Source organism: Micromonospora sp. WMMD1102 (assembly GCF_029626265.1).
In the GTDB taxonomy this organism is placed as follows: Bacteria; Actinomycetota; Actinomycetes; order Mycobacteriales; family Micromonosporaceae; genus Plantactinospora.
Genome location: NZ_JARUBN010000001.1, coordinates 5,094,041 through 5,150,381, shown reverse-complemented (window position 1 = coordinate 5,150,381; position 56,341 = coordinate 5,094,041). Strand labels below are relative to the sequence as shown.

Here is a 56,341-nt window from a genome sequence, read left to right as displayed (position 1 = left end):
GCTGATCCTCCAGCACGCCGGCCAGGACCCGTCGTTCGTGATCGGCGGCGAGATCTCCGAGGTGGGGTCGAACGCCCACCACGGCAGCGGGGAGTACTTCGTCGCCGAGGCCGACGAGAGCGACCGCTCCTTCCTGCTCTACCGGCCGTACGTCTCGATCATCACGAACATCGACGAGGACCACCTGAACACCTACGGCGACTACGCCGGGCTGGAGGAGGCGTTCGCCGACTTCGCCCGGCTGACCGATCCGGAGGGTTTCGTGGTGACCTGCGCGGACGACCAGGGCACCCGGCGGATGGCGGAGACGCTGCGCGTCGAGGGGCGGACCGTGCACACCTACGGCACGGCGGAGGACGCCGACCTGCGGCTGACCGACATCGTCTCGTCGGCTGGCGGCGTACGCTATCTCGCCACCCTGCACGGCGAGCCGCTGGGCGAGATCCGGCTGCCGGTGCCCGGCGCGCACATCGGGCTGAACAGCGCCTCGGCGGTGCTCACCGCCCGCAAGCTTGGCCTGCCGATGGATTCGGTGACGTCGACGCTCGCCTCCTTCCCCGGGGTACGCCGCCGGTTCGAGCGCAAGGGGGTGGCGGCCGGCGTCTACGTCTACGACGAGTACGCCTACCACCCGACCTCGATGACGGCCGCGCTGAAGACCCTGCGGGAGGTGGCCGGCGACGGCCGGCTGATCGTGGTCTTCCAGCCGTACCGGGTCTACCGCACCCGGGACCTGCAGACCGAACTCGCCGCCGCGCTGGCCATCGCCGACGAGGTGGTGGTGCTGGAGGTCTTCGGTCCGGGCGAGGTGCGGGCTCCCGGCGAGGGCGGCGCGGCGCTCACCGACGCGGTCGGGTTGCCGGCCGAGCGGAAGGTCTTCCTGCCGTCCTGGGCGGACGTACCGGCCGAGGTGACCCGGCGGGCCCGCCGGGGTGACGTGGTGGTGACGATGGGCGCGCCGCCGATCTCGCTGATGGGCGACGAGCTGCTCGACGCGCTGGCCGGCGGCTCGGCCGCCGGCCAGCCGGGGGCGGCCGGGCAGCGCGCCGGGGCGACCCCGCACGGGGCCGGGGCAGCCAGCGACGCCGGATGAGCCCGGGCACCTCCCGGGGCCGCTCCGGTGGTCCGGCCCCGGGCGGCCGGTCCGGCGGTGCTCCGCCGGCCGGCCGGGGAGCCGGCCGCTCCGGCCGGGGTGGTCCGGGCGGCACCGGCACCCGGTCCGGCGCGGGCCGTCCGGGGGCCGGCCGGTCGGCCACGGGTCGCGGTGCGGACCGGGGCTGGCGACTGGTCCGGGCCGGTTCCGACGCGGTACCGCCGTCGGTCCGCCGGTTCACCCGCCGGGCCCGGCAGCGCCGGCTGCGTGCCGCCCGGCCGTGGGCGCTGCTCGTCGGGGTGCTGGTGCTCACCCTGGCCGGCGCCGGAGTCGTGTACGGCACCCCGGTTCTCGGCTTCCGGACGCTGCGGGTCGTCGGCGCCACCCTGGTCACCGACGACCAGGTACGCCAGGCGGCCCGGGTCACCGAGGGCGTGCCGCTGGCCCGGGTGGACCTGGCCGGGGTACGCGCCCGGGTCGCCGAGTTGCCGCCGGTGGCCCGGGTGACGGTGTCCCGGCAGTGGCCGAACACCCTGCTCGTCGAGGTGGTGGAGCGCATCCCGGTGGCGGTGGTGCCGCGAGACCGGCGGTTCCTGGTGCTGGACGCCTCCGGGGTGGTCTTCCAGGACCGCCCGGACCGGCCGGACGCGCTGCCGCTGGCCCGGCTGCGGTCGCCCGGTCCGGACGACGCCGCCACCAGGGGAGCGCTGACCGTGCTCGCCAGCCTGGGCCCGGAACTTCGGGACCGGCTCGCCGAGCTGGTGGTGGAGGGACCGGCCCGGATCACCGTGAAGCTGCGCGGCGGGCGTACGGTGCTCTGGGGCGACGCCTCGCGCAGCGACGTGAAGGCCCAGGTGGCCACGTCGTTGCTGGCGCGCAAGGGGCAGACCATCGACGTGCGGACCCCCGACGTGGTGACCATCCGCTGACCGGTGCGCGGGGTCAGCCGGCCGGCCCGCCCGACACGCCGGCCGGTGGGTGTGCCGGTGTCGTTTGTCGGCGGGCGTGCCGACACGCCGCGCAGGTCCTTGGGTTCGGCCGCGCGTACGCATACGTTGCCTCAGAGGATCAATGGTTGACATAACTGTAAGCCTCTAGTAGAGGGTGAGGGTTACCCTTCGCCTCCTCGTACCGAAGAGTTGTCGGCCTCGCTCCGGCCGGATCGCCGGGCGGGGTAGCGGCCGCCGAGATCGAAGGAAAGGACCCGCGATGACACCTCCGCACAACTACCTGGCGGTCATCAAGGTCGTCGGCATCGGCGGCGGCGGCGTCAACGCCGTGAACCGGATGATCGAGGTCGGGCTGAAGGGCGTCGAGTTCATCGCGATCAACACCGACGCGCAGGCCCTGCTGATGAGCGACGCCGACGTCAAGCTCGACGTGGGCCGGGAGCTGACCCGGGGGCTGGGCGCCGGGGCGAACCCGGACGTCGGCAAGAACGCCGCCGAGGACCACCGCGACGAGATCGAGGAGGTGCTCAAGGGCGCCGACATGGTCTTCGTGACCTGCGGCGAGGGCGGCGGCACCGGCACCGGCGGGGCGCCGGTGGTGGCGAACATCGCCCGCAAGCTCGGCGCGCTCACCATCGGTGTGGTGACCCGGCCGTTCTCGTTCGAGGGCAAGCGCCGGCAGGTGCAGGCCGAGGCGGGCATCGACGAGCTGCGCAACCAGTGCGACACGCTCATCGTCATTCCGAACGACCGGCTGCTCGCGCTCGGCGACCGGGGCATCAGCATGATGGACGCCTTCCGGCAGGCGGACCAGGTGCTGCTCTCCGGTGTGCAGGGCATCACCGACCTGATCACCACGCCGGGTCTGATCAACCTGGACTTCGCCGACGTCAAGAGCGTGATGAGCGGTGCGGGCAGCGCGCTGATGGGCATCGGCAGCGCCCGGGGGGACAACCGGGCGGTGGAGGCGGCCGAGGCGGCCATCTCCAGCCCGCTGCTGGAGCAGAGCATGGACGGTGCCCGGGGCGTGCTGCTCTCCATCGCCGGCGGCTCCGACCTCGGCCTCTTCGAGATCAACGACGCGGCGCAGCTGGTCACCGACGCGGCCCACCCGGACGCGAACATCATCTTCGGTGCGGTGATCGACGACGCGCTCGGCGACGAGGTGCGGGTGACAGTGATCGCGGCCGGCTTCGACGGCGGCACCCCGGCCTACAAGCCGGTGGAGCAGGCCCGCAAGGTCAGCCCGCCGGCCACCGCGCCGGTCTCGCCGCCGCCCCCGCCGCCGGTGCAGGCACCGCGCCGGGTGCTCTTCGACGACGTGGACGTGCCGGACTTCCTCAAGAACGGTTCCTGAGCCACCAGATGACCGAACCACCCCTTCCGGCGCCGGAAGGCGCGCGCCGGGCGGAACTCGCGGCCAACCTGGCCCGGGTGCGCGCCCGGATCGACGCCGCCTGCGCCTCGGCCGGCCGGGACCCGGCCGGCGTCACCATGGTCGCGGTGACCAAGACCTGTCCGGCCTCGGACGTGGCGCTGCTGGCCGGGCTGGGCGTGCTCGACGTGGGGGAGAACCGCGACCAGGAGGCCGCGCCGAAGGCGGCCGAGGTGGCGGCGGCCGGTGCCCGGGTGCGCTGGCACTTCGTCGGGCAGCTCCAGCGCAACAAGGCCCGCTCCGTCGTCCGGTACGCCGACCTGGTGCACTCGGTCGACAGCGTACGGCTGGCCGGTGCCCTGGCCGATGCGGCGGCGCGGCACCGGGAGACGCCGCTCGAGGTGCTGGTCCAGGTCAACCTGGACGGTGCCGCCGACCGGGGCGGCGCGCTGGTCGGCGGTAACGACCCGGACCGGGGCGTCGAGCAGGTCGCCTCGGCGGTCGCCGGCTCGGCGGCGCTGCGGCTGGCCGGGGTGATGGCGGTGGCCCCGCTCGGTGCGGATCCGGAGCCCGCGTTCGACACCCTGGCCGAGGTCGCGGCGCGGCTACGGGCCGAACATCCGACGGCGGCTGCCGTTTCGGCGGGAATGAGTGGCGATCTGGAGGCGGCGATCGCACACGGGGCGACACATGTACGGATCGGCAGCGCGTTACTCGGATTGCGTAGCGCGCTGCGGTAACCTGACAACCGGACACCAAACTACATCAGTGTTGTTTGAGGCGGCATCCCCACTGGCGGGGGTCGGGGTGAGACCGGTTTCACGGTCGTGCCAGGGGTTGCCGTCTCGGGCCGGTGGGCACTGCAGTGTTCACGCGCGTGGCAGGGGCACGGCACGGGGGGTGAGTGTCGCACGGCGGACGGAGGGGCGCGGGATGGGTGCACTGCGCAAAGCGGGGGTCTGGCTCGGGCTCGTCGAGGAGGACGACGAGCGGGCCTACGACGACGGTGGCTACGACAAGGGTGGCTACCGTGAGTCGCGCTACCGGCAGAGCCGGTACGCGGACGAGTTTGCCGACGAGGACGAGGAGCAGGACGAGGCTCCACCGCCGCCCCGGCCCCGGGCCGGTGAGCGGACCCGGCTGGCCGAGCGCAACGTCGGGCGTAGCGTCGAGCACGACCGGGCGGACGGTGACCGTCCGGAGCGGACCGAGCGCGTGGAGCGATCCAGCGTGCGGTCGATCAGCCGGCCGGGCGGCTCCGAGCCGTCCAGCGCGCTGACCTACCAGACCCGGGACAATCTCGCGCTCGCACCGCAGTCCCAGGTGCGGGAGCGGCCGGTGCCGGTCGAGCAGCCGGAGCAGCGTTACCAGATCACGACGCTGCACGTCACCACGTACCGCGAGGGTCGCACCATCGGGGAGCACTTCCGCGACGGCGTCCCGGTGATCATCAACCTCACCGAGATGGACGAGGCGGATGCCCGCCGATTGGTCGATTTCGCGGCCGGGTTGGCCTTCGGGCTGCGCGGTACGATCGAGCGCGTGACCAACCGGGTGTTCCTACTCTCACCGGCTAACGTCCAGGTCACCGCGGAGGACAAGGCCAAGATCGCTGAGGGTGGGTTTTTCAGCCTGAGTTAGCCCGACCGAGGGATCCGCCTGCCGTGCTGCTGTCCATCCTGTTTCAGGTCCTGTACCTGATCGTGTACATCTTCCTCCTGCTGCTTTTGGCCCGATTTGTCCTAAGTGCCGTGCTGCAGTACGGTCGCCGCTGGCAGCCGAGCCGGGCGGCCTCGGCGGGAATGGAATCGGTGTGGAGCGTCACTGATCCGCCTCTCAAGGCGTTGAGGCGTGTGATCCCGCCATTGCGAATTGGTACCGTGAGCATCGACCTGGCCTCCCTTGTGCTCCTGGTTATCCTGTTCGTGCTGATGAGTTTCGTGTTAGGGCCGTTGATCGACAGGTCAACTACCTGGTGACCAGCGTGCCGCGCGGCCGCAACTGACCCGAGGAGTTTCGATGCCGCTGACCCCGGCCGACGTCCACAACGTCGCCTTCAAGAAGCCGCCTATCGGCAAGCGGGGGTATGACGAGGAGGAAGTCGACGCGTTTCTGGACGAGGTCGAGCGCGAGCTCGCCCGTCTGATCGAGGAGAACAACGAGCTTCGCGCCCAGGTGGAGCGCGGCGGTCGTGGCGGCGCACCAGCCGGCCCGAGCGCCGACCCGCGACTGGCCGCCGAGCTCAACGACGTCAAGGCGCAGCTCGACCGGGTGCAGCGCGACAAGGCCGCGGCCGAGCAGGCCGCCCGGGCCATGCAGGCCGAACTGGAGCAGGTCCGGGCGCAGGCCGGCCCGGCGGTCGGCGCCGGCGGCGACGGCGAGCAGCAGGCACTCCGGGTGCTGATGATGGCGCAGCGCACGGCGGACGACCACGTCTCCGACGCGCGTCGCGAGGCCGACAAGCTGCTCTCCGACGCGCGCAGCAAGGCCGAGGAGGTCACCCGGGAGGCACGGGCCAAGGCCGACGCGCTGGAGCGGGACGCCCGGCAGCGGCACCAGGAGGCCATGGGCGGCCTGGACGCCAAGCGCACCGCGCTGCAGAAGCACATCGAGGAGCTCAAGCAGTTCGAGCGCGAGTACCGCACCCGGCTCAAGGCGTACCTGGAGAGCCAGCTGCGCGACCTCGACGGGCGTGGCCAGGGTCTCGAGGTGGAGATGACCCGGACCGACGGCAATCGGTCCGGTGCCGGCACTCCCGGCCTCGCCACCGCCGGCCTGGCGAACTCGTACGGCGGGGGTGGCCGCTCCGGCGCACTCGAGACCGGGCGCTGATCCCCACCAGGGACCAGCGCGGGCAACAGGACGCCGTACCACCACAACCGGAACCGATGCGTCGGGGGTGAGCCGTGATAGTCGGCAGTCTGGTGCTCATCCTCGCCGCCGTCGCACTGCTCGTGCTCGGTCTGGCGAGCGGGTCGAGCGGCCTGCTGATCAGCTCGATCGCGGTCAGTCTGCTGGCCGCCGTCGCGCTGGTGGTGGGTGCCCGGCAGGCGGCCGGGGCCCGGGGGGTGGCCAGCGGCTTCGCTCCGGACGGCCCCGGTGACGACGGGTTCACCGCGCGTGCCGGCGAGGCCACCGAACCGCGTCCTCGCCGCCCACCGACCAGCACCCGGCGGGCACCGACCGACCCCCGGCTCGCCGAGGCCGGGCCGGCCGATCCGTTCCCCGGGAGCGGGCCGGTGCTGACCGAGCCCGTCGAGGTCACGGTCCCCGCCCAGGCCACCCGGCCGGGCACCGACGACGACACCGGCTGGCGGCAACCGGCCGGCAGGTCGGAGGCGCCTGCGGCGGGTCCGGGCGGGCAGGGCGAGCCGGACGACGTCCCGACGGACGAGCCGGCGCCCCAGCCGGTCTCCGAGGCCGAGGCCGCGCTGGTCGCCGCCCTGCTCGACGACGTGTACGTGGTCGACGGCCGGCCGCGTTACCACCTCGTCGACTGTGCACACCTGTCCGGTCGGGAGAGCGAACCACTTCCGGTGAGCGAGGCGGTGGAGCTCGGCTTCACCCCGTGCGGGCGCTGCGAACCGGCCACCGCCCTGCTCACCGATGCACACCGGGGCTGACGGCCGGCCCGCCGCCGGCCAGGGTGCACAGCGCGGGGTCGGCGGTTCGCGGCACACCGGCGGCGCACGGAGTTCGGGTGTGGACGCCGGACGGGGCCCCGCCCCGGCCCGGAGCGGGACCGGAACGCTCACCGTCGCGGTCCGGGTCAAGCCGGGCGCGTCCCGGGCCCGGGCCGGCGGCCGCTTCGACGGCCCGTACGGGCCCGCCCTGGTGATCGCGGTCCATCCGCCGGCCGCCGACGGCCGGGCGACCGAGGCGGCCCGGCGGGCACTCGCCGAGGCACTCGGGCTGCGTCCCGCGGCGGTCACCCTGCGCGCCGGAGCGGCCAGCCGGGACAAACTCTTCCTGGTGGACGGAGCCGAGCCCTTTCTGGTGAACGGGGCCGACCCCGAGGTCGCGGCGCGGCTGTGCCAGCTGCGCGACGGACCTGTTCGGTGAACCTCCGCCCGTCTTCCGCCCCGACCTGCTCGGACCGGCGGCGGCGTCCGAGCCGGCCGGAGTGGCGGCCCGGCGTCCGGTCGGCCGCCGACGAACTCGGCTCTCCCCACCAACTTCCGGCGCCCGCCCGGCCCCGTGCGCGGCAGCCGTGACGGACCGGCTCGACGTCGCCCTGCTGATCGGCGCGGCGGTACTGCTCGTCGCCGTCGGCGCGGTCCGGCTCTCGACCCGGCTCGGCGTGCCGAGCCTGCTGGTCTATCTCGCCATCGGGGTGGGGATCGGCGAGTCCGGTCTCGGTATCCCGTTCGACGACGCCGAGCTGACCCGCACACTCGGCTACTGCGCGCTGATCGTGATCATCGCCGAGGGTGGCCTTACCGCGCGGTGGAGCACCCTCCGGCCGGTACTCGGCACCTCCGTCACGCTGGCCACCGTCGGGGTGGTGATCAGCATCGGCGTGGTCGGGGTGGTGGTGCACGCCCTGCTCGACCTGGACTGGCGGCTCGCCCTGCTCTACGGCGCGGTGCTCTCCTCCACCGACGCGGCGGCGGTCTTCGCCACCCTGCGCTGGCTGCGGCTGCCGCGCCGGCTGGTGGCCACCCTGGAGGCGGAGTCGGGGATGAACGACGCCCCGGTGGTACTGCTGGTGGTGCTGCTCTCCACCACGTCACTGGCCGGCCACGTCTGGTGGCACGAGGCGCTGCTGCTCGGCTACGAGCTGGCCGCCGGTGCCGTACTCGGGTTCGGGGTGGGGATGCTCGGCCGGTGGACGCTGCGCCGGGCGGCCCTGCCCTCCTCCGGGCTCTATCCGATCGCCGCGGTCGGCCTCACCGTACTGGCCTACGGGGTGGCCACCGTGTCGCACGCCTCGGGATTCATCGCGGTCTACGTCGCCGGTGTGGTGCTGGGCAACTCCCGGCTGCCGCACCGGCAGACGATCCTCGGCTTCGCCGACGGGCTGGCCTGGTTGGCCCAGATCGGCCTCTTCGTACTGCTCGGCCTGCTCAGCTCGCCGGGGCGGCTGGAGGACGCGCTGCTGCCCGCCGTGGTCACCGGAGTGGCGCTGACCTTCCTGGCCCGGCCATTGTCGGTACTGGTCAGCGTGGTCGGGTTCCGGGTGCCGCCCCGGGAGCAGCTCTTCCTGTCCTGGGCCGGGTTGCGCGGTGCGGTGCCGATCGTGCTGGCCACGATCCCGCTCTCCGAGGGGCTGCCCGGGGCCGCCCAGCTCTTCGACACCGTCGTCGTACTGGTAGTGATCTTCACGCTGGTGCAGGCCGGCACGCTGGGGCCGGTGGCCCGCCGGCTGGGGATCGCCGCCCCGGCCGAGCTGACCGAGCTGCGGGTGGAGACCGCTCCGCTGGAACGGATGCAGGCGGACCTGTTGCAGTTGGTGATCCCGCCGGGCTCGCGGCTGGTCGGCGTACACCTGGACGAGCTGCGCCTGCCGCAGGGTGCGTCGGTCACCCTGGTCTCCCGGGACGGTGTCGGGTTCGTGCCCGGCCCGGACACCCGGCTGAAGGTGGGCGACAGCCTGTTGATCGTGGCGACCGCGCGGGTCCGGGACGAGGTCGAACGCCGACTGCGGGCGGTCAACCGGCGGGGCCGGCTGGCCCGGTGGTTCGGGGAGTACGGGGACGATCGCAACAAATAGTGCTATTGTTCCCTTCGCCCGCTTTGCGGATTATAACGGGTTCTACAGGTAACATCGGTGCGGCATGTTGTCGGACGTCTGTACGTTCCGTATTGTTGCCAACCTCCGGAGTGCGCGGCGTCCCGCCGCGCGCCCGTTTTGCAATTGGGGGACGTCGTGGTCGGACGGGCGTGGCTCGGAGGCGAACCAACCGGAAAGTCCGGTTCGTCACTGGCTGCCGGCACCGCCCAGCAGCCCCGCGACGCCGCGCGGCACCGGCCTCCGGCGTCCCCGGGCCCCGGCGACGGCGGATCCCGCCGCCGGCCGCACCCGACCGGTCGCACCCGCCGGAGCGACCGCACCGCCCAGGACCCGCCGGACCGTCACGGGAGCGTCGGAGGTTCCTGTCCAGGCACGGCCTATCGCCGCGGAGTACGCGGCCGAGGGAGCGACGATGGCTAAGCCAGCAGAGACCAGGACCGCAGGCCGCAAGTCGGCACCGAAGGCGCCGGCGCCGAAGGCTACGCGCAGCGCCGCGGAGACCGAGAAGATCCGCGCCGCGCTGGCGGCCCGTCGGGACGAACTCCGTGCCGAGTACGATCAGACGCTGAGCGAGATCACCGAGCTGCAGCGCGACCGGTTGACCGACTCGGCCGGGGACGACCAGGCCGACACCGGCACCAAGACGTTCGAGCGGGAGCAGGAGATCTCCCTCGCCAACAGCATCCTGGAACGCATCACCCAGGTGGAGCGGGCGCTGGAGCGGGTGGACGAGGGCAGCTACGGCTGGTGCGAGCGATGCGGCAACCCGATCCCGGTGGAGCGGCTCGCCGCGTTCCCGTCCGCCACCCTCTGCGTCTCGTGCAAGCAGTTGGAGGAGCGCCGGTGACCCCCACCGGGTGGTGAGCTGAGGAAAGGGACACCTGCTGAACAGCGACGACCAGCGGACGACCAGCGACGGCGAGTCGACCGCGCGGACCGGGGCGACCGGGTCCGGGCCGGGACGGGCCCGGCGGGTGGCCGTCACGGTGCTACTGCTCACCGCCGCACTGGCCTGGCTCGCCGATCTCGGCACCAAGCACCTCGCCCTGGCGACCCTCGCCGACCGCGACCCGGTACGCCTGCTCGGCGGCGCCGTCTACCTGACCCTGACCCGCAACAGCGGAGCGGCGTTCAGTCTCGGCTCCGGCTACACCTGGATCTTTCCGCTGGTCACCGCCGGAGTGGTCGGCTGGATCGGCTGGATGGCGCTGCGGCTGCGCTCACTGCCCTGGGCGATCTCCCTCGGTCTGGTGCTCGGCGGTGCCCTCGGCAACCTGACCGACCGGATCTTCCGGGCTCCCGGCGTCTTCGTCGGGCACGTGGTCGACATGGTCAGCCTCTTCGACCCGTACGGCCAGGTCTGGCCGATCTTCAACCTGGCCGACAGTGCCCTGGTCAGCGGCGTCGTCCTGGCGGTGCTGCTGGAGTTGACCGGCCGGCAGCGGGACGGCACCCGGCTGCGCTCCCGCCCGGCGAGGGACGGCGCGGGTTCCGCCGAGGACCCGGGCGGACCGCCGACCGGATCCGACCGCAGCGATCGGGCCGAGCGCGCCGACCGCACCGAGCGCGCCGACCGCACCGAGCGCGCCGACCGCACCGAGCGCGCCGACCGCACCGAGCGGGCCGGGGCGCCGACCGGGTCCGTGCCGGCCGGCGGCCGGGCCGAGACCGAGACCGAGCGACGGGACCTGACGTGACCTCCATCTCCGAGGCGGGTCCGGCGCACCCGGCCGGTGACCGCCGCTCGCTGCCGGTACCCGACGGCCTCGACGGCATGCGGCTGGACCAGGCGGTGTCCCGGCTCTTCGGCCTCTCCCGCACGGTGGCGGCGGCCCTGGTCGAGGCCGGCGACGCCCTGGTCGACGGCGCCGCCCGGGCCAAGTCCGAGCGGGTCAGCGCCGGCTCGTGGCTGGAGGTGGTGCTGCCCGCGCCGCCCACCGCGCCGACCGTCATCGCCGAGACGGTCCCCGGCCTGCGGGTGATCTATTCCGACGACGACATCGTGGTGGTCGACAAGCCGGTCGGGGTGGCCGCGCACCCGAGCCCCGGCTGGAGCGGGCCGACCGTGATCGGCGGGCTGGCCGCCCTCGGGCATACCATCGCGACAAGCGGGGCCGCCGAACGCCAGGGCGTGGTGCACCGGCTGGACGTCGGCACCACCGGGGTAATGGCGGTGGCCAAGAGCGAACAGGCGTACAGCCTGCTCAAGCGGGCGTTCAAGGCCCGCGAGGTGGAGAAGCGCTACCACGCGGTGGTGCAGGGTCACCTCGACCCGCTGCGCGGCACGGTCGACGCGCCGATCGACAGGCACCCGATCCACGACTACCGCTGGGCGGTGGTGGCCGGCGGCAAGCCGAGCATCACCCACTACGACACCCTGGAGGCGTTCCCGGCGGCGAGCCTGCTCGACGTACGGCTGGAGACCGGGCGTACGCACCAGATCCGGGTGCACCTCTCCACCCTGCGGCATCCGTGTGTCGGTGATCTGACATACGGCGCCGATCCGACCCTCACGGCCCGGCTCGGCCTCACCCGGCAGTGGCTGCACGCCCGCGAACTGGCCTTCGCGCACCCCCGGACGGCCGAGCAGGTCCGGTTCGTCAGCGACTACCCTGACGACCTGGAAGTTGCACTCCGCATCCTGCGCGACTGACCGATCCGGCAGGGATCACCCGACGAGGGAGTTTCGTCCGTGCGCCTCGGCGACCTGTTGCGACAGTTGGACGACCGACTGTTGCCGCCCCTGGCCCGGGGGATGGCCCGGCTCGGGCAGGGCCGGCTGCGACTCCGGACGCTGAGCACTGTCGCGCTGTTCTGCTCGGCGGCGGTACTCGTCACCGCCGTCTGGGCGGCCGACCGGCAACCGGCCGGTGACCGGACCGTCGGCGAGGTGACCCGGGTCGGGGTGGTGCAGGGCCAGTCCATCCCCGGCTATGTCGAGGCGGCCCGGTCCGAGCTGCGGTCGCTCGTCTCCGCCGGCGCGGTCGAGCCGGCGGAGCAGACGTACGCCCTGGTCACCATGTCGGCCTATCTGGCACCGGACCGGCTGACCCCGGTGCTGACCGGGATCGGTGTCTCCGAGGTCTTCGCCCGGCTGTGGCGTCCCGGCACCCAGACCGAGATCGTGCGGATCCCGGCGCTGCGTCTCCCGGACGACGTGCTGGCCGGGATGTCCGACGTCGCCGCGCGCAAGGACGGGGAGGCCCGGGACTACCAGGAGCGGGCCGCCGCGATCGCCGGCGAGGGCGCCCGGGAGCGGGAACTGCGCCAGTTCTACGCCAGCGGCGCCCGGGTCGCCGACGAGGAGGCGACCGCCTACCGGGCCCGCTGCTCGTGTCTCTACGCGGCCGTGGTGCGCGGCGATCCGGCCACGCTGGAGCGGATCGCCGCCCGCCCCGAGGTACGCGCGGTGGACCCGGCGCCGGAGGTGCGGCGGCTGGACCGTACCGTCTTCACCCCGCCCCTGCCCGAGCAGGACGGCGTGGCGCGCCCACCGGCCGACGCCAGTCTGCCGGCGAGCGGTGCCGACCCGACCGCCGGACCGGGCCCCGGCGGCGACCCGGCCGCCCCGCCGACCTCGGCCTCGTCGGCCGCTCCGGCGGTCGTGCCGCCCGCCGACCCGTCGCTCACCCGGACCGCCGGCCCGACCGGTTCCGACCCGACGGAGCCTCCGCCCACCGTGGACCCTCCGGTCGAGGACGCTCCGCCGGAGCCGGACCTGCCGCCCGGATCGGCGCCGGCCGAGATACCGTCGGAGCGGCCGCCTGTCGACGCACCCCCGGCCGAACTGGCCACCACCGGGGCGGTCGACGGAACATGACGGTGAACGGCACGATGGACGTCTGGTCGACGGCGGGCACGCCGACGGCGGTGGGTGCGCTCCCTAGGTGGCCCGAATAGGGTTTGCTTCGTAGCCTGTCAGGGCGGGGACCGATGGTGCTGGGAGGGGCGAGCCGTGGACGGCACCGAGACCGGCTGGGGCCGGCCGGCGGAATCAGCGCCGCGCTGGCGGGCGCTGCTCGACCGGGCCCTGCACGGCGGCCGCACCGACGAGCAGCAGACCGTCGGCGAGCGTCCCGGGCCGGAGCCCGCCGCCGAGGGCGGCCACGCCGCCGGCCGGTCCGCCGGTTATCCCGGCCGCCCGGAACGCGACCCCCGGCCACCCGCCCCGGGCTACCCGGCCGGAGCCGGGTATCCGCCCGCGTCCGGCTACGGCGGAGCCGGCCAGCCGGCCGAGTCCCGCTACGCGGCCCTGGAGAGTGGCTACCGCCCCGATCCCGGCTTCGGTTCAGGACGACCGGCCGACCCCGGCTTCGGGCCAGGACGACCGACCGACCCCGGGCTCGGGGCGGGGCGACCGGCCGACCCGGGTTTCGGGTCAGGGCGCCCGGCTGAGCCGGGTCCGGGGCCAGGGCGACCAACCGACCCCGGGTTCGGGGTGGGGCGACCGACCGATCCCGGCTTCGGGGTGGGGCGAACGGCCGACCCCGGGTTCGGGGCGGGGCGAGCGGCCGACCCCGGTTACCGGGCCGGGCCGGCCCATCCCGCCGAGCCGGGCTTCCGGCCCGGCCCTGACCACCGGCCCGGCGCCGCCGACCGCCGGGAACCGGGCTACCAGCCCGGCGGCTACCGGCCCGACCCCGGCTACCACCGGGGCGAACCCGAGCCGTACCGATCCGAACCGGCCGGCCCGGACTACCCCGGCGAGTCCCGCTACGCCGGACTCGGCGGCGGCTACCAGCCTCCGCCGGTGGTGCCGGCACCCCGGCCCGCCGCCCCCGGCCCGCCGCCCCCGGCCCGCCGCCCCGACCCCGGCGCCGCGCCCGCCCTGCCGCCGCCGGCCGCCGGCAGGTCGATTCCGGCGCCCCGGGCCTCGCTGGCGCCCCCGGTCACCCCGGCGGCCCCGCCGGTCGGCCCGGCACCGCCACCGGCCGGCAACTATCCGGCGGCCGACGTCGGTTACGCCCCGGTGGCCCGGCGGGCCAGCCTGGACCCCTTCGCCGGTCGGCCGCAGCGGTCGGCCGATCCCGAGGTGGAACGCGCCCGCAACGTGCTCCGCCGCGAACTCGGCTCGCCCCGGGTGGTCGCCTTCGCCAACCCGAAGGGCGGCGTGCACAAGACCACGGCGACGGTGCTCGGCGCCGCGACGGTCGGCAGCGTACGCGGCCGCGGCGTGCTCGCCTGGGACGACAACGAACTGCGCGGCACCCTCGGACTGCGGGCCGGCAGCGCCCGGCACGCCCGGACCATCCGGCACCTGGTCGCCGACCTGATCGAGATCGAGGCGCTGCCCAGCAACCAGTTGCTCGACCGGCTCGACGACTACCTCCGGCACGCCTCCGACGGCTCGTACGACGTACTGGCCGGTGAGGAGAGTCCCCGGTTCGCCCAGCGTCTCGACCAGCACACCGTCCGGCGGGTACTGGAACTCCTCCGCCGAACCCACGACGTGATCTGTGTGGACACCGGCAACAACGTGGAGAGTTCCAACTGGCAGACGGTGCTGCGCGCCGCCGACCAGCTGGTCGTCACCACCGTGCCCCGGGAGGACGCCGCGTTCACCGCCGACTGGATGCTCGACCTGCTGCACGACATCGGCATGGGTGAGCTGGCGGACAACGCGGTCACCCTGCTCTCCTGCCCGACCCCGGGCCGCTCCCCGCTGCTGGACGACCTGAAGCGGCACTTCGCCACCCGGACCCGGGCGGTGGCGGTGGTGCCGTACGACCCGGCGCTGGAGACCGGCTCTTCGATCGAGTACGCCCAGCTGGCCCAGGAGACCCGGGACGCCTGGCTCCAGGCCGCCTCGATGATGCTGGAGCCGTTCGCCCGCTGACCCGCCGCCGGTCGACGATACGCCCGGGGTGGAATGTGGGACAGCTCGCCCGGAGGGGTGGTGTCAAGCCTGGAGCCAGACGGGCCCGGGGACTAGGCTCGGTGGCCGGCAGTCGCGCCGTCGGGGTGCTGACCCGGTGCCGGGGCACGGTCGGTGCCGTCCGGCCGGTGCCCGGCCGGCGTCGCGCGGTGCTGCCGTTGGGGGATGCGTCGCTGGGTGACCGGCAGCCGCCGTCGACCGTCCGTCGGCGGGCGGGCCGGCGGCCCGGGTGAGGGAAGGGGGCCCTGGGTGTCTGACTCGTTCGTGCACCTGCACGTACACACAGAGTATTCGATGCTCGACGGGGCGGCCCGACTCAAGGAGCTGTTCGCCGAGACCGACCGGCTCGGCATGCCGGCCCTGGCCATGACCGACCACGGCAACCTCTTCGGGGCCTACGACTTCCACAAGCAGGCCAAGGCCGCCGGCGTGAAGCCGATCATCGGCAGCGAGATGTACCTGACCCCGGGGACGGACCGGCGGGAGCGGACCCGGGTGCGCTGGGCTGACGGCGGCGAGAACGACGTCTCCGGTGGTGGCGCCTACACCCACATGACGATGCTCGCGGCTGACGCCGACGGGCTGCGGAACCTGTTCCGGTTGCAGTCCCGGGCCAGCCTGGAGGGTTACTACTTCAAGCCGCGCGCCGACCGGGAACTGCTGCACCAGTACGGCAAGGGGCTCATCGCCACCACCGGCTGCCCCTCCGGCGAGGTGCAGACCTGGCTGCGGATCGGCAACTTCGACAAGGCGTGCGAGTCGGCGGCCGAGTTCCGGGACATCTTCGGGGCGGAGAACTACTACCTCGAGGTGATGGACCACGGGCTCGACATCGAGACCCGGATCCGGCAGGACCTGATCCGGCTGGGCAAGAAGCTCAACCTCAAGCCGGTGGCCACCAACGACCTGCACTACACGTACGCCAAGGACGCCGACGCGCACGAGGTGCTGCTCTGCGTGCAGTCCGGTTCGACGCTGGCCGACCCGAAGCGGTTCAAGTTCGACGCCCGGGACTTCTACCTGAAGTCGCCGGCCGAGATGCGCGCCCTGTGGGACACGGAGGTGCCGGGGGCCTGCGACAGCACGCTGGAGATTGCCGAGCGGATCGGCGACTACTCCGAGCTGTTCGCCTCGCGCAACCTGATGCCGCAGTTCCCGGTGCCGGCGGGGGAGACCGAGGAGAGCTACCTGCGCGCCGAGGTGATGCGCGGGTTGCAACGCCGGTTCCCCGGTGGGGTGCCGGAGGACCGGCGCCAGCAGGCGGAGTACGAACTCGACGTCATCCTCAAGATGGGCTTCCCCGGCTACTTCCTGGTCACCGCCGACCTGGTCGCGTACGCCAAGCGGGAGGGGATCCGGGTCGGGCCGGGTCGTGGCTCGGCGGCGGGTGCGCTCATCGCGTACGCGCTGGGCATCACCGAACTGGACCCGATGGCGCACGGCCTGCTCTTCGAGCGGTTCCTGAACCCCGACCGCGTCTCGATGCCCGACATCGACATGGACTTCGACGAGCGTAGGCGCGGCGACATGATCCGCTACGCCACCGAGAAGTACGGCGCGGAGCGGGTCGCGCAGATCATCACGTACGGGACGATCAAGGCCAAGGCGGCGATCAAGGACGCGGCCCGGGTCCTCGGCTATCCGTTCGCGATGGGCGACCGGATCACCAAGGCGATGCCGCCGGCGGTGATGGGCAAGGACATCCCGCTCGGCGGCATCTTCGACCCGGGCCACCCGCGCTATCCGGAGGCGGCCGAGTTCCGGCAGCTCTACGACGGCGACGGCGAGGTACGCAAGGTCGTCGACACCGCCAAGGGCCTGGAGGGGCTGAAGCGGCAGTGGGGGGTGCACGCGGCCGGGGTGATCCTGTCCCGGGACCCGCTCGTGGACGTGCTGCCGATCCAGAAACGCGAGCAGGACGGCTCGATCATCACCCAGTGGGACATGGGTGCCTGCGAGACCATCGGCCTGCTCAAGATGGACTTCCTCGGCCTGCGCAACCTGACCATCATGGACGACGCGCTGGACGCGATCCGGGAGAACCGGGGCGAGAACCTCGTCCTGGAGGACCTGCCGCTGGACGACAAGGCGACGTACGCGCTGCTCGGCCGGGGCGACACCCTCGGGGTGTTCCAGTTCGACGGCGGGCCGATGCGGGCGCTGCTGCGGTCGATGGCACCGGACAACTTCGAGGACATCTCGGCGGTCGGCGCGCTCTACCGGCCCGGCCCGATGGGCGCCAACGCGCACAACGAGTACGCCGACCGGAAGAACAACCGCAAGCCGGTGGTGCCGATCCACCCCGAACTCGCCGAGTCCCTGGCAGAGATCCTCGGCGACACCTACGGGCTGATCGTCTACCAGGAGCAGGTCATGGCGATCGCGCAGAAGGTGGCCGGGTACTCGCTCGGCAAGGCCGACCTGCTGCGCCGGGCGATGGGCAAGAAGAAGAAGGAGATCCTCGACAAGGAGTTCGCGCCGTTCGCCGCCGGCATGAAGGAGAACGGCTACAGCGACGCGGCGATCAAGACGCTCTGGGACATCCTGGTCCCGTTCTCCGACTACGCGTTCAACAAGGCGCACAGCGCGGCGTACGGCGTGGTCTCGTACTGGACCGCCTACCTGAAGGCGAACTATCCGGCCGAGTACATGTCGGCGCTGCTCACCTCGGTCGGCGACGACAAGGACAAGTCGGCGGTCTACCTGGCCGAGTGCCGGCGGATGGGCATCAAGGTGCTGCCGCCGGACGTGAACGAGTCCAACGCCCGGTTCGCCGCCGTCGGCGCGGACATCCGGTTCGGGCTCGGCGCGGTCCGCAACGTCGGCGCGAACGTGGTCGAGTCGATCCGGCGGGCCCGCAAGGAGAAGGGCAACTTCACCGACTTCTACGACTTCCTCCGCAAGGTCGACGCGGTGGTCTGCAACAAGCGCACAATCGAATCACTCATCAAGTCGGGGGCGTTCGACTCGCTCGGGCACACCCGCAAGGGGCTGCTCGCCGTACACGCCGACGCGATCGACTCGTTCGTGGCGCAGAAGCGCAACGAGGCCGTCGGCCAGTACGACCTCTTCGGGGACGCCTTCGCCGCCGGTGGCGAGTCCGCCGGCGCGATGGTGGTGACCCCGCCGATCCCGGACGGCGAGTGGGACAAGACCGACCTGCTCACCTTCGAACGCGAGATGCTCGGCCTCTATGTCTCCGACCATCCGCTCTTCGGGGTCGAGCACGTACTGGCCGCCGCCGCCGACATGTCGATCGCGGCGCTCTCCGAGGAGGGCGGGGTCGCCGACGGGCAGGTGGTGACGCTGGCCGGCATCCTCTCCGGGGTGCAGCGCCGGATCACCAAGCAGGGCCGGGCCTGGGCCTCGGCCAGCCTGGAGGACCTGGGCGGCGCGGTCGAGGTGCTCTTCTTCCCGAACACCTACGAGCTGGTCGGGCAGTACATCGCCGAGGACGCGATCGTGGTGGTCAAGGGCCGGATCGACCGGCGCGACGACCAGCCCCGGCTGATGGCGATGGACCTGTCGATGCCGGACATCACCGCGCCGGACGAGGTCAAGCCGGTGGTGCTGGCCCTGCCGCCGTCCCGCTGCACGCCGCCGCTCGTCGAACGCCTCCGCGAGGTGCTGACCAGCCATCCCGGCTCGGCCGAGGTGCACGTCAAGCTGGTCAACGGCTCCCGGGCCACCCTGCTGCGGCTCAGCCCGCTCCGGGTCGCACCCACCACCGCCCTGATGGCCGACCTCAAGGCCCTGCTCGGCCCGAGCGCCGTCGCGGGCTGACCCGCGCGCTGTGCCGCGCGGCGCGCGGTGGCGCGGGGTTGGGTGGCGCGGGGTGGGGTGGCGCGGTGGTGGGGTGGTGGGGTGGCGCGGTGGTGTGCGCACTTGATGTCGTGGGAGCGACAGTAACTGCACACACCGTGCGGTTTGATCGGCGGGTGCGGATGCCGGGCGATGGGGCAAGCGGGTTGGAGTGGTTGCTGTTTGAGCAGGCTGGGGTGATCACCTGGAGTCAGGCGGTCGCGGAGTTGACTCCCTCGAAGGTGCGGCACCTGGTGAGCACCGGCCGCTGGCGCCGGGTGGCTCGTAACGTACTGATCACCCAAGGCGGCCAGCTCAGGCGGGAGCAGCACTGGTGGGTGGCGGTGCTCGCCGCTGGTGACAGCGCGCTGCTCGCCGGCTTGGCGTCGGCCCGGGCGGGCGGGCTACGTGGGGCGTGGCGCAGCGATGTGGTCGACGTGCTCGTTCCGTACGGCAAGAGGGCACCCGACCTGCTGCGCCGGCTGCCGTTGGGTCTGCCAGCCGTACGCGTACGCCGAACCCGGCACCTGCCCGACGTCGACCGGCAGCGGGGCCGACCAGATCGCACCACGATGGCCCGGGCCATCGTCGACGCGGCACAGTGGGCGCCCAGCGACGACGACGCACAGGTGATTCTCGCGGCTGGTTGCCAGCAACGCCGGGTCACGCCGGCCGAGATCGACGCGGTGATCGAGCGGATGCCCCAGCTGCGGCGGCGGGTGCTGATGCGGCAGACGATGGCAGACGTGGCGGGCGGGGCGGAGGCGCTCTCCGAGATCGACTTCGTTCGGCTCTGCCGCCGTCACCGACTGCCGCCGCCGGATCAGCAGGAGCGCCGCAAGGATGCGAGGGGTGGGGTGCGGTATCTCGACGCCTACTGGCGGCGGTGGCGGCTGCACGCCGAGGTCGACGGCGCACACCACATGGACGCCCGACACTGGGCGGCGGACCTGCGTCGGCAGAACGAGATCTGGGTGGCCGGCGACCGCATCCTGCGCTTCACCGCCTTCGACGTGCGTCGCAAGCCGGAGTACGTGGTGGCACAGGTGCGCGCCGCGCTCGAGGCGGCCGGCTGGCGAGAGGGTTCGTGAGCGGCTCCCGCCGCCCGACAAGCGGCAGCGGGAGTTGCCGCGAGGTCCCGTCACCGCTCTGCGGAGGTCGCGCGCTGATCCGGGGCGGGGTCGGACGGTTTCGGCGTACCGGGCCGCCAGTGCTGTGCCGGGCCTGAGAGGATCACCGGGTGAGTCCGGCAACCTCCCACCCCGACGGCACGTCAGGTGACGGCGACGACAAGCGCCCCCCGCCGAGCCCAACTCCACCTGCCCCGCCTCCCGCGCCCGGCGCCGGACCGGTCGGTGTCGAGGTGCCGCCGGGAACACCGCCCGGCCCGTACCACTCCGGGCCTTCGGGCGCCGGGCTCTCGGGCGCCGGGCTCTCGGACGCCGGGCCCTCCGACAGTGGGCCCTCCGACAGTGGGCCCTCGGACGCCCTCGGGCCGGCTCCGCTCGGGTACCCCGTCGTCCCGCCTCCGGGCGGAGGTGATCGAGCCGGTCCACCGCTGCGGAGCCTGGCGGTCAGCGGCGTCGCGCTGCTGGCGTTGATCCTGCTAGGGGTGCCGTTCGGCCTGCTCTGGTGGGCCGTGTCGCCGGGCGTGCCGGTGGTGCAGAGCGAGGACGGGGCGCTGCTGGCCGCGCCGCAGCCGGAGGAGTTCATCGCCGCGGACGGCTGGTTCAGCCTGCTCGGCTTCGGTCTCGGCGTGCTGGCCGCGGTCGCGATGTGGCTGCTGCTGCGCCGCTACCGGGGGCCGGTCGGGATGCTCGTGGTGGTGCTCGGCATGCTCGGCGCCGCCGTACTGGCCTGGCAGCTTGGCCGGCAGATCGGCCTGGACGGCTACCAGCGGCTGCTGGACGGTGCACCGCCGGGCGCCACCTTCAGCAAGCCGCCGGACCTGCACGGTGGACAGTACGACCTGCTGCTCGGGTTCATCCCGGCGATCGGGGACCTGCTGGTGCCGGCCTTCGGTGCCGCCGTGACGTACACCCTGCTGGCCGGCTGGTCCCGGTACCCTGGGCTGCGCGGCGCCGAAGCCGAACCGGAACCGGTGTCCGCCGGCTACCCGCCGCTCAGTTGGGACTTGCCGGCACCGCCAGCTCCGCCAGGGGCACCGGCACCGCCCGTACCTGACGCAACAGAGCCGCCTCGCGGTTGAGCAGCCGCAGTTCGGCACTCAGCCGGCCGGCGGTGTCCGGGGTCGCCAGCAGGCGCTGCCGGTCGGTGAGGGTGAGCGCGGCGGTCGCGGCCACCAGGTGCGACAGCACGGTCGGGTCGTCCGGCAACTGCTCCGAGATCTCCTCCGGATCGTCCCGGACCAGCGTGAGATAGCGCCGGAAGACCGCAAGCACCCGGGGAGCCAGCAGGTCGGCGAGCTGCTCCTGACCGGCTGGCTCGGGCAGCCACTCCACCTCGGCGCTCAGGTACGGCGTGCCGACCTCCTCGACCCGGGCGATCCGGAACCGGCGGCGGCCGACCGTGACCACGTCCAGCCGGCCGTCCGGCAACTCGGTCACCTGCCGCAGCTCGGCGGTGCAGCCGACCTCGTGCAGGGTGACCGGGGCACCATCCGAGCGCCGGTCGGTCAGCTCCGGAACTCTCGGCCGGGTCTCCTGGCCGATCTCGGAATCCGGTTCGGGGCGGGCGGCCACCGACGCCGACCCGCCGCTGCGGATCGCCACCACGCCGAACTCCCGGGGCGTGCCGTCCGGCAGGCCGCGCAGGTGCCGCATCAGCTCCAGATAACGCGCCTCGAATATGTGCAGCGGCAGGACCAAACCGGGAAAGAGCACCGTCCCGAGCGGAAACACCGGCAGCCGCGCGTCCACCGTCCGAGCCTAGCCGGTCGGCGCCGCCGGTGAACCGCCCCGTCCGGACGGTCGTTTCCGTCGTCCCGGCCCGGTCGTTTCCGTCGTACCGGCGGGTCTGCCGGCGGTGGCCTGGCTCACCGTCCCGCCGGCTGGGCGGACGCGGCCCGACCGGTGGGCGCCGAATAGACTGCCAAGGGTGTTGAACCGGATCGACCTGCGCGGCGGGTGGCGCGACCCGCGCGCCCTGCTGCCCCGTGCCCAGCTCGACGTCTCCGTGGCGGTGGAGAAGATCCGCCCGATCGTCGAGGCGGTCCGCGATCATGGCTTCACGGCGATCCAGGACGCCACGCATCGGCTCGACGGCCTGCGGCTGGACCGGTTCCGGGTGCCGACCGAGGTGATCGCGGAGGCGGAGTCGACGCTGGAGCCGGAGGTCCGGGCCGCGCTGGTCGAGGCGATCGAGCGGACCCGCCGGGTGCACGCCGACCAGCGGCGGGTCGACGTCACCACCGAGGTGGTGCCGGGCGGCACCGTCACCGAGCGCTGGGTGCCGGTCGACCGGGTCGGGCTGTACGTCCCCGGCGGCCTCGCCATGTACCCCTCGACAGTGGTGATGAACGTGGTGCCGGCCCAGGCGGCCGGGGTCCGCTCGCTTGCGGTGGCGAGTCCGCCGCAGCAGGAGTTCGGCGGCCTGCCCGACGCCCGGGTGCTGGCCGCCTGCGCGCTGCTCGGCGTCGACGAGGTGTACGCGGTCGGCGGCGCCCAGGCGGTCGCGATGCTGGCGTACGGGGCGGAGACGGACGCGGACGGGCAGACCCGGTGCGAGCCGGTCGACATGATCACCGGTCCGGGCAACATCTGGGTCACCGCCGCCAAGCGCCTGCTCCGGGGAGTGGTCGGGATCGACGCCGAGGCCGGCCCGACCGAGATCGCCGTACTCGCCGACGACACCGCCGACCCGGTGCACGTGGCGGCCGACCTGATCAGCCAGGCCGAGCACGACCCGCTGGCGGCGAGCGTGCTCGTCACCCCCTCGGTCGAGCTGGTCGAGGCGGTGGACCGCGAGCTGCACCGGCAGGTGCCGCAGGCCAAGCACGCCGACCGGATCGGCACCGCGCTGAGCGGTCCGCAGAGCGGCGCGGTGCTCGTCGACGACCTGGCGGCGGGGCTGCGGGTGGTCGACATCTACGCCGCCGAGCACCTGGAGATCCAGACCCGGGACGCCCGCGCCTGGGCGATGCGGGTACGCAACGCCGGGGCGGTCTTCGTCGGCCCGTACGCGCCGGTGTCGCTCGGTGACTACTGCGCCGGTTCCAACCACGTGCTGCCGACCGGTGGCTGCGCCCGGCACTCCTCGGGACTGTCGGTGCAGTCCTTCCTGCGCGGCATGCACATCGTCGAGTACGACGAGGCGGCGCTGCGGGACACCGCCCGGCACGTGGTGACGCTGGCCGCCGTGGAGGACCTGCCCGCGCACGGCCAGGCGGTCCGGGTCCGCTTCCCGGACAACGTCGACGGGGCGACGGCGTGACCGGCCAGCCCGGTGCCGGCGGCGTGACCGGGCGGTCGGGGCAGCCCGGCGGCGGTGTGACCGGACTCGACGACCTGCCGATCCGGGACGACCTGCGCGGGCGTACCCCGTACGGAGCGCCGCAGCTCGACGTGCCGGTGCGGCTGAACACCAACGAGAACTCCTACCCGGTGCCGGACCAGGTGGTGGAGGCGATCGGCAAGGCGGTCGCGGCCGAACTGCGCGACCTGAACCGCTATCCCGACCGGGACGCGCTGGCGCTCCGGGCCGACCTCGCCGACTATCTCGGGCACGGGCTGACCACCGGCAACCTCTGGGCGGCGAACGGCTCCAACGAGGTGCAGCAGCAGCTGTTCCAGGTCTTCGGCGGGCCGGGGCGCAGTGCGCTCGGCTTCACCCCGGCGTACTCGATGCACCCGCTGCTGGCCACCGGCACCGGCACGGCGTGGCGGGACGGGGCCCGCGGCCCGGACTTCGGGCTGACCGCCGCCGACGCCGTGGCGCAGGTCCGCGCACACCGGCCGGACCTGGTCTTCCTCTGCTCCCCGAACAACCCGACCGGTACCGCGCTGGACCCGGCCGTGCTGGACGCGGTGCTGGCCGAGGCGCCCGGGATGGTGGTGGTGGACGAGGCGTACGCCGAGTTCGCCCGCCCCGGCACCCCGACCGCGCTGGCCCTGCTGCCCGGCCACCCCCGGCTGGTGGTGACCCGGACCATGAGCAAGGCGTTCGGTTTCGCCGGCGGCCGGCTCGGCTACCTCGCCGCCGACCCGGCGGTGGTGGCGGCGGTGCAGCTCGTCCGGCTGCCCTACCACCTCTCGGCGCTCACCCAGGCCGCCGCGCGGGCGGCGCTGGCCCACCGCGACCTGCTGCTCGGCACCGTCGAGGCGATCAAGGAGCAACGGGACCGGATCGTGGCCGGGCTGCGGGCGCGGGGCCGGACGGTCGCCGACAGCGACGCCAACTTCGTACTCTTCGGGGTCGGCGGGGACCAGCGGGTGGCCTGGCGGGCGCTGCTCGACCGGGGCGTGCTGGTCCGGGACGTCGGGCTGGCCGGCTGGCTGCGGGTCACCGCCGGCACGCCGGAGGAGACCGACGCCTTCCTCGCCGCCCTAGACTCGATGCCGACGATGCCGACAGATTCCGGGACGGCGTGATGCGTTACCGGACAACAGGCCGGCCGACCCGGACACCCGCGCGGCCGACCCGGACAGCGAAAGGTCCTACCGTGAGCAGAACCGCCCGGGTCGAGCGAACCACGGCCGAGACCAAGGTCCTCGTCGAGCTGGATCTCGACGGCTCCGGCCAGGCCGACATCACCACCGGAGTCGGCTTCTACGACCACATGCTGCACCAGATCGCCCGGCACGGCGGCTTCGACCTCACCGTGCACACCGTGGGTGATCTTGAGATCGACGCCCACCACACGATCGAGGACACCTCGCTCGCCCTGGGCACCGCCCTCGACGAGGCGGTCGGCAACAAGATGGGCATCCGGCGATACGGTTCCGCGACCATCCCGATGGACGAGGTGCTGGTCCGGGCCGCCGTCGACCTCTCCGGGCGGCCGTACGTGGTGCACGACGAGCCGGCACTGGCCCCGTACATCGGGCCGGTCTATCCGACGAGCATGACCCGGCACATCTGGGAGTCCTTCGGGCAGTCCGGCCGGCTGACCCTGCACGTCTCGGTGCTCCGCGCCGCCCGCCCCGGCGGCCACCCCGACGCGCACCACGTGGTGGAGGCGCAGTTCAAGGCGGTGGCCCGGGCGCTGCGCGAGGCGGTGTCGATCGATCCGCGGTCGGCCGGAGCGGTACCGAGCACCAAGGGGCTGCTCTGATGGGCGTCGTCCTGCCGGTGGCCCTCTTCGCGCTCGGCGGCGTGCTGATCGGTGGCGCCTGGTCGCTGCACCGGCAGGGCGCCCCGCGACGGGTGCTCTGGATCGTGGGGCTGCTTGCCGTACTCGCCACCGCCGGTGGCGTGCTCTGGCTCGTACCCGGGGAGGGCGGATGACCGCCGACCGGCCGGCGCTGCCCCGGGTGGTGGTGCTGGACTACGGCTCGGGCAACCTGCGCTCGGCGCAGCGGGCGGTGGCCCGGGCCGGCGCCGAGGTGACGGTCACCGACGACCTCGACGCGGCGGCCACCGCCGACGGCCTGGTGGTGCCCGGCGTCGGCGCCTTCGCCGCCTGCATGGCCGGGATCGACGCGCTGCGGGCCGGCCCGGTGATCGCCGAGCGGGTCGCGGCGGGCCGCCCGGTGCTGGGCATCTGCGTCGGCATGCAGGTCCTCTTCGAGTACGGCGAGGAGCACGGCGTCGTCACCAAGGGGCTCGGCCTGCTGCCCGGCGGGGTGACCGGGCTGGCCGCCCGGCGGGTGCCGCACATGGGCTGGAACACCGTCGCGCCGCCGCCCGGGTCCCGGCTGTTCGCCGGCCTGCCGGCCGACGCCCGGTTCTACTTCGTGCACTCCTACGCCCCGACCGACGCGGCCGGGTTGGAGGCCGCCGGTGCGCTGCCGACCACCGCCGAGCACGGTGGCCGGTTCGTGGCGGCGGTGGAACGCGGGCCGCTGTCGGCCGCCCAGTTCCATCCGGAGAAGTCCGCCGGGGCCGGCCGGCTGCTGTTGCGCAACTGGCTGGTCACGCTGTGACCGCACCCCGCACCTGGGCCAGGCTCGGACGGGCCGCCCCGGCCTCGGGCGTCGCCAGGTGAGCAAGGAGCGGGCCCGGCGCCGGGCGGTCCGGCTGGCCGAGGCGGAGCGGGAACGGGCCGCCCGGGCCCGGAAGGTCGCCCGCCGCCAGCGCCGCCGTACCCTGTTGCGCCGGGTCACCCCACGGCTGCCGGTCCGGCGTACCGGGCGGCTGTTCGCGCGGCGCAGCCGGGGCGAGCGGGCCGGCGTGGTCGCACTCTCCGGGGCGGCGATGATCGTCATCTGGCTGCTCGTCGACGACCTGGCGCTGCGGCTCGGCCTGATCGCGCTGCTGCTGCTGGTGCTGCCGGCGGTGGTGGTGATCGCCCTGGGCCGCCGGACCTGAGCCGGCCATGCATCCCAGTCGCCGACAGTCGGCCGTGCGTCCCACCCGCGGACAGCCGGCTGTGCGTTCCACCAGCCGACCCGAGCACCATCGTTCCCGCCGACCGAGGAGAGCACGTTGAGCCTGACCCTGCTGCCCGCCGTCGATGTCGCCGACGGCCAGGCGGTCCGCCTGGTCCAGGGCGCCGCCGGCAGTGAGACGAGTTACGGCGAGCCGCTGGAGGCGGCCCTGGCCTGGCAGCGCGACGGTGCCGACTGGATCCACCTGGTCGACCTCGACGCCGCGTTCGGCCGGGGCTCGAACGCCGCCCTGCTGGCCGAGGTGGTCGGCCGGCTCGACGTGCGGGTGGAACTTTCCGGCGGCATCCGGGACGACGAGTCGCTGCGGGCGGCGCTGGGCACCGGAGCGGCCCGGGTCAACATCGGCACCGCCGCCCTGGAGGACCCGCAGTGGTGCGACCGGGTCGTCGGCGAGTACGGCGACCGGGTGGCGATCGGGCTGGACGTGCGCGGCCGTACCCTCTCCGCCCGGGGCTGGACCCGGGACGGCGGCGACCTGTTCGAGGTGCTGGAGCGGCTGGACAAGGCCGGCGCGGCGCGGTACGTGGTGACCGACATCACCAAGGACGGCACCATGCGCGGCCCCAACCTCGACCTGCTGCGCGAGGTCTGCGCCCGTACCGGCGCCCCGGTGATCGCCTCCGGCGGTGTCTCGACCCTGGACGACCTGCGGGCGCTCGCCACCCTGGAACCGATCGGGGTGGAGGGCGTGATCGCCGGCAAGGCGCTCTACGCGGGCGCCTTCACCGTGGCCGAGGCCCTGGCCGTGCTGGCTGGACAGTGACGGTCGTGGCTCGGGGGGAAGTGACGGGCGTGATCGCGCGGGCCCGGGTTAGGCTCGGCGCATGACGGTGGCGGTGCGGGTGATCCCCTGCCTCGACGTGGACGCGGGACGGGTCGTCAAGGGGGTCAACTTCGTCGACCTGCGGGACGCGGGCGACCCCGTCGAGTTGGCTGCGGCGTACGACGAGGCCGGCGCCGACGAGCTGACCTTCCTCGACGTGACCGCCTCCTCCGACGACCGGGGCACCATGCTCGACGTGGTACGCCGGACCGCCGAGTCGGTCTTCATCCCGCTCACCGTCGGCGGCGGGGTACGCCGGGTCGCCGACGTGGACGTACTGCTCCGGGCCGGGGCGGACAAGGTGGGGGTGAACACCGCCGCGATCGCCCGCCCCGAGCTGATCGCCGAGATCGCCGAGCGGTTCGGCCGGCAGGTGCTGGTGCTCTCGCTCGACGTGCGGCGGGCTCCGGCCGGGACGAGTACCGACAGCGGGTTCGAGGTGACCACCCACGGCGGCCGGCGCGGCACCGGGATCGACGCGGTCGGCTGGGCGGCCCGCGCCGCCGAGCTGGGCGCCGGGGAGATCCTGCTCAACTCGATGGACGCGGACGGCACCAAGGCCGGCTTCGACCTGGAGCTGATCGGTGCGGTCCGGCGGGTGGTGGACGTGCCGGTGGTGGCCAGTGGCGGGGCCGGTGCGGTCGGGCACTTCCCCCCGGCGGTGGCGGCCGGCGCGGACGCGGTCCTGGCGGCCAGCGTCTTCCACTTCGGCGAGCTGAGCGTCGGCGAGGTCAAGCAGGCACTGCGCGGCGCCGGCCACCCGGTCCGCTGAGGCGCCGCCCACCCGGTCCGTCGGGGCGACCCAGCCTGCCGGTCCGTCGAGGTGACCCAGCCTGCCGGTCCGTCGAGGTGACCCAGTCACCCGGTCCGCCGACCCGGCTCCGCGTCCCGCAGCCGGCTGCGGGGTACGGCGTCAGCCGCTGTTCTCCGCTGAGCGGCGTGGCATCGGCAGGGTGAACCGGGCGGCGTACTCCTGCACCGCCGCGGCGTGCTCGTCCTCGCCGAGCACCCAGTCGTGGCTGCCCGGGGAGTGCCGGCGGGTCAGCACCCCGTGCACCGTCTCGACGGTGGTGGCGAGGCCACCGTGCGGCCGGGTACGCCACAGGTGCTCCCCGGCGGAGGTGACCCGGAACCAGCCGTCCGAGACGGTGATCAGACCGGCCCCCACCAGGCGGCGCACCGCTGCCTCGATCTCGTGCCGGGCCGGCAGGGCCCGGTTGAGATGGTCAGCGGTGGAGAGCACGTCGGCGAGCCGGACGCCCTCCGGCCGGCGGGTGCTGCTCGACCGCCGGTGCCGGCCGGCACCGCCCGCGATGACCAGCGACACGAAGATCCATGCGTCGGACCAACGCCATCCCTCATCCCCCATGGGGAAATGATGCCGTGCCGTGCCATCCAGCGGAACCGTTGTGCACCGGTTCATTCCGTCGAACCGGGGTGACCGGCGTTCCACGTGGGACGATGCGGCTCAGATCGACGATCTTTCCCGTTGCAACCCGCCGTCGGCGACCACGTCGGGGCGGTCGCTGATCCTGCCCGAACCTTCGGTGACCTCGCCGGGACCGTCGGTGACCCCGTCCGGGCGGTCCGGGTCGTCCGGGCCGTCGGCGACCCCGTCGGCGGTCGGCGGCACGGTGAACATCGGGATGAAGGCGTGCACCAGCGGGCCGATGGCGAGGGCGTACGCGAGCGTGCCGATCCCGACCTTGCCGCCGAGGGCGAACCCGATCGCGAGTACGGTCAGCTCGATGACCGTGCGGACCAGCCGGAGCGACCGGTGCGGCCGGCGGGCGACGTACCCGGTCATCAGGCCGTCCCGGGGGCCGGGGCCGAGCCGGGCGCCGATGTACAGCCCGGTGGCCATCCCGTTGAGCGTGATGCCGGCGACCAGGAAGGCGATCCGGGCGGGCAGCGCCTCGACGGTGGGCAGCAGGGCCAGGGCGAGGTCCACGGCGAGCCCGATCACCACGACGTTGCTCACCGTGCCGAGACCGGGCCGCTGGCGCAGCGGGATCCACAGCAGCAGCACCAGGGCGCCCACCGCGATCGTCACGGTGCCGAGCGAGGCGCCGGTGCGCTCGGACAGTCCCTGGTGGAAGACGTCCCAAGGGCCCAGTCCGAGGGACGCCTCGACCATCAGTGCCATGCTCACGCCGTAGAGCGTCAGGCCGAGGTAGAGCTGTCCGAGCCGCCGGCCGAGCCGGTCGCCACGGCTGCCACGGCTGCCACGGCTGCCACGGTTGCCACGGTTGCCAATCTTTGCCATGCGTGCCACTCTGAGGGCCAATCCGGCAGCCATGAAGAGCCAATCGGGGTGAAGTGGCTATGACGAGTCTCGTCCGAGGGAGCCAGCTGGGGCGGATGCTCGGGCAGTGGCACGCGCTTCCCGGTCGCCGACGCAGCCCGGACTACCTCGCCCTGGCCGGCGCGGTGCGCGGGCTGCTCGCCGACGGCCGGCTGCCGCTGGGCGTGCGACTGCCGGCCGAGCGGGAACTGGCCGAGGCGCTGCGGGTCAGCCGCACCACGGTCAGTGCCGCCTATCGGGAGCTGCGGGAGAGCGGGCACCTGAACAGCCGGCGCGGTGCCGGCAGTTGGACCACCCTGCCGGGCGGGCACCGGGTGGCCAGTACCGGACTCTGGACTCCGCAGGACGACCTGGACATGATCGACCTCGGTTGTGCCGCCCTGGCCGCCCCGGCGGAACTCGCCTCGGCCGCCCGGGCCGCCGCCGAGGACCTGCCGCGCTATCTCGGCGGCGCCGGCTACCACCCGACCGGGATCGTCGAGCTGCGCGCCGAGGTGGCCCGGTCGTACACCGAGCGGGGGCTGACCACCAGTCCCGAACAGATCATGGTGACCAACGGGGTGCAGCACGCCCTGGACCTGGTGCTCCGGCTCGCCCTGCCGACCGGCGGCAGCGTACTCGTGGAGTCGCCGACCTATCCCAACGCGCTCGCCGCGCTCGCCGCGCGCCGCGCCCGGATCGCCACCCACGGCCTGGCGGTCGAGGGTGCGGGCTGGGACGCCGACCTGCTGCTGGGCAGCCTCCGGCAGACCCGTCCCCGGCTGGCCTACCTGATCCCGGAGTTCCAGAATCCGACCGGCCATCTGATGCCGGCCGAGTTGCGCGAGCGGGTGGTGGCGACCGCGCAGGCCAGCGGCACCGACCTGGTGGTCGACGAGTCCTTTGTGGACCTCGCGCTGGACGGCACCGAGGTGCCGCCGCCGACCGCCGCCTTCGACCGGCACTCCCGGGTCGTCACCATCGGCGGGATGAGCAAGCCCTACTGGGGCGGCCTGCGGATCGGCTGGATCCGCGCCTCGGCACCGCAGGTGCAACGGCTGGCGGCGGCCCGGGTCGGGGTGGACATGGCCGGCCCGGTGCTGGACCAGCTGGTCGCGGTACGGCTGCTCGCCGACGCCGGGACGATCGTGGCGGCCCGCCGGGAACAGCTCGCCGCCCAGCGCGACGCCCTGCTCGCCGCCCTCCGCACGGAGCTGCCCAACTGGCGGGTGTGCCCGCCGTCGGGCGGGGTCACGCTCTGGGCCGAGCTGGACGGGCCGGTCGCCAGCGCACTGGCCAGGGCCGCCGAGGACGTCGGGGTACGCCTCGCACCCGGCCCGAGGTTCGGCCTCGACGGCACCCTGGAACGTTTCCTCCGGCTGCCGTTCACGCTGCCCGCCGCCGAGCTGACCGAGGCGGTACGCCGGATCGCGGCCGTCCGCTACGACATTGACCGGGTGCAGCGCCCGCTCTGGCGGGAGCCAGTGATCGCCTGACCGGCCACCTGACATCATCGTCCGCTGTGCCGACCTGGCCCGCTCCGGTGCTGGTGGCCCGGCCAGCCGGTCAGGCCGGGTAGCCGACCCGGGGGATGGTGGCCACGCTGGGCAGGCGCAGCCGGGACGGCTGAGGAGTGTGCAGGCTGGCCCAGACGATCTTGCCGTCGCTGCCCGGCAGCACGCCCCAGCTGGCGGCCGAGCGGGTCACCATGGCCAGCCCGCGACCACGTATGGCGAGCGGCTGATCGGGATCGGGAGCCGGGGCCGACTGCCGCCGGGACAGCGCCGGTACCCCGGGATGCCGGTCCGCGACCGAGATGCGCAACCGCTGCCGGTGGTGGCAGAGCGTGAGGTCGATGTCGGTGCCGGCGTGCTCGACGGCGTTCGCCACCAGCTCGGAGGCGACGAGTTGGGCGTCGTCGGCGATGTCGGAGAGCCGCCACCGTTCGCAGCACTCCCGGACCAGTCCGCGGGCCGCGCTCACCGCCTGTGGCTTCGGGGCCAGCCGTCGGTGTGCCCGCCGGACGCGGGCCGAGTCGGGGTAGGGCCGGACCCGGCTGAGCGCCTCGGTGAGCCGGGGATACAGCCGGACCCGCCGGGTCGGCAGGCGGCGGAGCAGGACGGTCAGTGCCGAGGCCGGCGCGCAGACCAGTACGGTGATGCCGCGCCGGCATGACTCCCGGATCATCACCAGTGCCGGCAGCAGGGTCGGCAGCAGCCTGTCCGGGGCGATCCGGGTGCAGTCCACCGCCACGTACGGCGGGTGGTGCGCGGCGCAGCGCGAGAGCGCCCGCTGCAACGTGTACGCCTGAGCCACACTCCACCGGCCCGCCATGGTGATCACCAAGGCGCCGGTCTCCACATGCGCTGCCACCGTGGCCACCATCCCCGGAACCCCCTCGCCGCCCCAACGTGCCGGCACGACCGGTCACCGGACTTGGCCGGTCGTGCACCTGACTCTGCTCTTACCCCGCTGACGCTCCCGTGAAGCCGCCCAATGTCACGTTGTCGTCAAGTAGTCGAGCCGAAACGCCAGGTAGTGTCCTCGATCACATCTCGGCCGGCACCCTGCGGAACGCGGCGGACCGCCGCGCGATCGCGGGTCGCGCGGCGGTCCGTGGGTGCCGAGCCGATCCCAGGGGCGGGACCGGATCCCGGCCGGGTTCAGATCCGGGCGAGGCTGCTTCAGATCTGGGCGAGGCTGCCCTGGTACATCTGGTCGATCTCGTCCTTGAAGCTGCTCTCCACGGCCCGCCGCTTGATCTTCATCGACGGGGTCATCTCGCCGTCCTCGACGGTCAGGTCGCGGGTCAGCACGGTGACCTTCTTGATCGTCTCCCAGCGGTTGAGTTTCTGGTTCAGCTCGGCGACGTAGCCGTCGACCATGGCGCGCACCTCGTCGGAGGAGACGATCTCGGCGTACGGGCGGCCGGCGAGCGGACCCCCGGCGGCCCAGGTGGCCATCAGGTCGGGGTCCAGGCTGACCAGCATGGTGCAGTAGTTGCGGGCCTGGCCGACCACCACCACCTGCGAGGTGTACGGGCAGAGCGCCTTGAACATCCCCTCGATGTACGACGGCGAGATGTACTTGCCACCCGACGTCTTGACCAGGTCCTTCTTCCGGTCGGTGATCTTCAGGAAGCCGTCGCCGTCCAGTTCGCCGATGTCCCCGGTCCGGAAGAAGCCGTCCGAGGTGAACGCCTCGGCGGTCTCCTGCGGCAGGTTGTGGTAGCCGCGCATCACCGGCATGCCGCGGAGCAGGATCTCGCCGTCGGAGTCGATCCGGCACTCCAGGTCGCCGAGCGCCTTGCCGACCGTCCCGATCTTGAGAGCGCCGGGACGGTTCACGAAGTTGCCGGCGCTGGTCTCGGTCAGCCCGTACCCCTCGGAGATCGGCAGGCCGGCGGCGGCGAAGAAGGTGGCGATGTCCTGGCTCAGCGGCGCGGCGCCGGAGACGAGTACCCGGATCCGGCCGCCCAGCCGGGCCTGGAGCTTGCTGAAGACCAGCTTCTCGGCGAGCGCGTACCGCATCCGCAGGCCGGCCGAGACCGGCTTGCCGGCCTGCTCCAGTGCCACCTTGTCGGTGCCGGTCCGGACGGCCCAGGCGAAGATTTTCGCCTTCGCGCCGCCGGCCGTCTGCGCGGTGGTGACCGCCCGGTTGTAGACCTTCTCGAAGATCCGGGGTGCGCCGCACATCAGCGTCGGCCGGACCACGCTCAGCAGGTCGACCAGCCGGTCCAGCCGGCCGTCGACGTAGGTGGGCACGCCGACGTGGATAACGCCGCAGAGCAGCGTCTTGCCGAACGAGTGGGACAGCGGCAGCCAGAGGTACTGCAAATCCTCCGCCGTGATCAGCCCGACCTTTTCCTGGGCCACGCCCTCCCAGCACCATCCGGCGTGCAGCAGCTCGACACCCTTGGGCCGGCCGGTGGTGCCGGAGGTGTAGATCAGGGTGGCCAGGTCGTCCTGGTCGATTTCGGCGACCACCCGGTCGATCAGCTCCGGGTCGCTCTCCAGGACCAGCGCGCCCTGCACCTCCAGGTCGGCGAGGGTGAGCTGGGGCGGGGTGGCGCCCGGGTCGGCCGGCCCGTCGATGAGTACGACGTGGGTCAGCCCGGGCAGTTCCACCCCAGCGATCTTGGCGGCCTGCTGGGCGTTCTCGGCGATCAGCACCTTCGAGCCGGAGTCGGCGAGGATGTAGGCGGTGTCCTCCGGCTCGGTGGTCGGATAGACAGTGGTCGTCGCGCCGCCCGCGCACATGATGCCGAGGTCGGCGAGGACCCAGTCGAGCCGGGTGTTGGCCAGGATCGCCACCCGGTCCTCGGCGCCGATGCCGAGGCCGCGTAACCCGGCCGCGATCGCCTTCGCGCGTTGGCCGACCTGTGCCCAGCTCAGCCAGACCGGGCCGGAGTCGTCCGGTGCGGGGTGGGCGAAGGCGTCCCGGTCGGGGGTGGCCGAGACACGCTTCAGGAACATGTCGGGGATGGACCGGTAGGAGACGTCGAGTGCCATGGCGAGGGGTGCCTCCGGGATATCGTCGCGTGACGGTGATCACGTAAAATCGCGGTTACCGTACGGTATTTGCGACGGTCAGCGGCGGCAAGTGGCTATGCGGGTCGACCTCCAGTGCGTGACGGCCGGGATCGGCCCCGCTTCGGTGACGTGCCACCGTGCGGCACCCGGTGACACCCATGGTAGGGTCGGCGTATGGCAGCGGAGCTTACGCAGCGGGATCTCCGGGCAAGATCCGGACAGATCATGGATGCCGTCGCCCATGGCGAGTCGTTCGTCGTCACCCGCAACGGCACCCCGATCGGAGAGCTGATTCCGCTGCGTCGAACCCGGTTGGTGACCCGGGAGCAGTTCGCGGGTGTGTCGGCGAACGCGCCGGTCATGGACGCGGCGCGGTTCCGTGCTGATGTGGACAGCGCTATGGATAGCGGGCTCCAAGACCCTTATGAAGCCTGAGACGCACGGCCTGCTCGACACCAACATACTCATCCTGCGCCGGCAGCTCGACCATGCCCGGCTGCCGGACACGATGTCGATCAGCGCGGTCACGCTCGCCGAGCTGTCGGCAGGCCCGCATCACACCGATGATCCGGCCGAGCGTGCCCGCCGGTTGGACGTGCTTCAGCGGGCCGAGTCGGAGTTCGAACCGTTGCCGTTCGATGCGGAGGCGGCACGTGCGTTCGGCAGAGTAGTCGCAGCCGAGCTGTCGGCAGGCCGCAAGCCGAGAGCACGGACGGCTGATCTCATGATCGCGAGTATCGCGATCGGTAACCACTTACCGCTCTACACCACCAACCCCGACGACTTCGTCGGCTTGGAGCCGCTGATGACGGTGGTGGCGGTCCCGCTTCCCTGACAAGCAGAGCCGGCGCGAATCAACCAGATCCGCCCTGAACAGTGGTTTCACCGCCTTCGCAGACCGCCGTCGGGTGCTCGTTCCGGGTGGACACACGGGCTCGAACCTTCGTCAGCGTACTGGGCCTCTGAGGTCCGTGGCGACGGTGAACTGAAGGGTGTCGTGCCGCTGGCCCGCCCGGGTCGGGCCCGAGTGGCGTACCCGAAATTTCCGGGTACATCGCTAAACTATCGAGGCGTCAGCCCAGGTCGGCGGGGCAGGACTGCGCTGCCAGACCGGGCCGCCGGAGGTCGTCAACCACGGGTGAGGGTCATCAACCATGGGGCATACAGGACCGGTTATGGGAAGTCCCGGTCGCGGTGACGCCGTGCCGGGCCACGTCATCCATCTTCCGGTTGCCGTAGCCACTTTGCACGCCGCCACCGAACTGGCGGCGCGGCTGGCCGAGTCGCTGGCCTTCCTGCCGGAACTCGATGCCGGTGAGGTCACGGTCTCGGCCGAGGACGCGCAGCACGAGCGGTATCGGGTGTTCTGCGACCGGCTGCTGCTCGGCACCGGCAGGTGCGGCGAGCGGGAGGGGCACCGGGGTGCCTGTGTCGCCGGCCCGCCGGCCGGTGCTGGGTCGACGACCGGCCACCGGGAACTGATCGACGCGACATTCGGCCGGGCCGACCCGGTGCCGGCGACCGGGTGACCCGCCGGATGTGGGACCGGCTGGCGGCCTGGCCCCACCGCGGGTGCTCGCTCACCCTGTGGTGGGTCGGCGGTCCGTGACGCTGATCTCCGACCGTTCGATCCGTTGCACCAGGCGGGCGGCCATCGACTTGATGATCTTCAGCCCCTCGTGCCCCCACGGTTGCGGATCCGGGTCCACCACGCAGATCGTGCCCAGTGCCGTACCGGTGCGGTCGATCAGGGGTGCTCCGAGGTAGGAGTGGATTCCGATCTCGTCGACCACGGGATTTCCGGCGAACCGGGGGAAGTCACGGACATCTTCGAGGACCAGTGCCCGGCGCCGTACGATCACGTGCGGGCAGTAACCGTGGTCACGAGCCATCACCCGGCCGGGCTCAGCAGCCGACGTTGACATATCCACGGTGGTGTCAGCCACGGCGCTGTACAGCCCGGCGAAGTACTGCCGTTTCTCGTCGATGAAGTTGACCATCGCATAGCGTCCGCCGACGAGTGTCGCCAGTTCGCGCGCGAAGTCGTCGAATTCCGGAACGGGTCGGTCCCCGATTCCCAACTCGCGGAGTCGGAGAACCCGAGATGGTGCTTCGGCGTCATCCGGCGGGAGGAGCAGGTGACGCATCGCGATCCCTCGCTCCGACCCGCCCGAATTTTCATGGGACGTCACTGACATGGGACCTCCTCGAATTGATGAGATAGTGCACCAGGGAAAGGAGCACCTGGATGCCGGAGTTGCGTATCCGGGCGTCGCACAGGACGATCGGTACGTCCGGCTTGAGGTCCAGGGCCGCTCGTACCTCGTCCGGCTGATAACGGTGCGACCCGTCGAATTCGTTCACCGCGACGAGGAAATTTATTCCGCGCCGTTCGAAGAAGTCCACGGCCGCGAAGCTGTGCTCCAGACGCCGGGTGTCGGCGAGCACCACCGCGCCCATCGCTCCGGCCGACAGTTCGTCCCACATGAACCAGAAGCGTTCCTGGCCGGGCGTTCCAAACAGATAGAGCACGTGTCTCGGGCTGAGGGTGATTCGGCCGAAGTCCATGGCGACCGTGGTGGTCGCCTTGTTCTCGACTCCGTCCAGCCGGTCCGTGTCGGCGCTGATCTCGGTCAGCAGCTCTTCCGTGCTCAACGCCCCGATTTCGCTGACCGTGCCGACAAAGGTGGTCTTTCCCACCCCGAAGCCGCCGGCAACGAGGATCTTGATTCCGATCGGGAGTTCTTCACCATCGGACACGTCAGAGTTTCCTTCGTAGCCCATCCAGCACCGCCTCCAACAGTTCCAGCTCGATCTCGGCGGAATCCGGCCCCAGCCCTGGTTGGGTGAAAGTCCCGGTGGCGACGGCACCGAACTCCATCAGATCGGACAGGAGAACCTTGACCACCGTTGCGGGCATCCGTACCTGAGCCGCGACCTCGGCCACCGTGATCGGGCTTCGGCAGAGCGTCAAGAGGTTCGCGTGATCCGGTCCGAGATCGTCGCGCGCCTGGTAACCGGTGGCCACCACCATCGTCATGAGATCGAGTTGACGGGTGGGTTTCGTCCGTCCGTCACTGACGGTGTATGGACGAATCAACCGGCCGGCAGCGTCGTCGATCAACGGCCCGCCCGGGGTGGCCTCCGACATCGCTCACTACCCGACCGGCCGGCGAGCTGGTGTTTCCAGATGGGGTCGGACGCTCTTGACCAGCATGCCCATCTCGTAGCCGAGTACGGCGGCGTCCGCGTCACGCCCGGCGAGCACCGTGAGTTGGGCGCCACGGCCCGCCGCGGAGACGAAGAGCAGGGAATTGCTGAGCTCGACCACGATCTGTCGCACGTCACCGCCATCGTCGAATTTCTTCCCGGCGCTGCGGGCCAGCGAGTGAAGTCCGCTGGCGAGCGCCGCCAAATGGTCCGCGCCGTCTCGCTCCAGCCCGTGTACGGCCTTCACCAGCCCGTCGGAGGACAACAGAAGCGCGCTCCGGGTGTGCGGCACACGTTGCAGGAGCCCGCCCAACAGCCAGGAGAGATCTCGTTGCTGGGTGGTTGACGATTCGCTCACCATATTCCTGTACTCCTCTTTATGCGCGACGGCTATGCGATGGTGCCCGGTGGGTGGTCCTCGCCAGGAGCGGGGGAGGTCTCCGGCTCATCCACGTCCTCAGTCAGCCGCATCCCGGTGCGGAAGGCGGCCATCAGGTGAGGATTGTGTTCGACATCCTCCAATGGCCTCCCGACTTCCGGGGCATCCGAAAGCTCGGCCGCGAGGCTTTCGTCACGGCGGCGCCGAGGCAACATGGGGCGAGGATCTCCGGCCGGAATGTCCACGTCGGTTGGCTGCGCCACCGCCGCAGGTCCGGCTGCACGAGCTGGCTGCGGTTCGGGGATCGGCAGCTTGTTCGCGGCAGTGGACGCCGTTCTCTGCTGGAGCGAGCGCACCGGCGGGCGTTCGTTACGGCCGGGGGAGGTGTGACCTGACGGCCGCGCCGGCTCCACAGCAGCCGGCCCCAGCGCCCCGGGGTTGCCGCCCAGGACATCGGGCGGCAACACCACCACGGCCTGCGTGCCGCCGTAGATGTTGCCTTGCAACCGTACGGTGATGTTGTGCCGGTGGGCGAGCACCGAGACGACGTACAGGCCGATCCGGCCATCCCGGAGCAGGTCGCCCGGAACGACCCGGTCGGGAGAGCTGAGCAGGGCGTTCATCCGATTCCGCACAGTAGCGGACATGCCCAGGCCGCGGTCCTCGACCTCGATCGCCAGTCCGGCGGTGACGGGCTCGGCGCGCAGCAGCACCCGGGTCTGTGGAGCGGAGAACACGGTGGCGTTCTCGACCAGTTCCGCCAGCAGGTGGACCACATCGGCGACCGCGTGCCCGCGCACCGTGCCCGGCACCGGCGGCACCAGCTTCACCCGTGAATACTGTTCTATCTCGGCCACGGCGGAACGCAGCACGTCACTGACGCTGACCGGTAGCGTCCACTGGCGGTGGGAAGCGGCGCCGCCGAGTACGGCGAGATTTTCGGCGTACCGCCGGACGCGGGTGGCGAGATGGTCGACCTGGAAGAGGCCCTTGAGCAGATCCGGGTCCTCGACCTCGTTCTCCAGGCCGTCGAGCAAGCCGATCTCGCGGTGGACCAGGGATTGGAGTCTCCGGGCGAGGTTGACGAAGACCTCCACCTGATCGCTGCCATCGCCGCTGCCACCACCGCCGTCGCTCTTCAGCGGCGTGCCGTCCGGCTTCGTCATGACCATCTCGACGGTGGGTTCCACGAAGGCGCTGGCGCGCGCGGCGGGTCTCGATGCCTTCGCGGGTGACTTCGGCGGCACCTTCCGCTGCGTCAACCGCTCGATCGCCGTTGTCAGTTCGGCTTGGACGTGTGCGGTCGCGCGACTGACGTCGGTGAACCGGTCCGCCACCACTCGCGCCTCGGTCGAGGCGAACAACGCCGCCCCCAACAGCACCGCGAGAGTGAACAACGCGCCCGCGAGCAGGATCGCACCGGTGACCCAGCCGCTCCCGTGAACGCCGGCAGTCATGCCGTACCCCAGGAGCCCGGTGACCGTGCCCCCGATGACCGCGACCAGACCGGCGGGCACGATCGCGAGCGTCATCATGCGACGTTTGACGACATCGTGCCGCAAGCGTGCGGAGGCGGCGCCCAGGTCATGCCGGGCCTGGGCACCGGCTGCCGCGGTCGCGGGTGGAGAGTGGGTCGGCTGGGTGGAGAGTTCAGGCATGACAGTCCCCGGTGACGTTTCGGCTAGGACGGACGTGTGTGGCGACGCCACGCGGATGGCATTGATCAGGTGAGCGGGATCGGCGGTGCGAGGTACGGGAAGTGCGGGCGGGGCCCGGCTGCAGCGGAGTTGCCGCGAAGCCCGAGCGGCACCGCGGCGTTGAGTACGATCGCGAACATCACCTCGGGTACCCACTCGGTGAGTCCCCGTCCGTTCTGGCCGGCGAACCCGAAGTTGGCGGGCGTGCCGACGTCGTACCGGAGCACGTCCGGCAGCAGAGCGTCCCGCACCTGGCGCCCGTATGCCCCAGGGTCGGCCGTGGTGCCCATCGCCCGTACCACCCGGGCCACCCGCTCGGCGATCAGCGGACCGTTCACCTCCAGGTCGTCGCTGGGCTGGCCGGCGTTGTAGTCGTCGGCCCGCTCAGAGTCGGCCGGGTTGAAGAGCGTGTTCAGCAACGGCTTGGCGCACCGGTTTATCTGGCGCCAACCACCGGTGTCGGTGGCGAGAGCGGTTACGCCCCAGAAGCCGATGGTGCCACCCGGGAGCGAGTCGTTCGGCATCTCCACGACGATGGAACAGACGTTGGTACCGGCGAAGAGGTTCGTCGCGGTGGCCGGGTCGAATTCGCTGAGATCTGGTGGCGTGCCCTCGGCGATGGCCCGTACCACCTCGGTGACCACGGTCCCCTCGATGAAGAACGGGTCCGCGGCCGCTCCCGACCACAGCCTGGTGCCGTCCGGGCCCTTGAGCTCCTCCCCGGTACGCCCGCTGACCGAAATCGGCGCGTTCCCGTGGGGATCGCGGGCCGCGGCCCCGCGCAGTGACCGGAGTTCGACCGGCTGGCATCCTTCCGCGTCGGGTGGGCCGAACGTGACGCGCAGCGTGATGTCCGGTGCGGCATCGCCGTCTGTATCGATCTTGAACTCGTATCTGCCTTCCGGGTGGAAGCCACCCGTCCCCGAGAGGGGATTGGTATTCATGACGAATACGGTGCCGGTGTCCCCGGGGAAGACATACACGTCGCTGATGTCCAGACGCGGGTCCTGCCGTGCGAGGGGTGAGTCGAGGTGGTGGGACAACCGTTGCTCCTTGATGCTGCCGGTTGGCTGTGGACGGCGGTGGGGTGCCGGGGGGATGTGGGGCGTCGTCGTGAGCATCCGAGTGCGTCCTGGCAGGAGGAATTCGACACCGGGTGGCCGCGCACCTGCTCGGTCGTCCACTCCACCATCGGTCGCACCGCCGCAGCCTACCCCTCTCGCCAGGGGAAAGCGGAACACCGGGGAGAGTTTCCGGCCAACTGCTCGGAACCGGCATACGAGGCGCGGATCCGGGCCGCCTATACGACGACACGACCTGCCTGCGCGTCCACCCCGACCTGCTTGACACCCTCACACGGGTCTGTCACGACCTGCGTACCCTGGCCGACCTGGGCTACGAAGGCGAAGCCGGCACCCTCACCATCGCGTTCAAGACCCCGCCCACCGGACGCCTCACCGACGTCCAACAGCAGTTCAACCGCGCCCACAACCGCTTGCGCGCAGTCGGCGAACGCGGCAACAGCCTGCTCAAGATGACCTTCAAAGCCCTACACAACGTCAGCCTGTGCCCCTGGAAGATCGGCAACATCGTCGCCGCAGCCCTGGTCATCCTCCACTTCGAACACGGACGGACCACGTGAACAACCACTACACACACAGTCGCAGGCCGTTACCCGGAAACCCTCAGTGTCCGGCGGCCCCGGTTGTCCCGTGGCTGGGTGAGACGATACGCCTTCCCGTGACCAGCACCGACTGACATCAGCCCTATGAGTCACGCCTGGCGGCTCGGTCAATCCATCTCACAGAACGGCGGGTTGCCGCTGGTGATCCCCAGGTCTTCGCAGTAGAAGCCGCTGCCCCGGCTGTGGTATCGCCAGCCCGTGCCGGCCCGGTGGTGGAACAGGTAGGCCCCGTCGCCGACGGTCGGGCCCTCCGGTTCGGCCGTCGCCCAGTTCCGCCAGCAGCTCACGCGCGATGGCGGTATCCCTGCGGTGGCCGATCGCACGAGCGACCCCAGGCCGACCCCAGGCCGGGCGAATCCACCCGCTGCCTGGGGTCGACCTACGATCGGCGCTCAGTCGTCGTCGCCGTCGTCGTCCCGGTCATCGCTGTCGTCGTCCTCGTCGTCGTGGTCGTCGTCCTCCTTGCCGTTGTCGTCGTCCTGCTCCCGGTCGGTCTTGACGATCTCGCCGGTGGCCGCGTCCACGTCCACCTCGATCTCCCAGCCGTCCTTGACGACCTCGACGCTCCACACGTCACGGCCGTGCTCCTGCTCGCGCTCGACCTCGTCGAGCTGGCCGCCACCGGCACTGGCCAGCGCGATCTCGACCGCCCGGGCCGAGTCGACCGCACCGGCCGGCGCCGAGCCGGTCGGTGCCGAGCCGGTCGGTGCCGGCGAGCCGCTCGGCGCGCCCGACGGTGTTCCGCTGGGCGTCGCCGTCGGCACGCCGGTCGGGGTACCCGTCGGGTCGGCGCCGGGGGTCGGTGCGCCGGGGGCCGTGGTGGCGACGGCGCCGAACCCCTGCCGCTCGCCCTCGGCTGCGCTGGCCCCGATCGCGGTACCGACGACGGCGGCCGCCGCCAGCGCGCCGCTGATGCCCAGGACCAAAGTCTTACGCCGCATCGCAGTTCCTCCATCGTTGCGCACACCCGGTTGGCGGGGTTCTCGGCACCGAGGTTCGCGCGGATCGGGATAGCGGCGCGCTGTGCGAACACTAAGCGAAGGTAAAGAGTCCGCCAGCATGGCTCAGTTCGCGGCCAGCTCGGACGGCGTTCCGGTGGCGGCCAGCGGCGGGCCGAGTACGACCGCCACCCGAGCCCCGCCACCCTCGGCGGCGGAGAGTGCGAACCGGCCGCCGCTGTCCCGGGCCGCCCGGCGGGCGATGTCCAGGCCCAGCCCGGTCGAGCCGGCCGCGCTCGCGCCGCGCTCCAGCACACCGGCCGGGGCGGGGCCGACCAGGGCCGGCGGCAGCCCGGGGCCGCTGTCGGTGACGGTCAGCAGCGCACCGCCGCCGGGGCGGGGCGCCAACGCGACGGCGAAACCGGTGCCGTCCGGGGTGTGCGCGAAGACGTTGCCGAGCAGGGCGTCCAGCACCGCCGCCAGCTCGTCGGCGGGCAGCCGTACCGGCAGCGGGCGGTCGGCCAGGTCGAGCCCGACGGCCCGGCCGGTGTCCTCGGCCAGTACGGTCCAGAAGGCGACCCGCTCCCGGACCACCGCTGTGGCGTCGCAGGCCGGTTCGGTACCGGTCTCGGTGCCCCGCCGCCGGGCCTGCCGGATCAGCCCGGTCACCGCCCGTTCCACCGCGTCGACCCGCTCGGTGATCCGGGCCGCCTCCCGGGGGTCGGCCAGCGACTCGGACTCCAGCCGCAGCGAGGTCAGCGGGGTACGCAGCCGGTGTGACAGGTCGGCGAGCTGCTCGCGTTCGTCCCGGAGCAACTCCTGGATCCGGGTGGCGAGACGGTTCAGTGCGTTCGCCACCGCCCGCAGCTCCGCCGGCCCGGACGGGGTGGCCCGGGCGGTCAGCTCGGCGCCGGCCAGCCGGTGCGAGACCGTCGACAGCTCGGTGATCGGGGCGGTCAGCGACCGGGCCAGCCGGTCGGCGACGGCGAGGCCGAGCAGCAGCAGTGCCAGCCCGAGCCCGGCCAGCACCAGCCAGGAGCGGTAGACGCCCCGGGTCAGCTCCTCGTGCGGGACGAAGGTGCGGATCACCGCCGTACCGTCCGGGCGGCCCTGCACGGCGACCAGGATCTCCCGGCCCTCCTCGCGGTCGACGGTGAGGCTCTCGCCCCGGGCGGCCAGCTCGACGCCGTCGGTGCGCGGCGCGTCGTCGCCGAGTACCGCGCCGTCGGGCAGGAAGACGGTGACCGGCCGGTCGGCCGCGGCGCCGACCTGCTCGGCGGCCAGCCGCAGCCCGTCCGGGGCGGCGGTGCCGACCAGCGGGACCAGCGCCTGCACGTCGGCGGTGGCGGCCACCACCGCCCGGTCCGCGGCGACGCCGCGCAGCAGCACCGCGAGCGGGACCAGGAAGGCCAGCAGCACCAGGCCGGTGATGGCCGCGACGAGCAGGGTCAGCCGCCGTCTCACGACCGCTCCGCCCCGGGTACGTCGAGCCGGACCCCCACCCCGCGCACGGTGTGCAGGTAGCGGGGCTGCTGGGCGGTCTCGCCGAGCTTGCGGCGCAGCCACGACAGGTGGACGTCCACCGTCTTGTCCGCCCCGCCGTAGGGGAGCTGCCACACCTCGGTGAGCAGTTCCCGCTTGCCGACCACCCGACCGGCCCGGCCGGCGAGGTAGTGCAGCAGGTCGAACTCCCGGGGGGTCAGTTCCAGTGGCACCCCGGCCAGGGTCGCCTGCCGGGCTCCCGGGTCGACCCGCAACTCGCCGACGGTGAGTACGGTCGGGGCGTCCGCCGGGCCGGCGCCGCGGCGCAGTACCGCCCGGATCCGCGCGTCGAGCTGGGCGGCGGTGAACGGCTTGACCACGTAGTCGTCGGCACCGGCGTCCAGCCCCCGGATGATCTCGGCCTCCTCGTCCCGCGCGGTGGCGATGATCACCGGTGTGCTGTTCACCGCCCGAAGCATCCGGAGCAGCTCCAACCCGTCCAGGTCGGGCAGCCCGAGGTCGAGTACGACGAGGTCGGGCCGGTCGTCGAGCACCCGTTGCAGCCCGGTCATCGCGGACTGTACGGCGGCCACCGCGTGCCCCCGCTCGCGCAGCGCGTGCAGCAGCGGGGTACGGATCGCCGGGTCGTCCTCGATCAGCAGTAGGCGTGCCACACCGGCACGGTAACCGGAAACGCCGCCCGGCACCGGTGTCGGCGACGCCGTGACAGCACACCAGATCTATTCGCTGGCGTACGTCGGCTTGATCGCCCTGACCCGAGCCACAATACGCCGCCTGTCCCGGTGGGGCGGGACCGGTGCGTTAACCGTTCGTTAGGGTCTGCCGGCGCCGGTCTTAACGAGCCGGCGGGCATCATCGGGGGATGCGTCGACGTACCCTGCTCGCGGTGGCCGGCTGGCTGCTCGCCGCACTCGTGGCGACCGGCACCGGGCTGGCCGCCGTACAGGTGATCGGGGCCGGGCTGACCGGGCCGGCGGGCGAGGTGCGCAGCCCGGACGAGGTGGCCCGGGCGCTGGCCGGCACCCCGCCACCGGCCGGTCCGGGCGCCGTCCCGCCGGGCGCTCCGGTGCCCCCGGACGGGACCGGCAGCGTCCCGCTGGCGCCACCCGGCGGTACCGGCAGCGCTTCGCCGGCACCTTCCGGCGGCCCGCCGACCGCCGCCGACGGCTCACGCCGGCTGGTCGTCACCCCCGGCGGCTCCGTGCTGGCCGAATGCACCGGGCAGCGGGTGTGGCTGGCCTCCTGGACACCTGCCCAGGGTTACCGGACCGGCGAGGTCGAGCGCGGCCCGGACGACGACGCCGAGGTGACCTTCCACGGCTCGGGCGGGCGGATCGAGGTCGAGGTCGAGTGCGCGGCCGGCCGGCCGGTGCCGACCTGGAAGTCGCACAGCGGCGGCGAGGACTGAGCCCGCCCGGGCGGCGTGGCGGTTCAGCGGTAGCGGCCGGCCCCGAGCGACCAGTCGTAGCTGCCCCGGATCCAGGCCCGACGGGCGGTGACGAACCGCAGCGTGTCCGGGTCGCCGCCGGCCAGCAGCGCGGACTCCAGTTCCAGGTACGCCCGCAGCCCGGTGTTGAACCGGCGGGCCGCGTCGTGTAGTCCGGCCTGCTCCTCCCGCCCCGCGGCCCTGGCCAGTACGACGATCAGGTTGTGCCCGTCCCGCCCCTGCCGCCGCTCCTTGGCGTACGAGAAGACGTCGTTGCACCAGCAGACCAGGTCGACGGCGAGGTCGTCCAGGTGCGAGGCGTCCAGGTCGGCCCTGCAGGTGGCCTCGGCCAGTCCTCCGTACGCCAGGTCGGTCAGGGTGAAGCTGGGGCGTACCCCGGCGGTGTGCCGGCGCATCTGGAGGTACTCGGCCAGCGCCGGCACCCGGGCCCGCTCCCGGTTCGCCGCCTCCCAGAGCAGGGCCAGCAGGTACTCCCGCATCTGGGCGGCGAACCGGAGCAGCAGCCGGGGCGGGCCGTGTGTGCGTACCCGTGCGCAGAGGTCGTGCAGGCCGGCGGCGGCGGGGTCGGCGACGGTGACCGAGCCCGGCGGAGCCGGCCCGCCGCACCTGTCGAGTACGCCGAGCAGTTGCCCGACGACCGGGGCGAGCCGGGCCGGGTCGCCGCCGAGGCCGTCGTCGTCGCAGCGGTCGTCGAAGCTGAACAGCCAGGTGAACAGGTCGGCGAGCAGCCGGAGCTGTTCCGGTCCGGCGTCCGGGCAGGCCCGGCCGGCCAGCTCGGCCGCGTTGGCCCGGCCCAGCCGGCGGGCCGCGGCGGCGCTGCCGACCAGGCCGAGGTCGGCGGCCCAGCGGACGGACTGTGGTGCCACCCGCGCGACGTGTGCGCTGACCCGTTCCGGGAACGGCGGCCGGGTCAGCCACTCGAGGGCGAAGGCACGCATCGGCACGTCCGCCCGCCCGGTGAGGTCAGATCCCGAGTTTCGCGGACCGCAACCGCTCGGTGAGCGCGGGCGGGCCGACCAGTTGCACCCGGGCGACGCGTTGCCGCCCAAAGAGGAACATGATCAGTTCGCCGGGCGAGCCGACCATCCGGAGCTGCTCGCCGCCGGCTCCGGCGGTGGCCTCGCCGTGCTCGGGCGCCTGGATCAGCAGGGCGGCCGGGAACCGGCGCAGCGCGAGCCGGGCCATCGTCGGGACGCGCTTGAACAGCGCCGCCTGCTCTCCGGCCGGAAGCTGCCGGGGCTGCCAGTCGGACCGGCCCCGCCGGAGGTCCTCGTGGTGGACGAAGTATTCGAGCAGGTTGACCAGCTCGTGGAGCGGCGGCAGCGCCAGTGGACTCCACCGGGGCGGCCGCCGGATCTGGTCGACCAGGTCCGGGTACGGCCTGGCCGCCACCGCCGCCTGGACCCGTTCGCCGTGCCGGCGAAGCGGCGGGAGCAGCAGGCCGGCGGCCGCGTCCGGGCGGCGCTCCCGGGTCACCAGGTGGGCGGCGAGGTCCCGGGCGGCCCACTCCGGGATGATCGTCGGCGCGTCCGGCCCGACCGTCAGGAGGAGATCGGCCAGCGACTGTCGCTCCGTGTCCGCGTAGCGGGGCATGTCTTGATCGTAATCCTGATCCGGCCGACCGGCGTGGCGCGGCGGCGTCGGTCGGCCGGCCCGGCGGGTGGCCGGCACCCGGGGAACAGGCTGTGATAGCAGACACAATCAGGGCAGACTCGCTATCACCGGAGCCAATCGGTTCGTCATCACCCCGTCTGATCAGTAAGGATGATCTGGACGCAGGAGGCTTACGGCGGGGGACAGCGTGGCGGGCAAGACAAGCCGGGACACACTCATCCGGGGGCTCAGGGTCCTCGGCTACGCGGTCCGGGAGGAGCCACGGATCTTCGCGGTCGCGGTCGTCGGCAGCGTCCTCTACAGCCTGTTGATCATCGCCAGCGCGTACGTGGTCGGCGCCGTCGTCGGCGAGGTGGTGGTGCCCTCGCTGGAGACCGGCCGGGCCGACCTGTCCGCGGTGCTGGTCGGCGCCGCCGCGCTGATCGTGGTGAGCCTCGGCCGGGTACTCGGGATGTTCGGCCGCCGGCTCGGCGCCGGCTTCATGCAGTACCGGATGCAGGCCAGCTACCGGCGCCGGATCACCCGCCGCTACCTCGAACTCCCGATCTCCTGGCACCACCGGCACGCCACCGGCACCCTGCTGTCCAACGCCAACTCCGACGTCGAGGCCGCCTGGTTCCCGATCGCGCCGCTGCCGTTCGCGGTCGGCACCCTGGTGATGCTGGTCGCGGCGATGGGCTCGCTCTTCGTCAGCGACTGGGTGCTGGCGCTCGTCGGCGTGGCGATCTTCCCCGCGCTGTTCACCCTGAACGTCGTCTACTCCCGACGGATGGCTCCCCGGCAGGCCCGGGCGCAGCAGATGCGCGCCGAGGTCAGCGCCATCGCGCACGAGAGCTTCGACGGAGCGCTTGTGGTCAAGACCATGGGCCAGGAGGCCCGGGAGACCGACCGGTTCGCCGCACAGGCCGGCGAGCTGCGGGACGCGCTGATCTCGGTCGGCCGGCTCCGGGGCGTCTTCGACCCGGTGCTGGAGACCCTGCCCAGCCTCGGCACCCTGGCCGTGCTGCTGGTCGGGGCGGTCCGGCTGGGCCAGGGCGCGGTCACCATCACCGAACTGGTGAGCGTGGCGTTCCTCTTCAGCGTGCTGGCGTTCCCGGTCCGGGCGATCGGCTGGGTGCTGGCCGAACTGCCGCGCAGCGTCGCCGGCTGGGACCGGTTGCAGGCGGTGCTCACCGCGACCGGCGAGATGCCGTACGGCGACACCACGCTGGACCGCCGGGACGGCCGTCCGGCCACCCTCGCCTTCGACCGGGTCACCTTCGGGTACGCCCCGGCGGAGTCGCCGCCGGCCACCGCGCCCGCCGAGCCGGGCCTGGCCGTCGAGCAGCCGGAGGCGGCGGCCCGGCCGACCGACGTGGTGCCACCGACCGAACCGGCCCCTGACGCGGTCGCCGAGCCAGCCGCCGAGCCAGCCGCCGAGCCAGTCGCCGCGCCGGCCGGCTCCGCCCCCGGACCGGCCGGCGACCAGCCGGTGTCCGGGCCGGTGCCGGTGCTGCACGACGTCTCGTTCACCGTCCCGCCCGGCCGCACGGTGGCGCTGGTCGGGCCGACCGGCTCCGGCAAGTCGACGATCGTCTCCCTCGCGGTCCGGCTGGTCGACCCGGACGCCGGCACGGTGCACCTGGACGGGACCGACCTGCGCGCGCTGACCGCCGCCTCGCTCGCCGACAACACCGCGCTGGTCGCCCAGGTGCCGTTCGTCTTCGACGACACCATCCGGGAGAACGTCTCGCTGGGCCGGGACGGCATCACCGACGACGACGTCTGGGCGGCGCTGCGGCTGGCCGAGGCGGACGGCTTCGTGGCAGCGCTGCCGGAGGCGCTGGACACCCTGGTCGGCGAGCGCGGGGCGGTGCTCTCCGGCGGCCAGCGGCAGCGGCTCACCCTGGCCCGGGCACTGGCCGGCCGACCCCGGCTGCTGGTGCTCGACGACGCCACCAGCGCGGTCGACCCGAGGGTGGAGGCGCGGATCCTGGCGGCGCTGCGCGGCGGGCGGTCGACACCGACCGACCCCGATCGCGATCTCCATCCCGGCCCCGGGCCCGGCGCCGACGCCGACAGCCCGCCCGGACCGGGGGCGTCGATCCTGGTGGTGGCGTACCGGCGGGCGACGATCGCGCTCGCCGACGAGGTGGTCTACGTCGAGCACGGCCGGGTCGTCGGGCGGGGTACGCACGCCACGCTGCTGCGTACCACGCCCGGCTATGCCGCGCTGGTCACCGCGTACGAGCGGGCCGAGGCGGAACGGGAACGGACGTACGCCGACCCGGCGACCCGGCGAGGCGAAGAGGTGGACGCGTGAGTACTACCACGGCACCGGTGCCGGAGCGGGCGGAGAGCGCCTGGGGCACCTTCCGGCGCGGCCTCGCGCTCTCCCCGGAACTGCGTACCGGACTCGCCGGCACCCTCGGGCTGGCCCTGGTCTCGATGATCGGCCGGGCCGCCGTGCCGGTGGCGATCCAGCAGGGCATCGACCGGGGGCTGCGCGCGCCGGGCGGCCCCGACCTCGGGGTGGTCGGCGTGGTGGTGGCGGCCACCGCGGCGGTGCTGGTGGTGACCACCCTCTGCGGGTACCTGATGATGCGCCGGCTCTTCACGGTCAGCGAGACCGCCCTGGCCGGGGTACGGGTCCGCGCCTTCCGGCACGTGCACGACCTGTCGACGCTGCACCAGCAGGCGGAGCGGCGTGGCTCGCTGGTCTCCCGGGTCACCAGCGACGTGGACCAGATCACCCAGTTCCTCCAGTGGGGCGGCGTGATCCTGCTTGTCAACATCGGTCAGGTGGTGGTGACCACCGTGGTGATGGCGGTCTACTCCTGGCAGCTGACCCTGGTGGTCTACGCCGCGTTCGTACCGGCCGTGCTGGTGATCCGGATCTTCCAGCGGCGGCTCGCCGCCGCGTACGGGGTGGTCCGGCAGCGGATGGGCACCCTGCTGGCGGCGATCTCCGAGAGCGTGGTGGGCGCCCCGGTGATCCGGGCGTACGGGGTCGCCGACCGGACCGCCACCCGGCTGGACCGGGCCATCGACGCGCAGCGCCGGGCCCAGCAGCGGGCGATCCGGACCAGCGTGGTCAGCTTCTCGACCGGCGAGATCGCCGCCGGGCTGGCCCTGGCCGGGGTGGTGGTGCTCGGCGTCGCGCTGGGCGTCGACGGGTCGCTCGGCATCGGCGAACTCACCGCCTTCCTCTTCCTGGTCACCCTCTTCACCCAGCCGGTGCAGATCGCCACCGAGGTGCTCAACGAGGCGCAGAACGCGGTGGCCGGCTGGCGTCGGGTGCTGGACGTACTCGACGTGGTCCCGGACGTGGCGGACCCGGGTGGGCAGGGCGTCGACCTGCCGGCCGGGCCGATCGACATCCGGTTCACCGGGGTGCACTACCGCTATCCGGGCGGCCCGCCGGTGCTGCTGGACGTGAACGTGGACGTCCCGGCCAAGACCCGGGTCGCGGTGGTCGGCGAGACCGGCAGCGGCAAGACCACCTTCGCGAAGCTGCTGACCCGGTTGATGGACCCGTCCGAGGGGGCGGTGCTGCTCTCCGGGGTGCCACTGGACCGGGTCCGGTTCGCCTCGCTGCGCTCCCGGGTGGTGATGGTGCCGCAGGACGGCTTCCTGTTCGACGCGACGGTGGTGGAGAACATCCGGTTCGGCCGGCCGGAGCTGACCGACGAGGAGATCGCGGCGGCCTGCACCGAGCTGGGGCTCGGCGACTGGGTGGACGGGCTGCCGCTCGGCCTGGCGACCCCGGTGGGCGAGCGCGGCGAGGCGCTCAGCGTGGGTGAGCGGCAGTTGGTCGCGTTGGCCCGGGCGTACGTCGCCGACCCGGACCTGCTGGTGCTGGACGAGGCGACCAGCGCGGTCGACCCGGCCACCGAGGTACGCCTGCAACGCACCCTCGACGCGGTGACCCGGGGCCGGACCACGGTGGCGATCGCGCACCGGCTCTCCACGGCACAGGCCGCCGACGAGGTGATCGTGGTGGATCGGGGCCGGATCGTGCAGCGCGGACCGCACGAGGAGCTGGTCGGCGATCCGGAGTCGGTTTATGGCCTGCTCTATGCCTCCTGGTTGGAGCAGACCCGGTAGCGGACCGGTCGTCGCCGAGCAGACCCGGTAGCGGGCCGGTCGTCGCCGCGCCGGATCCCGGATGGACGCGAATCAGAGGATAAGTTAGCCTGCCCTTACTAAGGTCAGGCTAACTCCTGCTGGAGGTCGACGTCATGCAGCCCAGCCCCGCGGAGGTGGCCCGTACCCTCGCCGCCGGTCGGCTCCCCGGCACCGCCCAGGTGGCGTACCGGCCCGGACCGCACCAGGTCCGGCACGCCGTCGACCCGTCCGGCCGGGTACTGCTGCTCGTCTCCGTGGTCAGCGACCTGGCCGCGGCGCTGCGGCCGACCGACGGCAGCCGGAGTACGGCGCTGGTGCTCGACGTCCGTGACCTGCCGCCGGCCGCCGGGGCGCCGCCGCTCGGTCGGGTGTGGATCTCCGGCTGGCCGGAGCCGCTGGCCGGGATCGAGGCACGGCAGGCGGCCCTCGACTTCGCCGAGGTCGTACCGACCGGGGACCTGCTGGACATCGGGCGCGGTTGCACGCTCTACCGCTTCGAACCGGCGGAGATCCGGTTGGAACGGGCCGGCACGGTGCGCGACGTCGAGCCGGCCGAGTACGCCGCCGCCGAACCGGACCCGCTGCACCCGCTGGAACGGGACCTGCTGGCCGACCTCGCGAACCACCACGGGCCGGAGATCGCCGCCTTCCTCCGGCGCCAGCTAGGCGACCTCGTACCCCCGGCCGGCGTGGCCGAGCCGCCGCCCCGGGTGCTCCGGCTGGACCGGTACGGCATGGTGGTGGCGCTCGGCGGGCGCGGCACCCGCTGCCGGGCCCGGCTCGCCTTCCCGCGCCCGCTCGCCGGCCAGGCGGACCTGGCCGAGCTGCTGCACCCGGTACTGTGCCGGCGCGGCAGCCCCAGGAGTGGCCGGTCGCCAGCTCGCCCGACCAGGGCCGCCCGGAGCACTGACCGACCCGATCAGGACCGCCCGGACCGCTGACCCGACCAGGGCGCCCGGACTGTTCACGTCTCCGGTTCGTCAGCCGGCGCCGGGCCGCCTGCCGTCCCTACCGGGGGCGTCAGCCGTCGCCCTGTTATCCGCCCGGCGTGCCGGGCGCGGCCGGTGCTCCGGTGAGCCCGGAGACGTCCCCGGCCAGATACCGCTGCAAGGTCGGGCCGACCGCCGCGACCACCACGTCCGGCGGCGCCGAGGCGAGCGGCTCCAGCCGCAGGATGTAGCGGACGATGACCAGGCCGGACATCTGGGTGGCGACGAGCGAGGAGCGCAGCGGTGCCTCGGCCGGGTCGATCTCCAGCATCCCGGTCGCCCGACGGAGCACCTGGGTCTCCAGGAACTCCCGGAGCAGTCGGGCGGTCCACTGGTTGTGCATCGCCGAGCGGAACAGCGCCGCCGCGGCCGTGCCGGCGGGGGAGTCCCAGACCCCCAGGAAGGTCCGGACCAGCCGTTCGCCGATCCCGTCCAGCCCACCGGCGGCGATCTGCGGCAGCACCTCCTGCGGATCGAACGGGATGTCGATGGTGGCCAGGAAGAGCTGGTCCTTGGTGCCGAAGTAGTGGTGGACCAGTGCCGGGTCGACTCCGGCGCTGGTCGCGATGGCCCGGATCGAGGTGTGGTCGAAGCCGCGCTCGGAGAACGCCTCCCGAGCGGCTCTCAGGATCCCCTCCCGGGTGTCGGGGTTGCCCGGTCGCCGTCCGCTCCGTCGTGCCATCGCCGTCCTCGTATCAGTCTGCTCCGACGCCGGCCGGCGCCGTTCGTGCTGGGCACCGGCCGGCGACGCGGAGGTCAGCCGGTACGACGCCGTAACGTGGCCGCGGCCAGCACCAGCGCGACGACGACGGCCCCGCTCACCACCGCCACGTCCCGCCACATCGTGCCGGTCGGCTCGGCATGCGTGCCGACCTCCTGCAACGCCTCGACCGCGTACGACAGCGGCAGCACGTCGCTGATCGCCTGTAGCCAGCCGGCCATCTGGTCGCGGGCGACGAACAGACCGCAGAGCAGGAGCTGTGGGATCACCACGACCGGCATGAACTGTACGGCCTGGAACTCGGTCCGGGCGAAGGCACTGCAGAAGAGTCCCAACGCGACCCCGAGTACGGCGTTGATCACCGCGATCAGCACCACCAGCCCGGCGTCGCCGGCCGTGGAGAGGTCGAAGAACCAGTACGCCGTACCGGTCGTGAGGCTGGCCTGGGCGGCGGCGGCCAGCCCGAACGCGAGACCGTAGCCGAAGAGCAGGTCGAGCTTGCCCAGCGGGGTGGTGAGCAGCCGTTCCAGCGTGCCGGAGGTGCGCTCGCGGAGCATGGCGATGCTGGTGACCAAGAACATGATCACGAACGGGAAGATGCCGAGCATGACCAGCGCGAGCCGGTCGAAGGTGTCCGGCTGACCCGGCGGGGTGGGCTGGTCGCCGAACATGTAGTAGAGCAGCGTGAGCAGCACCACCGGCACCACCAGCAGCATCGCCACGGTACGCCGGTCGTGCCGCAGTTGCCGAAGGATGCGGCCGGTGGTGACGGCCAGGATGCGCGGGTTCATCGGGCCGTCCTCCCGTCGCCGCTGCCGGTCAGCGGTTGCCCGCCGGTCCCGGTGGGTGCGGGCGCGTCCGGGTCGGTCGGTTCGGCCGCCCGGATCAGCCGGAGGAACGCCTCCTCCAGGTCGTCGGTGCCGGCGCTCGCGCGTACCGCCGCCAGGGTGTCGTCGGCGATCAGCCGGCCCTCGCGGATCAGCAGCAGCCGGTCGCACCGGGCCGCCTCGTCCATCACGTGACTGGAGACCAGCAGCGTGGCGCCCTCCTCGGCCATCGCCTGGAACCGCTGCCACAGCTCGGCCCGGAGCACCGGGTCCTGGCCCACCGTCGGCTCGTCGAGGATGACCATCTCGGGGCGGCCGACCAGGGCACAGGCGAGCGAGGCCCGGCTGCGCTGCCCGCCGGAGAGGGTGCCGACGAGCTGGCCGGCGGCTTCCGCCAGCCCGACGGCGGCGATCGCCTGGTCCGCCTCGGCCCGGCCGAGCCCGTAGAGCCGGCCGAAGTAGCGGGCGTTCTCCCGGACGGTCAGGTCCGGATAGACGCTCGGCGCCTGGGTCAGGTAGCCGAGCCGCCGCCGCAGGCTCCGGCTGCCGGCCGGCTCGCCGAGCACGGTGACGCGGCCGCTGGTCACGGTCTGCACGCCGACGATGGCCCGCAGCAGGGTGGTCTTGCCGCTGCCGCTCGGGCCGAGCAGGCCGGTGACGGTGCCGCGCGGCACGGTGCAGCTGATCCCGTGCAGCACCCGCCGCCCGCCGCGGGTCACGACGAGGTCGCGGACCTCGATCGCGCTCGCCACGACACCTCCGGTCGCGGTCTCCATGACGCATCTCCTCCAAAACTCATCAAGTGCTGAAATCAACGCTAGTTGAAATCTTCGCCGCCGGCAATCGCCGGTGCGCGGCCGTCGGCGGATCGGTTTCCCCGCGTCGGGTCGACGGGTACGGAAGATCCGGTCGGCGGCGGGGTGCGAGGCTGGACCGGCGGATCGGACGGACGGTACGGCGGACGGAGCGGGACGATGCGGAAGCGCAGGATCGGTGCGATCGGACCGGAGGTCTCGGCGATCGGGCTCGGCTGTATGGGGATGAGCATGGCGTACGGGACCCGGGACGACGAGGAGTCGACCAGGACCCTGCACCGCGCCCTGGACCTGGGCGTCAACCACCTGGACACCGCCGACATGTACGGGCGGGGGCACAACGAGCAGCTGCTCGCCCCGGTGCTGCGCAAACGCCGCGACGAGGTGTTCCTGGCGACCAAGTTCGGCAACCGGTTCGCCGACCAGGGCGACACCACCGCCGCGCCGGGGGCGTACGTCGACAGCTCCGGCGGGTGGGCCAGGCAGGCCTGCGACGCCTCGCTGAGCCGGCTCGGGGTCGACACCATCGACCTCTACTACCTGCACCGGCGCAACCCCGAGACGCCGATCGAGGAGACCGTCGGGGCGATGGCGGAACTGGTGGTGGACGGCAAGGTCCGGTTCGTCGGGCTCTCCGAGGTGAGCCCGGCGACGCTGCGGGCCGCGCACGCCGTACATCCGGTGGCGGCGGTGCAGATGGAGTACTCGCTGTTCAGCCGGGACGTCGAAGAGGAGATGCTGGCCACCTGCCGGGATCTCGGGGTGGCGCTGGTGGCGTACTCGCCGGTCGGGCGGGGGCTGCTGACCGGGACGATCAGCGGCCGGGACCAGCTCGACGCCGACGACTTCCGCAACCGGGCGCCCCGGTTCGCGCGGGAGAACCTGGACACCAACCTGGAGCTGGTGGCCCGGGTGGAGGCGGTGGCCGCCGAGATCGGCTGCACCCCGGCCCAGGCGGCGCTGGCCTGGCTGCTCGCCCAGGGCGAGGACGTGCTGCCGATCCCCGGCACCAAGCGGGTGCGCTATCTGGAGGAGAACGCCGCCGCCGTGGACCTGGGGCTCACCGGCGACCAGGTGGCCCGGCTCTCCGCCGCGGTACCGGTCGGCGCGGCGGCCGGGGAACGCTATCCGGAGCAGTCAATGCGATTTATCGGTAAGTAATCGACGAAACGCCCAGGCGGCGCGTCATCGGGCGTTGCGTCATGATCGGAGCTGCGGCACGATGACGCCGTGGATCACGGTCCGTTACGGCAACTCGGGTTCCTCGACGACTGGACGGACCGGTTGCGCCAACTGCCCGGCCCGCCCGTCGTCGGGGTGCTGCTGCGCGGCAGCTACGCCCGGGGCGCCGCCACTCCGTACAGCGACGTGGACATCGATGTGCTGGTCAGCGGTGGGCCGTACGTGGCGTACCCGGCCTTCCTGGTGGAGGCGGGCGATCGGCTGACGCACCTGTCGGTCGCCGTCCGGGACGTCGGTTCCTGGCTCGAACGCCTCGACCGGCCGGCCGACTGGTCCTTCGGACTGCCCGTCGTCGCGCCCATACGGTTACTCTGGGCACACAAAGCCTGGCGGTCGTCGATCGACCTGACCGAGATCCGCCAGCGCCCGGCCGAGCCCGATCTCGAGGATCTGGTCGCCGCGCTCGGCAAGGTCGGCGGGGCCTGCGCGGCGGGTGCCGAGTACGACGCCCGGCTCGCCGCCGCCGACCTGGCCCGGCGTTGCCCGTCGGTGCTCCGGCTGGCCAACCCGGCGGTCACCGTGGCCAGTCGCGGCGACGCGCTGACCGCCGCGCTGGACCTGCCGGTCGCGCCGGCCGGCTACCGCGACGACCTGCTGACCTGCCTCGGGCTGCGCCCCGACACGCTGCCCCGGCTGCACGCCGCCGCGCACCGCCTGGTCGCCGGCACGGTGGCGTTGGCCCGCCCGTACGCCGGGGAACTGGCCCGGGTCGTCGGTGCCGATCTCGCCGCCGCCCTGCGCGACGGCCGACTGGACCGCTACGTCGCCCAGCTCGCCGAACCCGCCCAGCTCGCCGAACCCGCCCAGCTCGCCGAACCCGCCCAGCTCGCCGAACCCGCCCAGCTCGCCGAACCCGCCCAGCTCGCCGAACCCGCCCAGCTCGCCGAACCCGCCCAGCTCGCCGAACCCGCCCAGCTCGCCCAACCCGCCCAGCTCGCCCAACCCGCCCAGCTCGCCCAACCCGCCCAGCTCGCCGGACCCGCTCAGCCCGTCCCGCCCGCTCAGCCCGTCCCGCCCGCTCAGCCCGTCCCGCCCGCTCAGCCCGCTCAGTCCGTCCAGCCCGGCCAGCCGGCCCGGCAGGTCGGTCACGTGGCGGGGACCACTGCGGGGCGTGGGAGCGGGGACGGGTGGACGGCACCGGTGCCGCGTGCGAAACAATCGGGAACTATGCCCGTACCCGATCTCTCCGCCCC

55 protein-coding genes and 4 pseudogenes (2 of these 59 cut by a window edge) are annotated in these 56,341 nt (G+C 72.9%); 39 read left to right on the top strand and 20 right to left on the bottom strand.

Going from position 1 to position 56,341, the window contains the following annotated elements:
- The 18 genes and pseudogenes from murC to O7626_RS22945 all read left to right on the top strand — a co-directional run.
- Positions 1-1,093, top strand: the 3' portion of a protein-coding gene (gene murC / locus O7626_RS23030) for a UDP-N-acetylmuramate--L-alanine ligase (protein ID WP_278063183.1). The gene continues 407 nt to the left of window position 1, outside the view; 1,093 of the gene's 1,500 nt are visible here — the last part of the coding sequence; its start codon lies off the left edge, out of view; the stop codon is at positions 1,091-1,093.
- Complete coding sequence (locus O7626_RS23025) at positions 1,090-2,022, top strand: FtsQ-type POTRA domain-containing protein (RefSeq protein WP_278063182.1); 933 nt, start codon at positions 1,090-1,092, stop codon at positions 2,020-2,022. Before murC ends, O7626_RS23025 begins: the two co-directional genes overlap by 4 nt.
- Positions 2,023-2,302: 280 nt before the next feature.
- Positions 2,303-3,400 (top strand): cell division protein FtsZ, encoded by a 1,098-nt coding sequence (gene ftsZ / locus O7626_RS23020; RefSeq protein ID WP_278063181.1) that lies wholly within the window; start codon positions 2,303-2,305, stop codon positions 3,398-3,400.
- Between the two features lie 8 nt (positions 3,401-3,408).
- Entirely contained in the window at positions 3,409-4,158 is a 750-nt protein-coding gene (locus O7626_RS23015; RefSeq protein WP_278063180.1) for a YggS family pyridoxal phosphate-dependent enzyme, read from the top strand.
- Positions 4,159-4,351: 193 nt separating this feature from the next.
- A complete protein-coding gene (locus O7626_RS23010) occupies positions 4,352-5,059 on the top strand; it encodes a cell division protein SepF (RefSeq protein WP_278063179.1) in 708 nt (235 codons plus the stop codon).
- A 26-nt stretch (positions 5,060-5,085) separates the two neighbouring features.
- Complete coding sequence (locus O7626_RS23005) at positions 5,086-5,397, top strand: YggT family protein (RefSeq protein ID WP_278066275.1); 312 nt, start codon at positions 5,086-5,088, stop codon at positions 5,395-5,397.
- 40 nt (positions 5,398-5,437) lie between these two features.
- Positions 5,438-6,250 carry a DivIVA domain-containing protein gene (locus O7626_RS23000; RefSeq protein ID WP_278063178.1) on the top strand — a complete coding sequence of 271 codons (813 nt, stop codon included), beginning with the start codon at positions 5,438-5,440 and terminating at the stop codon, positions 6,248-6,250.
- 74 nt (positions 6,251-6,324) lie between these two features.
- On the top strand, positions 6,325-7,041 hold the full coding sequence (locus O7626_RS22995; RefSeq protein ID WP_278063177.1) for a hypothetical protein: 717 nt from the start codon (positions 6,325-6,327) through the stop codon (positions 7,039-7,041).
- Positions 7,042-7,120: 79 nt separating this feature from the next.
- The gene (locus O7626_RS22990; RefSeq protein ID WP_278063176.1) at positions 7,121-7,480 is read left to right on the top strand and encodes a DUF167 domain-containing protein; all 360 of its coding nucleotides are present in this window, start codon (positions 7,121-7,123) and stop codon (positions 7,478-7,480) included.
- 148 nt (positions 7,481-7,628) lie between these two features.
- The gene (locus O7626_RS22985; protein WP_278063175.1) at positions 7,629-9,131 is read left to right on the top strand and encodes a potassium/proton antiporter; all 1,503 of its coding nucleotides are present in this window, start codon (positions 7,629-7,631) and stop codon (positions 9,129-9,131) included.
- 433 nt (positions 9,132-9,564) lie between these two features.
- Positions 9,565-9,999 carry a TraR/DksA C4-type zinc finger protein gene (locus O7626_RS22980; RefSeq protein ID WP_278063174.1) on the top strand — a complete coding sequence of 145 codons (435 nt, stop codon included), beginning with the start codon at positions 9,565-9,567 and terminating at the stop codon, positions 9,997-9,999.
- Between the two features lie 37 nt (positions 10,000-10,036).
- Positions 10,037-10,612, top strand: a pseudogene (lspA, locus tag O7626_RS22975) (signal peptidase II); the annotation flags it as partial.
- Between the two features lie 314 nt (positions 10,613-10,926).
- A complete protein-coding gene (locus O7626_RS22970) occupies positions 10,927-11,805 on the top strand; it encodes an RluA family pseudouridine synthase (protein ID WP_278066274.1) in 879 nt (292 codons plus the stop codon).
- Positions 11,806-11,844: 39 nt separating this feature from the next.
- The gene (locus O7626_RS22965; RefSeq protein ID WP_278063173.1) at positions 11,845-12,972 is read left to right on the top strand and encodes a hypothetical protein; all 1,128 of its coding nucleotides are present in this window, start codon (positions 11,845-11,847) and stop codon (positions 12,970-12,972) included.
- Positions 12,973-13,107: 135 nt separating this feature from the next.
- Positions 13,108-14,988, top strand: a complete 1,881-nt coding sequence (locus O7626_RS22960) for an AAA family ATPase (RefSeq protein ID WP_278063172.1) — start codon at positions 13,108-13,110, stop codon at positions 14,986-14,988.
- 288 nt (positions 14,989-15,276) lie between these two features.
- Positions 15,277-18,810 carry a DNA polymerase III subunit alpha gene (dnaE, locus tag O7626_RS22955; protein WP_278063171.1) on the top strand — a complete coding sequence of 1,178 codons (3,534 nt, stop codon included), beginning with the start codon at positions 15,277-15,279 and terminating at the stop codon, positions 18,808-18,810.
- Between the two features lie 215 nt (positions 18,811-19,025).
- Positions 19,026-19,919 carry a DUF559 domain-containing protein gene (locus tag O7626_RS22950; RefSeq protein ID WP_278063170.1) on the top strand — a complete coding sequence of 298 codons (894 nt, stop codon included), beginning with the start codon at positions 19,026-19,028 and terminating at the stop codon, positions 19,917-19,919.
- A 521-nt stretch (positions 19,920-20,440) separates the two neighbouring features.
- A complete protein-coding gene (locus O7626_RS22945; RefSeq protein ID WP_278063169.1) occupies positions 20,441-21,037 on the top strand; it encodes a DUF2567 domain-containing protein in 597 nt (198 codons plus the stop codon).
- Here the strand turns inward: O7626_RS22945 and O7626_RS22940 are convergent.
- Positions 20,952-21,707: an LON peptidase substrate-binding domain-containing protein gene (locus O7626_RS22940; protein WP_278063168.1), complete on the bottom strand. Its 756-nt coding sequence runs from the start codon at positions 21,705-21,707 to the stop codon at positions 20,952-20,954. The genes O7626_RS22945 and O7626_RS22940 overlap by 86 nt on opposite strands.
- Positions 21,708-21,885: 178 nt before the next feature.
- Here O7626_RS22940 and hisD point away from each other — a divergent pair, with 178 nt between their 5' ends.
- The 8 genes from hisD (at position 21,886) to hisF (ending at position 27,931) form a co-directional block, all read left to right on the top strand.
- A complete protein-coding gene (gene hisD / locus O7626_RS22935) occupies positions 21,886-23,220 on the top strand; it encodes a histidinol dehydrogenase (RefSeq protein ID WP_278063167.1) in 1,335 nt (444 codons plus the stop codon).
- Positions 23,221-23,276: 56 nt separating this feature from the next.
- The gene (locus O7626_RS22930; RefSeq protein ID WP_278066273.1) at positions 23,277-24,377 is read left to right on the top strand and encodes a histidinol-phosphate transaminase; all 1,101 of its coding nucleotides are present in this window, start codon (positions 23,277-23,279) and stop codon (positions 24,375-24,377) included.
- Positions 24,378-24,448: 71 nt separating this feature from the next.
- A complete protein-coding gene (gene hisB, locus O7626_RS22925; RefSeq protein ID WP_278063166.1) occupies positions 24,449-25,060 on the top strand; it encodes an imidazoleglycerol-phosphate dehydratase HisB in 612 nt (203 codons plus the stop codon).
- Positions 25,060-25,233, top strand: coding sequence for a hypothetical protein (locus O7626_RS22920; protein ID WP_278063165.1), 174 nt, complete (start codon positions 25,060-25,062; stop codon positions 25,231-25,233). The genes hisB and O7626_RS22920 overlap by 1 nt, the downstream gene beginning before the upstream one ends.
- Positions 25,234-25,250: 17 nt before the next feature.
- On the top strand, positions 25,251-25,871 hold the full coding sequence (gene hisH, locus O7626_RS22915) for an imidazole glycerol phosphate synthase subunit HisH (protein WP_278066272.1): 621 nt from the start codon (positions 25,251-25,253) through the stop codon (positions 25,869-25,871).
- A gap of 58 nt (positions 25,872-25,929) precedes the next feature.
- Positions 25,930-26,256: a hypothetical protein gene (locus O7626_RS22910; RefSeq protein WP_278063164.1), complete on the top strand. Its 327-nt coding sequence runs from the start codon at positions 25,930-25,932 to the stop codon at positions 26,254-26,256.
- 117 nt (positions 26,257-26,373) lie between these two features.
- A complete protein-coding gene (gene priA, locus O7626_RS22905) occupies positions 26,374-27,099 on the top strand; it encodes a bifunctional 1-(5-phosphoribosyl)-5-((5-phosphoribosylamino)methylideneamino)imidazole-4-carboxamide isomerase/phosphoribosylanthranilate isomerase PriA (protein ID WP_278063163.1) in 726 nt (241 codons plus the stop codon).
- Positions 27,100-27,160: 61 nt separating this feature from the next.
- A complete protein-coding gene (hisF, locus tag O7626_RS22900; RefSeq protein ID WP_278063162.1) occupies positions 27,161-27,931 on the top strand; it encodes an imidazole glycerol phosphate synthase subunit HisF in 771 nt (256 codons plus the stop codon).
- Positions 27,932-28,072: 141 nt separating this feature from the next.
- On the opposite strand, the gene O7626_RS22895 is transcribed toward hisF, so the two are convergent.
- Both O7626_RS22895 and O7626_RS22890 read right to left on the bottom strand, forming a co-directional pair.
- Positions 28,073-28,528 (bottom strand): hypothetical protein, encoded by a 456-nt coding sequence (locus tag O7626_RS22895; protein ID WP_278063161.1) that lies wholly within the window; start codon positions 28,526-28,528, stop codon positions 28,073-28,075.
- Between the two features lie 99 nt (positions 28,529-28,627).
- Positions 28,628-29,305: a hypothetical protein gene (locus O7626_RS22890; protein ID WP_278066271.1), complete on the bottom strand. Its 678-nt coding sequence runs from the start codon at positions 29,303-29,305 to the stop codon at positions 28,628-28,630.
- A 179-nt stretch (positions 29,306-29,484) separates the two neighbouring features.
- Between O7626_RS22890 and O7626_RS22885 the strand changes: the two genes are divergently transcribed.
- On the top strand, positions 29,485-30,939 hold the full coding sequence (locus tag O7626_RS22885) for a PLP-dependent aminotransferase family protein (RefSeq protein ID WP_278063160.1): 1,455 nt from the start codon (positions 29,485-29,487) through the stop codon (positions 30,937-30,939).
- A gap of 70 nt (positions 30,940-31,009) precedes the next feature.
- Here the strand turns inward: O7626_RS22885 and O7626_RS22880 are convergent, their stop codons facing one another.
- Entirely contained in the window at positions 31,010-31,816 is an 807-nt protein-coding gene (locus tag O7626_RS22880) for an ATP-binding protein (protein WP_278063159.1), read from the bottom strand.
- Positions 31,817-32,127: 311 nt separating this feature from the next.
- On the bottom strand, positions 32,128-33,954 hold the full coding sequence (locus O7626_RS22875; RefSeq protein ID WP_278063158.1) for a long-chain fatty acid--CoA ligase: 1,827 nt from the start codon (positions 33,952-33,954) through the stop codon (positions 32,128-32,130).
- Positions 33,955-34,149: 195 nt separating this feature from the next.
- Between O7626_RS22875 and O7626_RS22870 the strand changes: the two genes are divergently transcribed.
- From O7626_RS22870 to O7626_RS22860, 3 genes are all read left to right on the top strand, one after another.
- Positions 34,150-34,410 (top strand): type II toxin-antitoxin system prevent-host-death family antitoxin, encoded by a 261-nt coding sequence (locus tag O7626_RS22870; RefSeq protein WP_278063157.1) that lies wholly within the window; start codon positions 34,150-34,152, stop codon positions 34,408-34,410.
- Positions 34,400-34,810, top strand: coding sequence for a type II toxin-antitoxin system VapC family toxin (locus O7626_RS22865; RefSeq protein ID WP_278063156.1), 411 nt, complete (start codon positions 34,400-34,402; stop codon positions 34,808-34,810). The genes O7626_RS22870 and O7626_RS22865 overlap by 11 nt, the downstream gene beginning before the upstream one ends.
- Positions 34,811-35,150: 340 nt before the next feature.
- Complete coding sequence (locus O7626_RS22860; RefSeq protein WP_278063155.1) at positions 35,151-35,504, top strand: hypothetical protein; 354 nt, start codon at positions 35,151-35,153, stop codon at positions 35,502-35,504.
- Between the two features lie 51 nt (positions 35,505-35,555).
- Here O7626_RS22860 and O7626_RS22855 read toward each other — a convergent pair whose 3' ends face one another.
- The 6 genes from O7626_RS22855 to O7626_RS22830 form a co-directional block, all read right to left on the bottom strand.
- A complete protein-coding gene (locus O7626_RS22855) occupies positions 35,556-36,056 on the bottom strand; it encodes a GAF domain-containing protein (RefSeq protein WP_278063154.1) in 501 nt (166 codons plus the stop codon).
- A 97-nt stretch (positions 36,057-36,153) separates the two neighbouring features.
- The gene (locus O7626_RS22850) at positions 36,154-36,759 is read right to left on the bottom strand and encodes an ATP/GTP-binding protein (protein ID WP_278063153.1); all 606 of its coding nucleotides are present in this window, start codon (positions 36,757-36,759) and stop codon (positions 36,154-36,156) included.
- Positions 36,737-37,126, bottom strand: coding sequence for a DUF742 domain-containing protein (locus O7626_RS22845; RefSeq protein ID WP_278063152.1), 390 nt, complete (start codon positions 37,124-37,126; stop codon positions 36,737-36,739). The genes O7626_RS22850 and O7626_RS22845 overlap by 23 nt, the downstream gene beginning before the upstream one ends.
- A 6-nt stretch (positions 37,127-37,132) precedes the next feature.
- Entirely contained in the window at positions 37,133-37,546 is a 414-nt protein-coding gene (locus tag O7626_RS22840; RefSeq protein ID WP_347404807.1) for a roadblock/LC7 domain-containing protein, read from the bottom strand.
- A gap of 29 nt (positions 37,547-37,575) precedes the next feature.
- Positions 37,576-39,222 (bottom strand): ATP-binding protein, encoded by a 1,647-nt coding sequence (locus tag O7626_RS22835; protein WP_278063150.1) that lies wholly within the window; start codon positions 39,220-39,222, stop codon positions 37,576-37,578.
- Between the two features lie 65 nt (positions 39,223-39,287).
- Positions 39,288-40,382, bottom strand: a complete 1,095-nt coding sequence (locus tag O7626_RS22830; protein WP_278063149.1) for a DUF4331 family protein — start codon at positions 40,380-40,382, stop codon at positions 39,288-39,290.
- Between the two features lie 170 nt (positions 40,383-40,552).
- Between O7626_RS22830 and O7626_RS22825 the strand changes: the two are divergent.
- Positions 40,553-40,903 (top strand): annotated as a pseudogene (locus tag O7626_RS22825) (transposase family protein); the annotation flags it as partial.
- Positions 40,904-41,052: 149 nt separating this feature from the next.
- On the opposite strand, the gene O7626_RS22820 reads toward O7626_RS22825, so the two are convergent.
- The 4 genes from O7626_RS22820 to O7626_RS22805 all read right to left on the bottom strand — a co-directional run bounded on the left by O7626_RS22820 (position 41,053) and on the right by O7626_RS22805 (position 44,039).
- The gene (locus O7626_RS22820) at positions 41,053-41,232 is read right to left on the bottom strand and encodes a hypothetical protein (RefSeq protein ID WP_278063148.1); all 180 of its coding nucleotides are present in this window, start codon (positions 41,230-41,232) and stop codon (positions 41,053-41,055) included.
- Between the two features lie 105 nt (positions 41,233-41,337).
- Positions 41,338-41,886, bottom strand: coding sequence for a PepSY domain-containing protein (locus tag O7626_RS22815; protein ID WP_278063147.1), 549 nt, complete (start codon positions 41,884-41,886; stop codon positions 41,338-41,340).
- A gap of 123 nt (positions 41,887-42,009) precedes the next feature.
- Positions 42,010-43,347 (bottom strand): HAMP domain-containing sensor histidine kinase, encoded by a 1,338-nt coding sequence (locus O7626_RS22810; RefSeq protein ID WP_278063146.1) that lies wholly within the window; start codon positions 43,345-43,347, stop codon positions 42,010-42,012.
- The gene (locus O7626_RS22805; protein ID WP_278063145.1) at positions 43,344-44,039 is read right to left on the bottom strand and encodes a response regulator transcription factor; all 696 of its coding nucleotides are present in this window, start codon (positions 44,037-44,039) and stop codon (positions 43,344-43,346) included. The genes O7626_RS22810 and O7626_RS22805 overlap by 4 nt, the downstream gene beginning before the upstream one ends.
- 209 nt (positions 44,040-44,248) lie before the next feature.
- On the opposite strand from O7626_RS22805, the gene O7626_RS22800 reads away from it, so the two are divergent.
- Complete coding sequence (locus O7626_RS22800) at positions 44,249-44,794, top strand: septum formation initiator (protein WP_278063144.1); 546 nt, start codon at positions 44,249-44,251, stop codon at positions 44,792-44,794.
- A 23-nt stretch (positions 44,795-44,817) separates the two neighbouring features.
- Here O7626_RS22800 and O7626_RS22795 read toward each other — a convergent pair whose 3' ends face one another.
- Both O7626_RS22795 and O7626_RS22790 read right to left on the bottom strand, forming a co-directional pair.
- On the bottom strand, positions 44,818-45,771 hold the full coding sequence (locus O7626_RS22795) for a terpene synthase (RefSeq protein ID WP_278063143.1): 954 nt from the start codon (positions 45,769-45,771) through the stop codon (positions 44,818-44,820).
- A gap of 25 nt (positions 45,772-45,796) precedes the next feature.
- Positions 45,797-46,426: a TIGR03085 family metal-binding protein gene (locus O7626_RS22790; protein ID WP_278063142.1), complete on the bottom strand. Its 630-nt coding sequence runs from the start codon at positions 46,424-46,426 to the stop codon at positions 45,797-45,799.
- Between the two features lie 208 nt (positions 46,427-46,634).
- On the opposite strand from O7626_RS22790, the pseudogene O7626_RS41565 reads away from it, so the two are divergent.
- The 4 genes and pseudogenes from O7626_RS41565 to O7626_RS22775 all read left to right on the top strand — a co-directional run.
- Positions 46,635-47,729: pseudogene (locus tag O7626_RS41565) on the top strand (ABC transporter transmembrane domain-containing protein); the annotation flags it as partial.
- A 72-nt stretch (positions 47,730-47,801) separates the two neighbouring features.
- Positions 47,802-48,749: an ABC transporter ATP-binding protein gene (locus O7626_RS41560; RefSeq protein WP_347404869.1), complete on the top strand. Its 948-nt coding sequence runs from the start codon at positions 47,802-47,804 to the stop codon at positions 48,747-48,749.
- Entirely contained in the window at positions 48,746-50,533 is a 1,788-nt protein-coding gene (locus O7626_RS22780) for an ABC transporter ATP-binding protein (protein ID WP_278063140.1), read from the top strand. The genes O7626_RS41560 and O7626_RS22780 overlap by 4 nt, the downstream gene beginning before the upstream one ends.
- Before the next feature lie 134 nt (positions 50,534-50,667).
- Positions 50,668-51,495, top strand: coding sequence for a DUF2470 domain-containing protein (locus O7626_RS22775; RefSeq protein WP_278063139.1), 828 nt, complete (start codon positions 50,668-50,670; stop codon positions 51,493-51,495).
- A gap of 94 nt (positions 51,496-51,589) precedes the next feature.
- Here O7626_RS22775 and O7626_RS22770 read toward each other — a convergent pair whose 3' ends face one another.
- From O7626_RS22770 to O7626_RS22760, 3 genes are all read right to left on the bottom strand, one after another.
- Entirely contained in the window at positions 51,590-52,225 is a 636-nt protein-coding gene (locus O7626_RS22770) for a TetR family transcriptional regulator (protein WP_278063138.1), read from the bottom strand.
- 74 nt (positions 52,226-52,299) lie between these two features.
- Complete coding sequence (locus O7626_RS22765; protein WP_278063137.1) at positions 52,300-53,055, bottom strand: ABC transporter permease; 756 nt, start codon at positions 53,053-53,055, stop codon at positions 52,300-52,302.
- Positions 53,052-53,843: an ABC transporter ATP-binding protein gene (locus O7626_RS22760; protein WP_278066270.1), complete on the bottom strand. Its 792-nt coding sequence runs from the start codon at positions 53,841-53,843 to the stop codon at positions 53,052-53,054. The genes O7626_RS22765 and O7626_RS22760 overlap by 4 nt, the downstream gene beginning before the upstream one ends.
- 222 nt (positions 53,844-54,065) lie before the next feature.
- Here O7626_RS22760 and O7626_RS22755 point away from each other — a divergent pair, with 222 nt between their 5' ends.
- From O7626_RS22755 to hisI, 3 genes and pseudogenes are all read left to right on the top strand, one after another.
- Positions 54,066-55,067, top strand: coding sequence for an aldo/keto reductase (locus O7626_RS22755; protein ID WP_278063136.1), 1,002 nt, complete (start codon positions 54,066-54,068; stop codon positions 55,065-55,067).
- Between the two features lie 69 nt (positions 55,068-55,136).
- Positions 55,137-55,775, top strand: a pseudogene (locus O7626_RS22750) (nucleotidyltransferase domain-containing protein); the annotation flags it as partial.
- 540 nt (positions 55,776-56,315) lie between these two features.
- On the top strand, positions 56,316-56,341 hold the beginning of the coding sequence (gene hisI / locus O7626_RS22745) for a phosphoribosyl-AMP cyclohydrolase (protein ID WP_278066269.1). 409 nt of this gene lie beyond the right edge of the window; the window shows 26 of its 435 coding nt (coding positions 1-26); it begins with the start codon at positions 56,316-56,318; its stop codon lies off the right edge, out of view.

What these genes read in the sequence shown, in the direction of transcription:
- O7626_RS23025 (WP_278063182.1), top strand. Translation starts at nt 1,090, where the DNA reads ATGAGCCCGGGCACCTCCCGGGGCCGCTCCGGTGGTCCGGCCCCGGGC.
- ftsZ (WP_278063181.1), top strand. Translation starts at nt 2,303, where the DNA reads ATGACACCTCCGCACAACTACCTGGCGGTCATCAAGGTCGTCGGCATC.
- O7626_RS23015 (WP_278063180.1), top strand. Translation starts at nt 3,409, where the DNA reads ATGACCGAACCACCCCTTCCGGCGCCGGAAGGCGCGCGCCGGGCGGAA.
- O7626_RS23010 (WP_278063179.1), top strand. Translation starts at nt 4,352, where the DNA reads ATGGGTGCACTGCGCAAAGCGGGGGTCTGGCTCGGGCTCGTCGAGGAG.
- O7626_RS23000 (WP_278063178.1), top strand. Translation starts at nt 5,438, where the DNA reads ATGCCGCTGACCCCGGCCGACGTCCACAACGTCGCCTTCAAGAAGCCG.
- O7626_RS22980 (WP_278063174.1), top strand. Translation starts at nt 9,565, where the DNA reads ATGGCTAAGCCAGCAGAGACCAGGACCGCAGGCCGCAAGTCGGCACCG.
- O7626_RS22970 (WP_278066274.1), top strand. Translation starts at nt 10,927, where the DNA reads ATGCGGCTGGACCAGGCGGTGTCCCGGCTCTTCGGCCTCTCCCGCACG.
- O7626_RS22920 (WP_278063165.1), top strand. Translation starts at nt 25,060, where the DNA reads ATGGGCGTCGTCCTGCCGGTGGCCCTCTTCGCGCTCGGCGGCGTGCTG.
- hisF (WP_278063162.1), top strand. Translation starts at nt 27,161, where the DNA reads ATGACGGTGGCGGTGCGGGTGATCCCCTGCCTCGACGTGGACGCGGGA.
- O7626_RS22895 (WP_278063161.1), bottom strand. Translation starts at nt 28,528, where the DNA reads ATGGGGGATGAGGGATGGCGTTGGTCCGACGCATGGATCTTCGTGTCG.
- O7626_RS22890 (WP_278066271.1), bottom strand. Translation starts at nt 29,305, where the DNA reads ATGGCACTGATGGTCGAGGCGTCCCTCGGACTGGGCCCTTGGGACGTC.
- O7626_RS22885 (WP_278063160.1), top strand. Translation starts at nt 29,485, where the DNA reads ATGACGAGTCTCGTCCGAGGGAGCCAGCTGGGGCGGATGCTCGGGCAG.
- O7626_RS22875 (WP_278063158.1), bottom strand. Translation starts at nt 33,954, where the DNA reads ATGGCACTCGACGTCTCCTACCGGTCCATCCCCGACATGTTCCTGAAG.
- O7626_RS22870 (WP_278063157.1), top strand. Translation starts at nt 34,150, where the DNA reads ATGGCAGCGGAGCTTACGCAGCGGGATCTCCGGGCAAGATCCGGACAG.
- O7626_RS22865 (WP_278063156.1), top strand. Translation starts at nt 34,400, where the DNA reads ATGAAGCCTGAGACGCACGGCCTGCTCGACACCAACATACTCATCCTG.
- O7626_RS22860 (WP_278063155.1), top strand. Translation starts at nt 35,151, where the DNA reads ATGGGAAGTCCCGGTCGCGGTGACGCCGTGCCGGGCCACGTCATCCAT.
- O7626_RS22850 (WP_278063153.1), bottom strand. Translation starts at nt 36,759, where the DNA reads ATGGGCTACGAAGGAAACTCTGACGTGTCCGATGGTGAAGAACTCCCG.
- O7626_RS22845 (WP_278063152.1), bottom strand. Translation starts at nt 37,126, where the DNA reads ATGTCGGAGGCCACCCCGGGCGGGCCGTTGATCGACGACGCTGCCGGC.
- O7626_RS22840 (WP_347404807.1), bottom strand. Translation starts at nt 37,546, where the DNA reads ATGGTGAGCGAATCGTCAACCACCCAGCAACGAGATCTCTCCTGGCTG.
- O7626_RS22835 (WP_278063150.1), bottom strand. Translation starts at nt 39,222, where the DNA reads ATGCCTGAACTCTCCACCCAGCCGACCCACTCTCCACCCGCGACCGCG.
- O7626_RS22830 (WP_278063149.1), bottom strand. Translation starts at nt 40,382, where the DNA reads ATGCTCACGACGACGCCCCACATCCCCCCGGCACCCCACCGCCGTCCA.
- O7626_RS22815 (WP_278063147.1), bottom strand. Translation starts at nt 41,886, where the DNA reads ATGCGGCGTAAGACTTTGGTCCTGGGCATCAGCGGCGCGCTGGCGGCG.
- O7626_RS22800 (WP_278063144.1), top strand. Translation starts at nt 44,249, where the DNA reads ATGCGTCGACGTACCCTGCTCGCGGTGGCCGGCTGGCTGCTCGCCGCA.
- O7626_RS22795 (WP_278063143.1), bottom strand. Translation starts at nt 45,771, where the DNA reads ATGCGTGCCTTCGCCCTCGAGTGGCTGACCCGGCCGCCGTTCCCGGAA.
- O7626_RS22790 (WP_278063142.1), bottom strand. Translation starts at nt 46,426, where the DNA reads ATGCCCCGCTACGCGGACACGGAGCGACAGTCGCTGGCCGATCTCCTC.
- O7626_RS22775 (WP_278063139.1), top strand. Translation starts at nt 50,668, where the DNA reads ATGCAGCCCAGCCCCGCGGAGGTGGCCCGTACCCTCGCCGCCGGTCGG.
- O7626_RS22770 (WP_278063138.1), bottom strand. Translation starts at nt 52,225, where the DNA reads ATGGCACGACGGAGCGGACGGCGACCGGGCAACCCCGACACCCGGGAG.
- O7626_RS22765 (WP_278063137.1), bottom strand. Translation starts at nt 53,055, where the DNA reads ATGAACCCGCGCATCCTGGCCGTCACCACCGGCCGCATCCTTCGGCAA.
- O7626_RS22755 (WP_278063136.1), top strand. Translation starts at nt 54,066, where the DNA reads ATGCGGAAGCGCAGGATCGGTGCGATCGGACCGGAGGTCTCGGCGATC.